The organism is Pararhizobium mangrovi (assembly GCF_006516965.1).
In the GTDB taxonomy this organism is placed as follows: Bacteria; Pseudomonadota; Alphaproteobacteria; order Rhizobiales; family Rhizobiaceae; genus Pararhizobium_B; species Pararhizobium_B mangrovi.
The window spans coordinates 1-46,715 of sequence record NZ_VHLH01000033.1; the positions used below are offsets into that span (position 1 = coordinate 1).

A 46,715-nucleotide genomic window follows, 5' to 3' on the forward strand; every position below is an offset into this window, starting at 1 on the left:
GGCACCGTCCCCATGGCGGGATAAACGACACCGTGCCCATCAGCCGCCTCGGTCTCGATCAGGACAACCTGTTGAGGCTCCACATCTAGGGAGTGCGGACTGATCCTCGAGATGGTTTGAAGGCTTCCGGGTCAGATGGCTCGATCAGTCTTCAAACCTTCTTCGGGGGGGGGGCGGTCGCTCCGTCAGTCCGGATCGGCGCCGTAGGTCTCTGCCGGAGGGGCTGGCTTGAAGTACCGTGCGAAGAGGATCGGCAAGATGAAGCCGGCGATCGCCAGCGTCCACAGGCCGATCGAAAGCCACGTGCCGACGAGCGTGCTCCAGTCACCGTTCGAGATCGTCATGGCGCGTCGAAGGTTGGCTTCCATCTGGTTGCCGAGCAAGACGCCCATGATGACCGGAACGAGCGGTACATCGAGCTTGCGCAAGACCCACCCAAGCAAGCCGAAGCCGACCATCACGATCATGTCGAAGGTTGAACCGGAAATCCCGTAGATGCCGACGAACGAGATCATCGCGACGGCCGGCATCAGATATTTCGTGGGCACGAGAAGCACGCGCACGAAGAGGCCGACCATCGGGATGTTGAGCGCGAGCAGCATGAAGTTGCCAATGAAGAGCGCGGCGATCAGGCCCCATACGACATCGGGGTTCGACTGGAGGAGCAATGGACTGGGCGTGATGTTCAGGGCGAGGAGCATGGCAAGGAGAACAGCCGTGGTTCCCGATCCCGGTACGCCGAGCGCGAGCATGGGAACGAGCGCCCCGCCGGCTGCGGCGTTGTTGCCGGACTCGGGTGCAACCACGCCGCGCGGGTCGCCTTTCCCGAACGTTTTGTCGGTGTCCTTGAGGCGTTTCTCGAGAGCGTAGCTCATGAACGAGCCGAGCGATGCCCCGGCTCCCGGCAGGACACCGGAGATGAAGCCGACGACTGTTCCGCGCGTCACCGTGCCGACCGACGCCTTCATCGTCGAAAGCGGCGGCGTCAGCCGGCCGATCGGCGGGCGCTTGTCGGCCGTATCGTGTTCCGTGCCGCGATTTTCCAGGAACACGAAAACTTCCGAAAGCGCGAAGAGGCCGACGATCGCGACGAGGAAGTTGATGCCGTCGTAGAGATGGACCTGGCCGAAGGAAAAGCGCGGCACGCCCGTCTGCCCATCGACGCCGATCATCGCGATGCCGAGCCCGAGGGCCGCGGCAAGCGCGGCCTTCGCCTGGTTGCGGCTGGAGATCCCGCCGAGTGTGGCGAATGCGAGCGTGAACAGCGCGAAATACTCGGCCGGGCCGAAGAGCAGTGCGACCCGCACGAGCTGCGGCGCCAGGAAGACGAGGCCCCAGGTCGCGAAGAACGAGCCGACGAAGGAGGCGTAGCCCGATAGCGCGAGCGCTTCGCCGGCGCGCCCCTGTTGGGCCATCGGGTAGCCGTCGAGCGTCGTCATCACGGCCGGTTCGTCGCCCGGTATGTTCAGAAGGATCGACGAGATGCGCCCACCATACATCGCGCCGTAATAGACGCTCGTCAGCAGGATCAGAGCGGGGGTCGCCGGCAGGCCGAGCGTGAAGGCGAGCGGGATGAGGATTGCGACGCCGTTCGACGGGCCAAGGCCCGGCAGCGCGCCGATGATGGTTCCGAGAAAGCAGCCGAGAAAAGCGAGCGCAAGGTTCTCGAACGTCAACGCGACGAGGAAGCCGTGGGAAAGCGCGGCGAGTGCGTCCATGAGGAGCCGTCCTAGAAGCCTAAAATGCCGCGGGCGAGCGACAGTCCGAGAATGAGGTGAAAGATGACGTAGATCCCGATGGAGATCGCGATACCGGCGATCACGGACGCGGGGATCGACGCGCCAAGGCGCCAGGCGAGGTAGGCCGATACGACTGCGGTGGGGATCACGAAGCCGATGCTCGGCAACATCATCGCGTAGGCGATCATTACGGCCGCCGCCATCGAGATCTCTAGGAAACGCGGAGCCGCCGGCCAGACCGGATCGCCGTCGGGCCGCAGGAGGATCACGAGGCTGGAGATGCCGAGCACCGCGCCGATGATGATCGGGAACGTCTTCGGCCCGATCGGATCGGAGACGAAACTCTCCTGGATCAGTGTCGCCTGCCAGATGTAGAAGGCGGCGAGAAGCATGCCGAGCCCACCGAAGATGCGGTCGCTCATGTTGCCCTCCATCGGGCAGGTGTTGCCGGTTCGAAGAAAGCGGAAATCCGATCGGGGCGAGTGCGGCGAAGCCTCGCCCCGATCGCGTAGGTGAGCCTTACTTGATCAGGCCGATTTCGCGCGAAAGATCCTGGATGTCGGAGATCGATCCCTTCACGAAGGATTCGAACTTCGCACCACTGAGGTCGAGCGGCGCGAGGTTGTTCTGCGCCATGATCTTCTTCCACTCGTCCGACTTGTAGACCTTGTCGATGGCCCCGACCCAGTACTCGTAGGCGGCGTCCGACATGTTGCCGGGACCGTAGAAGCCGCGCCAGTTGGCGCCCACCACATCGATGCCCTCTTCCTTCGCGGTCGGGAACTTCGACATGTCACCCTTCAGGCGCTCGGGAGCGAGCACGGCGAGCACGCGGATGTCTCCGGACTTCACGAAGCCGTTCGCCTCGGATGCATCGCCGGAGAAGGCCTGGATCTTACCGGCAAGGAGCTGGGTGATCGCTTCGCCGCCGCCTTCGAACGGCACGTACTTGATCGAACGCACGTCGGAGATGCCGTCCTTCTTCGCAAGAAGCAGGATCTTCAGGTGGTCCCAGCCGCCGACGGCCGATCCGCCGGCGAAGGCGATCGACGAGGGATCCTTCTTCACCTTGTCCATGAGTTCGCTCAGCGATTTGATCGGCGAATTCTTGGACACGGCAACGACGCCGTAATCCGCGCCGACCGACCCGATCCACCGGACCTAATCCATCGTATTGCCGGGAAAGGCATTTTCGCCAAGCCGCGTTGCTGTCGCGGAGGATGCCGCGACGATCAGGTTGTTGTCCTTGTCGCGCTTGTTCACGACCTCGGCATAGGCGACGCCGCCACTGGCGCCGGTGAGGTTCGTCACCTGCATGGTGCCTGGAATGATCTTCAGGTCCCGCAGGGTCTTGCCGACCTGGCGGCACGTGAAGTCCCAGCCGCCACCGGGAGCAGCCGGCGCGATGCATTCGGTGCTGCCGGGGTCGAATGCGTTCGCCGAGGCGAACGGCAGAGCCGCGAACACGGCGCCTGCAATCACGACCGTCCGGAATAAAGAAGAGATTGGCATGTTGATCCTCCCATTGTGAATGATGGTTCCTGGCTTGCTGCCAGACAGCGTCAAACGGCACCGCTTTCGTAAAGATGGTCGATCTCGTCCGTGCGGTATCCGAGCTCCTCGAGAATGGACGTGTTGTCCTGACCCAATGTCGGCGGCGGTGTGTTCACCGTCGGTGCCTTGCCGTCGAACTTCATTCCCGGCCCGACCACGGAAACCGGTCGGTCGACACCGGGTACGGAGGGGAACGTCTCCACCATGCCGCGCTCGCGGATCAACGGGTGATCGAGGACCTGCGGAACGGAAAGGATCGGGCCCGCCGGGACGCCAATGGCGTTCAGTTCATCGACCCATTCGGCCGCAGGGCGGGTCTTGAGCGACTTTTCGAGTTCATCCCGCAAGGCGAAGCGGTTTGCCTTGCGATGTTCGCGCGTCGCGAAGCGCTCGTCCGAGAGCAGATCCGCGCGATCGATGTGTCGCACGAGGGCGTTCCACTGCTCGTCCTTGTTCGCCGCGATGTTGATGACGCCGTCCTCGGCGGCGAACGCGCCGGAGGGTGCCGAGGTCAGGTTCTCGTTGCCGTTCGCCGTTGGAGGTACGCCGGCGATCAGCCAGTTCGAGACGGCCCAGCCCATTGTCGCGAGAACGGCTTCCAGCATCGAGACATCGATGAAGGTGCCACGTTCCTTGGCGTTCAAAGCCGATGCGATCGCAAAAGCGGCCGTCATTCCGCCGATCGTGTCGGCAATCGGATATCCGACACGAAGGGGTGCCGTCGCCTCGTCGCCGGTGATCGACATCACGCCCGACGCCCCCTGAATGATCTGATCGTAGGCCGGTCGATCGCTCCAGTCGCCATCCTGACCGAAGCCGGAAATGGCGCAGTAGATCAACCGGGGGTTCACCGTACGCAGCGTCTCGTAGCCGACGCCGAGCCGGTCCATCACGCCCGGGCGGTAGTTCTCGACGAGGACGTCCGCCGTAGCCACAAGACGGCGAAGGACTTCCTTGCCTTCCGGAGATTTCAGATTGATCGTGACCGACTTCTTTCCAGCGTTCTGAGCGAGAAAGGAAACCCCCATGTTCGCGTCGTTGAGACCAGCATCGGCACCAAGTTGGCGTGCCAGGTCGCCCCTGCCGGGTGCCTCGACCTTGATCACCTCGGCGCCCATATGGGAGAGCTGATGACAGCAGAACGGCCCCGCGAGCACGTTCGTCAGGTCGAGCACGCGGATGGACTGCAATGTTTCCGTCACGGTTATTCCTCGTTGATGTCTTGAAGGGTTAGGAGCGAAACGGTATTCGTGCAACACGAATGCAATCCGGTTCTGTCCAGTAGAACGCACATGTCATTGGATCGTGTCACGAAGGAACACCGGGTCGAGTCGGTGGAAAGGGCGCTTTCGATACTCGAAGCGTTCTCGGATCGCCGGCGGAACCTTGCGTTGAGCGAACTGGCCGACGAGACAGGGTTGTACAAGAGCACGATCCTGCGGCTGGCCTCGTCGCTTGAACGATACGGTTACCTTCGCCGCGACGACGCTTCCCGTTTTCGGTTGGGGCCAAGCCTTTGGCGGCTCGGTTCGATCTACCGACAGGATTTCGGCCTGGGCGAACACATACGGCCGGTATTGCGCCGGCTCGTGACGGCAACTGGCGAAACCGCCTCGTTCTACGTGCTCGAAATGGACGAGCGACTATGCCTCTACCGCGAAAACTCGCCGAATAGCGTTCGGCATCATCTGGAAGAAGGTTCGCGGCTCTCGTTGGATCGCGGGGCCGCCGGTCACGTGCTCCGTGCCTACGGTGCGGGCAGCGGGAACGCACAGCAGCTGCTTCGCCCCGATGGCGGATGTATCTCGGTGGGCGAGCGCAATCCGGATATCGCGGCGGTCGCCGCGCCGGTTCATGATCGTGACGGCGCGTTACATGGGGCGCTCGCCGTATCAGGCTTGCGCAGCCGGTTCGATGCAGAACGGCGTACGCACGCGCTCGAACTGGTTCTCGAAGCATGCAGGGAACTGGGCACGGTGGCGTGACCTGGCGATGGGGTTCCGATCTCCGTAGCCTACGGTTCCATCTGATCCGTAGCGTCATTCGAGCATTGAGAGCGATCACCGCTCCGGTCGGGCGGACCCACAATGTCGCGTCTGCTTGACAACCCGCATGGCGGCTACGAAATTCTGTCTAGCGAACTATGGTTCTGCCAGGCGGACCGAAGGGGTAAATAATGGACGTGACGATAAGCGAGGTTGGGCCGCGCGACGGTCTTCAAAGCATCGAGCGAACCATGTCAACGACGCTCAAGGTCGCTTGGATCAGGGCGCTCGCCGCTTCCGGTCTGCGCGAGATCGAGGTGGGGTCGTTCGTTTCACCGCGCCTCCTTCCGCAGATGGCCGATTGTGGCGACGTCGTCCGCGCCCTACACAGCGATACGGAAAATCCCCCCGCGTTCGACATTCTCGCGCTCGTTCCGAACCTGAAAGGCGCCGAGGCCGCCATCGCGGCCGGTGTGACGCGCGTGTCGGTGCCGATCTCCGCATCCGAGACGCATTCGCGCCGCAACATCAACCGGACGACCGACGAAGCGATCGCGGAATTCGCACGGATCTGCGCCCACCATCGCGAACACGGCGGCGTCTCGGAATGCACGGGCGTCGAAGCCGGTATTTCGACGGCGTTCGGCTGCACCTACGAGGGCGTGGTCGACGAGGATCGCGTGATCGACATTGCGGTGAAGCTCGCGGAAGCGGGCGCTGAAAGCGTCGGGCTCTCCGACACGACGGGCTACGCCAATCCGGCGCAGGTAAAACGCCTGTTCACGCGGCTTGATGCGGAGATCGGCGAACGGGCAGGCGGCGCTCATTTCCACAACACGCGCGGACAGGGCCTCGCGAACGTGGTGGCCGCCCTCGAGGCGGGCGTACGGACCTTCGACAGTTCGCAGGCCGGCCTTGGCGGATGCCCGTACGCACCGGGTGCCAGCGGCAACATCGTGACGGAGGATCTCGTGTTCCTGCTCGAAGCGATGGGTCTCGATACCGGCATTCGCATGGATGCACTGCTTGCCGCGCGCGACGTTCTTCGCGAGGCCCTTCCGGGCGAGCCGCTCTACGGCAACGTTCCCGATGCGGGCCTGCCGCTCGGCTTCCGCTACGCACACGAGGCCGCCTGAGCCATGACCGGAACGCTTCGCGTCGAGCGGTTCGAGGGATGGGCGCGGCTGACGCTCGATCGTCCCGCCAAGCGCAACGCGCTCGACCGGGCACTGCGTATGGCGCTTTCGAAGGAACTGGAGGCGTTGCGCGGGGAAGCGAGCGCCGTGGTGCTGGCTGCGAACGGCGACGTCTTTTGTGCAGGGCTGGACCTGAAGGAGCGCGAAGCTGACAAGGCGCAGGGCGACCGCGACAGCGCGAATGACGAATGGCGCGCTCTGGCGTTGCTGCTGCGCGAACATCCGGCGATCATCGTTACGGCCGTGACAGGCCTTGCGATCGGCGCAGGCGCGACGCTCGTCGGCGTCAGCGATCTGGCGATCGCGAGCGACGACGCAGCCTTGCGGTTGCCGGAAGCCGCGCTCGGAAGCTACGCGGCGCTTTCCGGGCCGGTGACACAACCCGAATTGTCGCGAAAGCGGGCGGCGTGGCTGCTGCTTTCGAACGAGGATGTTCCGGCAGCGGATGCCCTGGCGTGGGGCCTCGTCAACGAGGTTCGACCACGTGATACCGTCGTCGCGCGTGCGGGGGAACTCGCAACCCGGATTGCGGGCTACGATCGCGCCGTCGTCGAGGAGATCAAGCGCGCTCTCGACAGCGCGCCTTCCGCCATGCGCAATCTCACCGGTTCGCTCGATTTCGGCCAAGCGGTAAACAGGCGGATCCGTTCGCGGACGGATGCTGCCGACCGGGAACTGGCGCGCTTCGCCACCGAGGGACCGAAACGGTCGAGCACCATGGACGACGGGTAGCGTACGACCGATCGAAAGCGACGAGGCCGAATGAATGTGACGGACGATACGGCCAAATGACCGACTTCCAGCTTTACCTTGATCATAATTCCAAAAATGGAAAGGCCTTGTCACTCAGGCTGGCAACGGGCCCTTTCTTGAGCATTTTTACGATCTCGCATGTCGGGCGGAACGGTACCAGCATGCGTTCGGCTTCGACATGCCGCGCCTCGAAGCGTGATCTGCGTTCGACTGGCTCGTTGAGGAAACGTCGGAGATCATGGTCGCATGGAGCGCATACGTGAGAGAGTTCGAAGCGTTGTAAGCGCAATCGGGGCAGGCGAGCGAACGGGCGGTAACTTTGGGAGGGTGCTGCGTCAGGCAGAGGCGCACTGAACGCGATCGATGTGCAAGCCATCCGCCAGCAAATCGGTCGCCCAAGTGTCGACGACGGTCTTGTCGGTCGCAAAGACGACTCGTGACGTCAGACCTCGAGTACGATCTTGGCGGCCGCGACCGTGCCGGCGTCGATGTCGCGGAAGGCCTGTGGGCCGTCCTTCAAGCGACGGCGCTCGGTCCACGAGATCGCTCCGAAGCGGGCCGACTCCAAACTCTGGACGGTGTCAGTGAAGTCCTTGGGCGTATAGCAGTAGGCGCCCGTTAGCGTAATCTCCTGTAGCGTGATCTTTCGAATATCGAGACCGCCCGCATCGGGCAGCAGACCGATATGGACGATCACGCCGCCGGGTCTGACCATGCGGCAGGCGGCAGCACGCGTCGCCGTGGCGCCGACGGCGTCGACGACGAGGTCGACGCTGCTGTCGGACGGACCTTCGCCGGGGGATGGGTTATAGATGTCCAGCCCGCCGATCGTGCCAAGCGTCTCGCGGCGAAGCGCGTTCGTCTCGCCGACGCTGATCTCAACGGCTGAAAACAGCCGGGCGACGAGCGCGGTAGCAAGGCCGATCGCGCCGCCGCCGAGGACCGCGACGCGAGAAGCCGCAATCGGGCCATGCAGCTTCTCCGACGCGATCCTGACCGCATGCCAGGCGACCGCGATCGGTTCGGCGAGCGCCGCCTCGCTTGCCGGCAGCCGATCGGAGATCGCCACGAGATTGCGTTCGGGTACGCGCACATATTGCGCAAAGGCGCCGGGTCGCGGAGGCATCGATAGAATCTGGCGGGTCGGCGATAGATGTGTGCGGCCCTCGAGAGCGAAGGGGCACAGCGGGTCGACGACCAACGGATTGACGGTCACACGCTCGCCCGCCCTGGGACCATAGGCGATCGTGCCGGCCGCCTCGTGGCCGAGGATCAGCGGTGCCGGCCGGCGAGCGTCGAGCCCATGATAGGCATGCATATCCGATCCGCAGATGCCGACGGCTTCGACCTTGACGACCACTTCGTCGTTACTCGGTCGAGGATCGGGCTCGTCGCGCAGGACGATCTGGTTCGCTCCAGTGTAGACGAGGGCCTTCATCATCGTCTCCTATTTGGCCGTGAAACCGCCATCGACCGCGATCGTCTGGCCGGTGACGTAGGCCGATGCGTCGGAAGCGAGAAAGATCGTCGTGCCGTAAAGATCCTCCAGTTCTCCGTTGCGGCCGATCGCGGTCTGGGCTGCAAGACGGCCAGCGCGCTCGGCGTCCCCGAAAACCGGCGCAGTCAGCGGCGTCGGGAAGAAACCCGGTGCGATCGCATTGCAGGTCACGCCGTGGCGCGACCACTCCTCGGCGATCGCCCGCGTCAACTGCACGATGCCGCCCTTGGCCGCGCCGTACGGCGCGGAGTCCGGAAAGGCTCGGGTGCTTTGAAGTGATGCGATGTTGACGATGCGGCCACGCCCGCGCTCGGCCATCGCCGGTGCGAACGCCTGGGCGAGCAGAAACGGGGCGCGCAGGTGGATCGCCATGTGCAGGTCGAAGGCATCCGCGCTGACGGTGCTAAACGGCTGGCGCAGATTGATGCCCGCTGCATTGACGACGATGTCGACATGCCGCCCCGACAGGCGGTTGCCGAGATCGGCAGCGACATCCGGCGCGCTGAGATCGGTGGCGAGCGCATCGGCTTCACAGCCGCGCTCTCTCAGTGCCGCCGCGGCCGCGTTCAGTTCCGCCTCGCGTCGAGCGACGAGCACAAGCGAGGCGCCGGCGAGCGCCAGAGCTTCGGCCATGGCAAGACCGATGCCGCTGTTTCCGCCGGTGACGAGCGCCCGCCGGCCGGTCAGGTCGAAGAGAGCGGAGGCCGAGGACACGCCGTCAGTCCTCCACAGGTGCGCCAAGGTCGACGTTCGAGCCGGGCGCGTATTTCTGCATGCGCGCATCGCTGGTGCGCGCATGGCCTTCCATGCCTTCGAGGCGCGAAATGCGGGCCGAGACAGGAGCGATCGTCCTGCAGCCCTCGCGCGTCATCTTCTGCCAGGTTAAAGGCTTCAGGAATTTATGGACGGAAAGGCCGGCCGAATACCGCGCGGCGAACTTCGTCGGCAGGATATGGTTCGGCCCGGAAACCTTGTCACCGAAGGCGACGTTGGTTTCTTCTCCGAGAAACAGCGAACCGTAGTTGACGAGATTGTCGAGCCACCAGTCGAGATTTGAACAGTGCACTTCGAGATGCTCACTTGCATAGTCGTCGGAAACACGCACCAGTTCCTCGTGACTGTCGCACAGAACGATCTCGCCATAATCGTTCCATGCTGCCTCGCTGGCGCCGCGCGAGATCGGCGGCAGAGTTGCGATCAGTTCGGGTACGATCCTGGCGACGTCTTCGGCGATGCGCCGTGACGAGGTGAAGAGCCACGCCGGGCTTTCCACGCCATGCTCCATCTGGCCGACGAGGTCGGTCGCCACGATCATCGAATCGGCCGTGTCGTCGGCGATCACCGCGACCTCCGAGGGGCCGGCGAAAACGTCGATGCCGACCTTGCCGAATAGGGTGCGTTTCGCCTCCGCGACGAACTTGTTGCCGGGACCGACGATGATGTCGGCGGGCTTGCCGGTGAAGAGGCCGTAGGCCATCGCGGCGATCGCCTGGACGCCGCCGAGCGTCATGATGATGTCGGCACCGGCGACCTTCATGGCGTAGAGGACGTGGGGGTGGATGCCTTGGCCACGGAACGGCGTCGAGCAGGCGATGACAGTGCCGACGCCGGCCGCTTTGGCCGTGGCGACGGACATGTAGGCCGAGGCGATGTGCGCGTAGCGGCCCGTCGGAACGTAACAGCCTGCCGTACTGCAGGGGACGAGCTTCTGGCCGAGATGCAGGCCGGGCAGCGGCTCGCAGGAGAATTCCTGGACCGATCGCATCTGCGCCTCGGCGAACTTGCGCACGTTGCCGGCGGCAAACGCGATGTCGTCCTTGATTCCTTGAGGAATGTCGGCGGTGCGCCGCGCGATCTCGTTTTCCCCGACGACGATCTCGCCGCCCCACTTGTCCAGCTTCAGCGCGTAGTCGCGCACTGCCTTTTCACCGTCCTGCTCTATCGACGCCAGCATGTCGTCGACGACCTTGCGGGCCGTGCCGGTCTCCGTCTCCGCTGTCTTCATCGCCTTCTTGAGATAGGTCACGGTCATTGCTCAACCCTTTGAATTGTTGGATACGAGCAGGCGAGCGACCGCCTGCCCGTCTTCGCGAGCATTACTTCTTGTCGAACTCGGTAGCGAAGGAGCGCAGCTTCGGATCGGCTGCGACCATCTTCATGTATCTGTCTGTCACGTAGGACTTCGGATCGGGGTTCTCCTGAAGCGTTCCGACGCTCGCCATGAACTTTCCGATGTCGGAGAACCACCGGTCGACCTTCGACGGACCCTTCGAAGCGTCGAGCATCGCCAGCTGTTGGTCGAGGTCGAATGTCGGGCGTAGCCTGAACTCCTTGTCCATGGCTTCCGGTGTCGTCTCGAGACCGCCCTGCTTGTAGAAGGCAAGTGCCATCTTCTTGGCCTCCGCCATGTGCGATTTTGCCCACGACCAGCCGCGAAGGTAGATGGCAAGGAACTTGGCCACGTCCTCAGGATGGTTCTTCGCGTAGTCGGCGGTGACGATCAGCGCGCCCGGCACGATGGCGCCAGTATCCGCACCCGTGCATAAATATTCCGCCTTCGCACGGTTCTGCAGGGTGTAGGTATTGGGTGCCCAGACGCCCGCCACGCTGCCGTTGCCGGATGTGACGGCGGTGATGATCTGAGCCTGTCCGAGATTGACGAACTGGACGTCACTCTGCTTCAGGCCCATCTTCTCGAGGCAGTTGCGCGCCGCGTAGTCGACGGTCGAATTGGTCGTCAGCAGGATACGCTGACCTTTCAGCTTGGATGGGTCGGCCTTAAGTTCCTTGTATTCCTCCGGCGTCGCCATCAGCGCGTTGGTCTTCGATTCGTCGTTGGTGATGCCGATCGTCTCGATCTTGAAGCGGACGGCACCGAGCACGGCCGGGACCGAGCCGGTGCCGCCGACGTCCCAGGAGCCGGATGCGCCGGCCGCAATCTGCGGGGCGCCGGAGGGGAAGGTCGAGAACTTCGGTGTCAGTCCGACTTTCTTCCACCAGCCGTTCTGGGTCGCGTAGTAGAAGGGCAGGGCCCAGTAGAGCGATGGTTGATAGCTGACGCCGATGTCGTCCGCCCGAGCGGCGATCGAGGACACCGTCGTCGCCGCGAGACCGGCGGCGAATGTCACTGCCAGAAGTTTCAAGCCTTTCATCATTACCTCCCTTTGAACCGATGGTTTCCTGCCTGGCGGCGGGAAACCGCATGGGCCGGACGAGCAACTGTGGCGTCGCACCGGCGTCTCACATCGCGGTGGCTAGCCATCCACGGCGACCTTTTCCTCGCGCAACGACTTCCAGATCCGCGTGCGCAAATGGACGAATGATTCGAGGTCCATGACATCCTCGATCTTCTCGAAGCCGTCCCAGTCCTCCGAGGTGCGGACCGTCTTGACGTCGATGACCTCCTTGATCGTGCCCGGACGCCGGCTCATGATCGCGACCCTGTCCGCAAGGTAGACCGCTTCCTCGACAGCATGCGTGATGAAGAGCACCGTGCGCGGGTTGATGCGGGCGAGGCGGACGAGTTCCTCCTGCATGACGACGCGGGTCTGCGCATCGAGCGCGCCGAATGGCTCGTCCATCAGGAGCACGTCGGGGTCGAGCACGTAGGCGCGTGCGATCGCCACGCGTTGCTGCATGCCGCCCGACAGTTGATGCGGGTAGGCATCTCGGTGGCTTTCGAGCGTCATCAGCTTCAAGACGTCGTCGACAAGCTCGTTGCGCTCGTCCCTCGGAGTCCTCTTGTTGCGAAGGCCGAACTCGATGTTCTGGCGCACCGTCTTCCAGGGGAAGAGAGCGAATTGCTGGAAAACGACGGCGCGATCGGATCCCGGCGCCTTCACCACGCGGTCGTTGACGAGAACCCGGCCGCTGGAGACGCTCTCGAATCCTGCGACCATGCGCAGGCAGGTCGTCTTGCCGCAGCCGGACGGTCCGACGATGGCGACGAATTCGCGCTCACGGATATCGAGGTCGACCGCTTCGAGCGCCGCGAAACCCGAGTTCGCGCGGCCGAAGACTTTGCCGACATTATCGAAGCGAATTGCTCCCAAACTCTTCCTCCCTCAAGCGTTCAAGCCGCGGCGGCGGCGGATCGCGGCTTCTCCCCACCGCAAAATGATGTCGATCAGTAAGCCGACGATGCCAATTGCGACCATGCCCGACATCACGGTCGAGGTCGCGACGTTGGCCTGCGCCTGGACCATCATGAAGCCGACGCCCGTCGAGGCGACGATCAGCTCGGCGCCGACCAGCGACTGCCAGCCGAGGCCGGCAGCGACGCGAAGTCCCGCGACGATGGACGGCACCGACGCCGGCAACAGGATGTTCGTCATCATCCGCATATCGCTCGTTCCCAGCATCTCGGCTGCCTCGATCAGCCGGGGATCGACTTGTCTGGCGCCACGATAGGCATTGATGACGCAGGGCGGGAATGCGCCAGCGAATATGATCATGATAGGGCCGCCGATGCCGGTGCCGAACCACAGGGCGGCGAACGGTACCCAGGCGATCGGTGCGATGAAGCGCAGGCCGTCGAAGATCGGGCCGGCGATCTCGTCGACGATGCGGAACCAGCCCATCAGGAGGCCGAGGGGGATACCGATCAGAGCTGCCAGTGCGAAACCGGAGATGAAGCGGGTGAAGCTGTAGGCGATATGGGCGGGCAACGTCGCGCCTGCGAAACGATTGGTCGTCAGTGTGGCGACCCGCTCTGCGACGGTGATCGGGCTCGGTAGGAACTGGACGGGAACGAGGCCCGTCGTGGGCAGGACGAACCACACGCCGAAGAAGACGACGAGACCGGCGAAACCGTAAAGCAGGGTCGACGTCAGGTAGAGCGGGCGTTCCTCCATGCCTAGGCCCGCCCTTGGACCGACCAGGCAAGGACGCGCCTTTCGACGAGTCCGAGCACGTAGGTCGTGAACCAGCCGAGCACGCCGACCGTTAGCATTCCGACGAGGATCATGGCGGGAAATATGTCCTGCTGGGCAACGTTGAGCACGAAGCCGACGCCGACCAGTGCGCCGACCAGTTCGGCGGCGACGAGGGTCGTCCACGAGGCTTGCAGGGACAGCCGCAGGCCGGTGAAGATCATCGGCATGGCGGCCGGCACGATCACTTCCATGACGAGGCGGTGCGGCGGAGTGCCCATCATCCGGGCTGCCTCGATCATCGAGCGATCGATGTTGCGTACGCCGGCATGGGCGTTGATGACGGAAGGGACGAAGGCAGCGAACCAGATCACCATGACCTTGGCGGCGTCGCCGAGACCGAGCCAGAGGATCGCAAGCGGGATCCATGCGAGCGGCGGGATCGGCCGGATCAGCATGAAGACCGGATTGATCAGCGCCTCGGCCCGACGGTTCCAGCCCATCAACAGGCCGAGCGGGATACCCGTCGCTACGGCAACAAGAAAGCTGATGACGATCAGCCGCAGGCTGTGCAGAGCATGTGCGTGCAAGCGGCTGCCGGCAAAGCCGCGCAGTTCGATCTGCTTCAGCGCGTCCCAGAATTCGCCCGGCGTCGGGAAGCGTCCGATGGGAATGATGCCGAACCATCGGGTCAGCGCAAACCACAGAAGGACTACGCCAGCGATAGCGCCGAGCCCGACCATGGCCTTCCGGTTACGCACCTGCTTTCCTCCCGCCAACAATTCTTTTCATTATTTTCAGAAAATATTTCATAAATTTCAATGGGCGTCAATCGCCAGATATCGAAGCTTCCTTTCCGCAGCGCATCGGCCGGTTGTGTCGGGACTGGATGCTTCGTAAATAGATGAAAAATCTTTCAGCAGGATGCCTTCATGGCCCGCGCAAGCCGACCCCGATTGATCGACGTCGCCCGCGACTCACGTGTATCGCCGGCGACTGTTTCCCGTGCTTTGGCGCAGCCTGACCTCGTCAAGTCCGGAACCCGCGAACGCGTTCTGGCGAGCGCGGCGAAGCTCGGCTACGCAGCCGCGCCCTCCGCCTCGGTCCCAAGGCTGCGTGCTCCGACCTTCGGTGCCGTCGTTCCGACACTCGACAACGCGACCTTCTCGCATGCGCTCGAAGCCATGCAGGCACGGCTGGCGCGATCGGCCTGCCAGTTGCTCGTGGCGACGACAGGCTACAGTCCCGCGGCCGAAACGGAGGCAATCCGCTCGTTCCTTTCGCGTGGTGTCGACGGATTGATGCTGGTCGGCGCATCCCGATCGCCGGAGGCGATCGATTTGCTCGAGGCAGCACGAATTCCGATCGTGCTGACATGGGTCGCCGACGATCGTTTCGACGCCGTCGCGATCGACAACCAGGCAGCGGGTCGTCTCGCGGCGCGTCATCTCGCTGAACTGGGGCACGAACGCATCGGCGTCGTGACAGGCCGACTGAACGCCAACGACCGACAGCAACTGCGCATCGACGGCATCCGTGCGGAACTCGCGGATGCCGGCCTTGCCCTTCCCGACTGGCGCATCAGCCAGCAGCCTTACACGCTCGCTGGTGGAAGGGCAGGCTGTACAACCCTTCTGTCGCTTGCCTATCCGCCGACTGCCATCATCTGTGGCATCGATATCCAAGCCTTCGGTTGCATCGTCGAAGCCCACGTTCGAGGTATATCGATTCCCGGTCGGTTGTCCCTGGTCGGCATCGACGACCTGGAGATGTCGGCGCATATGTCACCCGCGCTGACGACGGTCCACGTGGCGACGACTGTCATCGGCGAGCGCACCGCCGACAAACTGGTAGCCAGGATCGAGGGCCAGTCCGTCGAACGTTGCACAGAATTGCCGATCGAACTCGTCGTACGTCAGTCTACGGGCCGACCGGCCTGATGCCCGGCAATGGTTGGTGGGAGCACCTCTCGGAAATCCTCCGAAGCCGCGCACGTAAACGGTCGATCGTCGGCTATTGAAGCTTTTCATTCTTGTTGATCCGTTCGGCCAGGATGGTGGAGAGGAATGCTAAGAACGCACTTTTCAACATGCCGAAGGGTGTCGTCGAACTGACCGACAATGGCTTCGTGCCGACCGGCGCCGAGATCGGCGCGCCGAGCCCCTGTGCGACCTAGGCTCCGGGCATGTACGCCGTCGGCGACGTTAGGCTCGGTTGTCATCCGTCACGTCTGGAACTTAGTGAACGAGGGGTTGCGGCCGCAAGCGATGTGTGCCGGATCGTGTGGCGTCGACATTAGGCTCGGTCGGTCTGATCCACGGGATCCCGGATCTCGCGGCCAGAAAGGCGCACGCAGATCCGGTCGAGATAGCGTTCGACTGCGATGCAGTCCTGACCGGACGACGCGTAGCCGACGTGCCCGTCCGGTCGGACGACATAGACGGCATCCTTTTTGAAGCCGGCTTTTTCGACGGGAGCCGACCATTCGAACGCCTTCAGGCCCAGCGTCAGATCTGCGATCCCTGCCGCGAATGCCGGCTCGGCTTTGCCGTAGACATGCACGCGCCAGCTTTTCCCGTCGAATTCGCTGAAATTATCCGCGTCGTCGCCGGCCCATGGCAGGCGGTCGCCGGCAGCGACTTTGCCCGCCTTTCCCTCGCTTAGCGGGGTGTCCCCGTACCGGATCCGGATCTGCGAAACCGTCCGGAAGGCGGCCCTTCGCGTGACGGCGAAGCGCGCCGCCGTGTTTCCGGTAAGCGGCGCGACGAAGCGACGGACGATCTTTCCCGCGATCCCGCCGGCGATCATCCGGGTGAAGACGCGATCCGTCGTTGCGACCAGGGAGCGTGCGAAGGCGATGCGCTCCGGCTCGTAGCTGTCGAGGAGGCCGGTATCGGCGTTGCCGACCGCGACCGCACCGAGCTTCCAGCCGAGATTGACGGCGTCGCCGATCCCCGTGTTCATCCCCTGACCGCCGACCGGGCTGTGGACGTGACCTGCATCGCCGAGCAGGAACACCCTGCCAATATGAAACCGATCGGCGACGCGATGGTGGACGCGGTAGCGCGAAAACCAGTTCACTTCCGCAACCTTCGCGCCAATCAGGTCTTCGACGTCCTCCTTCAGGTCGTCGAAGGTAAGGTCCGTCTTGCCTGCCAGTTCCGGCGGCACCAAGCCGATGAGACGGTGCATGCCGGTGGCGCGGACGGGCATTCGAAGCGCGAGGAGCCGTTTGCCGAGGTTCATGTGGAAGTCGTCGTCCGGTCTGCCCGCGAGCCGGACATCCGCGACGTAGAAGGGCTGATCGTACGTGCCGCCGGCAAAGCCGATGCCGAGACCCTGGCGCACGGCACTGTGCGCACCGTCGCAGCCGCAGACATAGGCGAATGCCGCCTCGTGCTCGCCGCCGTCCGGATGACGGATCGTCGCCAGGATCGCATCGTCGGTCTGACGGAACCGCACGAGCTTCGTGCTGCGCTCGACCCGCCCGCCGAGTTTTGCCAGCTGGCGATCGAGCAGCCGTTCGTGCAGGTCCTGCGGATAGGTCAGGATGAAGGGGTAGGGGCTGAGGCCCCTGCCGAGTTCACCGAGGCCGACCGTCATGACCTCGCGGCTCCTGCCTGAAGCGCTGCGCTCGTGCAGGTGAATGGTCTCGGTCGCGATCCCTTCGGCGACGACATCCGCGGCGAAGCCGAAATGCCGGTAGAACTCGAGCGTCCGCGCATGCACGACCGTGGCGCGCGAACGGGTCCCCGGACCGGCATTCTCGTCGATCAGCCGGAAGCTGGCACCCTGCCGGGCCAGGCTGATGGCGAGAACGAGGCCGGTGGGACCTGCGCCGACGATAAGGACTTCGGCCGCCATGACGACCCGCCTGCAGCTTCCGAATGACGTTTGGCTATCATCCATACCACGAAACAAGATGCGGCGCTGCAACTTCGTCTTGCCGATCGATCTATAGCCTATCGGCTATGCATCGTGCCGCTGACGGCGAGCGTGATGGCGTCCGTCGACGCCGACCATGTCGGTACGGCGGCCGGGCTGAACAGCGCAGTGGCGCGGATCGGTGGCTTGGTCGCGACGGCACCGCTCGGCTTCGTCTTTTCCATCGACGGTCCGTCCTCGCGCCGGACCGGTTCCGTCGGCATCGGCTTCGCGGTACCGGCGTTCTCGATCCCGCGAACGGGCCGCACGACCCGTGGTCGTCCGATCCCGCATTCGAGGTTCTCCCGGTCCCAACCGCCGAGATCGGCCGCCGCCTCGTAGGTGCTTGAAAGAAAGCTCAGAAGAGCGGCTTGGCTTATACCGGACTCATAGTCTGAAGCGTCAGGTCGTCCATCCGCTGGCAACACAGACCGCGCTGTTTTCCCACCTATGCCGTGAAACTGTCGCCGTATCTGTCGCCAAGAAATATCAGAGGTTTCTAAAAACCCCGGGAAAATATGGTCGGAGTGGAGTGATTCGAACACTCGACCCCCTCGTCCCGAACGAGGTGCGCTACCAGGCTGCGCTACACTCCGATGACCATGTCGCGGCAATGTCTCCGCGATTTCCTGCCTCCTAGCGAACCCTTGAGCGTGTTGCAAGGGTGATTTTCACTGCGGTCGGCCGCCGAAGGGTGCGGACGGCCCGTAGGGTCGCTTTCTCAGTCGGGATCGGCGCCTTCGGCTTCCGGCGTGTTCGCAGCCGGGCGGCGGAAGAAGCGACCGACGAAGATCGGCGCGATGAAGCCGACGATGGCGAGCGTCCACAGGGCGATCGACAGCGGCGAGGAGACGAGCGTCGTCCAGTCGCCGTTGGAGATCGTCATGGCGCGGCGCAGGTTCGCCTCCATCTGGTTGCCGAGCAATACGCCCATGATGACGGGCACCAGCGGCACGTCGAGCTTGCGCAGCAGCCAGCCGAGCAGGCCGAAGAGCACCATCACCACCATGTCGAAGGTGGAGCCGGAAATGCCGTAGATGCCGACGAAGGAGATCATCGCGACGGCCGGCATCAGATATTTCGTCGGCACCAGAAGCACGCGCACGAACATGCCGACGAGCGGGATGTTGAGCGCGAGCAGCATGAAGTTGGCGATGAAGAGGGCCGCGACGAGGCCCCAGACGACGTCCGGGTTCGACTGGAAGAGGAGAGGGCCGGGCGTGATGTTGAGCGCCAGAAGCATGGCGAGCAGAACCGCCGTCGTGCCCGAACCCGGCACGCCGAGGGCGAGCATGGGCACGAGCGCGCCGCCGGCGGCCGCGTTGTTTCCGGCTTCCGGTGCCGCGACCCCGCGCGGATCGCCCGTACCGAAGGTCTTCTTGCCGTCGGAAACGCGCTTTTCGATCGAATAGGAGAGGAAGGAACCGAGCGAGGCGCCCGCACCCGGCAGCACGCCCGAGATGAAGCCGATGATCGTGCCGCGGCCGACCGCACCGCTGGTGCGCTTGAGCATCGACCAGGGCGGTGTCAGCCGGCCGAGCGGCGGCCGCTCGCCGGCTTCCTCCTCTTCGGAGGTGCCGCGGTTTTCGAGGAAGACGAAGACTTCCGACAGCGCGAACAAGCCGACGATCGCCACGAGGAAGTTGATGCCGTCGTAGAGATGGACCTGGCCGAAGGAAAAGCGTGGGACGCCCGTCTGCCCGTCGACGCCGATCATCGCGATGCCGAGCCCCAGCGCTGCGGCGAGCGCGGCCTTCGCCTGGTTACGACTGGCGATGCCGCCGAGCGTTGCGAAGGCAAGCGCGTAGAGTGCGAAATATTCTGCCGGACCGAAGAGGAGCGCGAGCTTGACGAGGAGCGGCGCCAGGAAGACGAGGCCCCAGGTGGCGAAGAACGAGCCGACGAAGGAGGCGTAGCCCGATAGCGCGAGCGCTTCGCCGGCGCGCCCCTGTTGGGCCATCGGGTAGCCGTCGAGCGTCGTCATCACGGCCGGTTCGTCGCCCGGAATATTCAGCAGGATCGAGGAGATGCGTCCGCCATACATCGCGCCGTAATAGACGCTCGTCAAAAGGATGAGCGCAGGCGTCGCCGGCAGGCCGAGCGTGAAGGCGAGCGGGATGAGGATCGCCACGCCGTTCGACGGGCCGAGGCCCGGCAGCGCGCCGATGATGGTGCCGAGAAAGCAGCCGAGAAAGGCCAGCAACAGGTTCTCGAAGGAAAGTGCGACGGCGAAGCCGTGGGCCAGTCCGGCCAATGAATCCATCAATTTCCTCCCTTAAGCGAGTTCCGAAGGCTGCCGAGCCGGTTTCGAAGAGATCGAGTGCGTCATCGAACGCCCTAGAAGCCGAAGGGGCCGCGGGCGATCGATAGCCCGAGCACCAGATGGAAGATGATGTAGATGCCGACCGCGATCAGGAGACCCGCCATGACCGCCTTAAGCGGGTGGGCGCCGAGCCGCCAGGCGAGATAGGCAGCGACCACCGTCGTCGTGACGATGAAGCCGACGGAGGAAACGAGCGCCGAATAGGCGAGCATGACGACCGCCGCCATCAGCACCTCGACCAGCCGCCCGGCCGACGGCCAGAACGGTTCGTCGTCCGGCTGGAAGATCATGACGAGGCTTGCCGCGCCGAGCACGAGGCCGATGATGATCGGAAAGGTCTTCGGCCCGATCGGGTCCTGGATGAAGCTTTCCTTGATGAGGGTCGCCTGCCAGATGTAGAAGGCGGCGAGCAGCACGCCGAGCCCGCCGAAGATGCGGTCGCTCATCGCTTTCCTCCCTGAAGAAAACGGTTCGAAGCCGAACACGAATGATGAGAATACGCCGAACGGGCCGGCTTTCGAAGCCGGCCCGTTCAATTCCGAACAGGCGACGCTACTGGATGAGACCGATCTGCTGCGAGAGCGTCTTGATCTCCGAAACCGAGTCCGCAACGAAGGACTGGAACTTGTCACCGCTGAGGTCGAGCGGAGCGAGGCCGTTCTTCTTCATAATGTCCTTCCACTCGTCCGACGCGTAGGTCTTGTTTACCGCATCGACCCAGTACTGGTAGGCCTCGTCCGACATCTTGCCGGGGGCGTAGAAGCCGCGCCAGTTGGCGCCGATGACGTCGAGGCCCTGTTCCTTGGCGGTCGGGAAGGAGGAGAAGGAGCCTTCCAGACGCTCCGGTGCGAGCACGGCGAGCACCTTGATGTCGCCGGAATCGACGAAGCCCTTGGCCTCCGAAGCGTCGCCGGAAAAGGCCTGGACGCTACCGGCCAGAAGCTGCGTCACCGCCTCGCCACCGCCGTCGAAGGGCACGTACTTGACCTGCCTGAGGTCCTTGATGCCGGCCGCGCGAGCCGCCTTGAGGACCTTGAGGTGGTCCCAGCCGCCGACGGCCGAACCGCCCGCGAAGGAGATCGAGGAAGGATCCTCCTTCAGCTTGTCCATCAGGTCGGGAAGGGTCTTGTAGGGCGAATCCTTCGAGACCGCGATGACGCCGTAATCCGCGCCGATCGAGCCAATCCAGCGGACCTGATCCATCGTGTTGCCCGGAAAGGCGCCTTGGCCGAGCCGTGCGGCGGTTGCCGAAGAGGCTGCGACGATCAGGTTGTTGTCGTCGTTGCGCTTGTTGACGACCTCGGCATAGGCGACGCCGCCACCGCCGCCGGCGATGTTCGTGACCTGCACCGTGCCCGGCACGAGCTTCAGGTCCTGCATGACCTTGCCGACCTGACGGCAGGTGAAGTCCCACCCGCCGCCGGGCGCTGCCGGGGCGATGCATTCGGGGTTCGACGGCTCGAAGGCGAAGGCCGTCGTGGTCATTCCAGCCGCGACGACGAGGCCGGCGAGCGCGGCCGTGATCAATTTCTTCATTCGGAATCCTCCATGGGGGGTCGGGCGCTGCCTCCACAGCGCGCCTCGGACTTGTTGATAGTGCACATTTCTGTCACCAAGCTGTCAGGGGAGAAGTCGAAGGAGACCGTGTGCGTTTTCTCGTCGTCGAGGATACCGCCGACGTCGCCGAAACGATCGTCGCGCGCTTTTCGACTGCCGGCCACGTATGCGACCATGCCGGCAGCGCCGCAGACGCGCGCCACTTCGCCGAACTCGCGCGCTACGACGTCGTCATCCTCGACATCAACCTGCCGGACGGGCCGGGCACGGCGTTCCTGCGCTGGCTGCGGGAGCGCGGCATCGGCACACCCGTCCTCGTGCTGACCGCGAGGCTCGCGCTCGACGACAAGATCGCGACGCTCGACGAAGGCGCGGACGACTACATGGTCAAGCCCTTCGATCTCGGCGAACTGGAAGCGCGCGTGCGCGCCGTCGTGCGCCGCCATCGCGGGGAGGACACGCGTGTGCTCGAGGCCGGCAACCTCAGCTTCGACATGGCCTCGCGTGCGACCACGATCGCCGGCGAACCATGCGAACTGACCCGGCGCGAGCAGATCCTGCTCGAGATCTTCCTCGTCAATCGCGGCCGTGTCCTCGAAAAGGAGGAACTGCTGACGCGCATCTTCGGCATGGATACCGAGACGTCGGCCAATGCGGTGGAACTCTATGTCGGCCGGCTCCGCCGCAAGATCGCCGGTTCCGACCTTACGATCCGGACGCTGCGCGGGCTCGGCTACCAAGCGATGCTCGCCGCCGACCCGCGCGCTGCACGATGAACGCGCCTTCGACGCGCGGCTTACGTCCACGCGTCGCGTCGCGGTCGATCGCGCTTCGCCTCGGCCTGCTCCTGACGCTCGTGCTCGCCATCGCGGTGGCGGCCGTCGTGTTCGCGACCTTCCGCTACGGCCGGTCCGCCGCCGACCAGGCCTTCGACCGTCTCCTGACCGGGGCCGCGCTGCAGATCGGCGAGCGCGTCTCCGTCGTCGACGGCAAGCCGGTGGTCGACGTGCCGCTTTCGGCCTTCGAACTGCTGGCGCTCGCTCGCGACGACCGCATCTTCTACCGCGTGATCGGCCCGCACGGAAAGACACTGACAGGCTACGACGACCTGCCGTTGCCACCGACGGCGCCAGCCGGCGCAAGCCCACGCATCTACGAGACGCCGTACCGCGACACGCGTGTGCGCGCCATCGCGCTCAGCCGCGACCTTGCCGAGCGATCGCTTTCTGGCCGCGTGGAGATCATCGTCGCGCACACCATGCTCGCCCGCACGGCACTCGCCCGCGAGATCGCCATGCCGGCGATCGCAGGCATCGCGCTCGCGAGCCTTGCCATCCTCGCCCTCACGCTTCTCGCCATGCGCTACGCCCTTCGCCCGCTCAGGCGGATCGAGCGCGCCATGCTCGCGCGCGATCCGCGAGACCTGACGCCCTTCCACCCGGACGCCCCGCGTGAGGTCGCGACACTCGTGGATGCGATCAACCGGTTCATGGGCCGGCTCGATCGACGGCTCGATACGATGGAACGCTTCGTCGCCGATGCCGCCCATCAGATGCGCACGCCCGTCACGGCGCTTCGCGCGCAGAGCGAACTCGCGATCGAAGAGACCGATCCGGAGCGCCTGCGTGCGCTTCAGGGCCGCATCCGCTCGCGCGCGATCGGCATTTCGCGGCTGATGGACCAGCTCCTGAGCCACGCCCTCGTCACGCACCGCGTCGAGACGGTGGAGCTTGCAGCGCTCGATCTCAGGCGGGTCGCGATCGAGGCCGAACGTGAGATCCGTTCGGCGGGCGTCGCGCAGGCAGAACTGCTGCACCTCGACCTCAGCGAGGATCCGGTGATCGCCGCAGGCGACGCCTTCAGCCTGCGCGAGGCGGCGAAGAACCTGATCGCCAACGCGCTACGCTACGGAGCACCGCCGATCACACTGCGCGTCGAACATTCGAAAGATCACGCCTCGATCGTGGTGCATGACGAGGGCGGTGGGTTCGATCTTCCGGCCGACGAGGTCGGCACGCGCTTCGCCCGCCACGAGAACACGCCGGAAAGTGCGGGCCTTGGGCTTGCGATCGTGAGAGAAGTCGTCGAATCCCACCAAGGCGAACTGACCGTGACCCGTCCGGTGGAAGGCGGCTTTGCGATCGGCATTCTCCTGCCGGCGCTCGACGAGGAGCGGATGGCATGACGGCACGGATGATCGCGACTTTGCTGGTGCTTCTCCTCGGGACGAACGCTGGCGCTGCGGCGAGCAGGACGCAGTTCGATGCGGCCTCCGGCGACGTTCGGGAGACGCTGACGATCGCGAGCGTCACGGATCTGTGGGCCTTCCGCCCGTTGATCGCGGCTTTCCAGAGCCGCCATCCGGAGGTCGCGATCAGTTATCTCCAGGACACGAGCCGCAATCTCGACGAGCGCGCACGGGCGGCCTGTCGGGATGGTGCGTTTCTCGCCGACGTCATCGTTTCGACGGCCGACGCCGAGCAGGTGCGCTTCGTCAACGACGGCTGTTCGCAGCCGATCGCCGCACCCGCGATCGACGCGCTGCCCGAATGGGCGCACTGGCGCGGCGAGGTCGTCGGGCTGACGGTGGAGCCGGGCGTCATCGTCTACAATCGCGCCGGGGTCGCCGCCGACGAGGTGCCGCGGGATCGCTTCGCGCTCGTCGACCTGCTGCGCCGTTCCGAACGCTTCACCGGGCGCATCGGCACCTACGACATCGTGCGCTCGGGCGTCGGCTATCTTTTCGCCTTCGAGGATGCCGTGCAGGCGACGACATGGGGCCGGCTGATCGAAAGCTTCGGACGAAACGACGTCGGCACCTATTGCTGCACCGGCGAGATCCTCGACCGCGTCGCCGACGGCCGCCTCCTTCTCGGCTACAACGTCCTCGGCTCCTACGCGATGGCCCGCGCCCGGAAGGATCCGCGCATCGGCATCGTCTTCCCGCGCGACTATACGCTGGCGCTCACCCGTGCCGCGCTCGTGCCGAAGGCGGCGCACGAACCGGAGCTTGCCTCCGCCTTCATCGCCTTCGCGCTGTCGCGGGCCGGCCGTACCGCGCTCGAGAAGGGGGCGGGTCTCATGCCGGCGGCGACCGGCATTGCCACCTTGCAGGCGAAGATCGGCGGCAGCGGCCCACCGATCCGCCCCGTCGCCCTGTCGCCCGCGCTTCTGGTCGCGCTCGACGAGGCGAAAAAGACGATGTTCCTCAAGCAATGGCGCCAGTCCATCGCTTCGGTGCCGGAAACGGGCGAAACGAAGCGGTAGCCGCACGGCCGCACCCGTGTGCCGGGTTCGCAGACCGTGGCGCTGGCGTGTCCTACTCCGCGGCCTCGTCGTAGGCTTCCATCGGAGGGCAGGAGCAGACGAGATTGCGGTCGCCGTAGACATTGTCGACACGGTTGACCGGCGACCAGTACTTGTCGACGCGCATCGAGCCTGGCGGGAAGCAGCCGGTCTCGCGCGGGTAGGGGCGGTCCCATTCGCCGACGAGGTCCTCGACCGTGTGCGGGGCGCGCTTCAGCGGGTTGTTCTCCCTGTCTAAGCGGCCTTCCTCGACATCCTTCGCTTCGCGACGGATGAGCAGCATCGCATCGCAGAAACGGTCGAGTTCGGCCTTGGTCTCCGATTCGGTCGGCTCCATCATCAGCGTTCCGGCGACCGGCCAGCTCATGGTCGGCGCATGGAACCCGCAGTCGATCAGCCGCTTGGCGACGTCGTCGACGGAGATGCCGGCGCTTTCGTTGAGGGGGCGCGTATCGACGATGCATTCGTGCGCCACGCGGCCGTTGCGCGCCGTGTAGAGAACCTTGTAGCCGTCGGCGAGACGGGCGGCGAGGTAGTTCGCATTCAGGATCGCGACGCGCGTCGCCTGCGTCAGGCCCGCACCGCCCATCATCAGGCAGTAGCTCCACGAGATCGGCAGGATCGAGGCCGAGCCGTAGGGTGCGGCGGCGACGGCGCCGGGGCGTCCGTCCGTCATGCAGTGGCCGGGCAGGTGCTCGGTCAGATGTGCCTTCACGCCGATCGGTCCCATGCCGGGGCCGCCGCCGCCATGCGGGATGCAGAACGTCTTGTGCAGGTTCAAATGGCTGACGTCGGCGCCGACGTCGCCCGGCCGCGCGAGGCCGACCAGTGCGTTAAGGTTGGCGCCGTCGAGATAGACCTGCCCGCCGTTTTGATGCGTGATGTCGCAGATCGTGCGCACGTTCTCCTCGAACACGCCATGCGTCGATGGATAGGTGATCATGCAGGCGGCGAGGTTTTCGGCGTGCTTTTCCGCCTTCTCGCGGAAATCCGCCTCGTCGATGTCTCCGTTTTCGAGCGCCTTGACCGGTACGACCTTCATGCCCGCCATCTGCGCGGAGGCCGGGTTCGTGCCGTGCGCGGAGGTCGGGATGAGGCAGACGTTGCGGTGCTCGTCGCCGTTGGCGCGATGCCAGGCGCGGATCGTCAGGAGCCCGGCGTATTCGCCTTGCGCGCCGGAGTTCGGCTGCATGGAGATCGCGTCGTAGCCGGTGATCGCGCACAGCTTATCGGAAAGATCGTCGATCAGCTCGCGATAGCCTTCGGCCTGGTCGGCGGGCGCGAAGGGGTGCAGCTCGGAAAATTCCGGCCATGAGATCGGCAGCATTTCCGCCGTGGCGTTCAGCTTCATGGTGCAGGAGCCGAGCGGGATCATCGCCCGGTCGAGCGCCAGGTCGCGGTCGGACAGACGGCGGATATAGCGCGTCATCTCGCTTTCCGCCCGGTTCTTATGGAAGATCGGGTGGGTCAGGTAGTCCGTGCGACGGAACTGCTTCTCGTCGATCGCCACCCGCGGCGCCATGTCGTCGAAGGCCATGTCGCCACCGAAGGCGCGCCAGACCGCCTCGACGATGTCGCCGCGCGACCGCTCGTCGAGGGTGATGGCGATCTTCGTCTCCCCGACGCGGCGCAGATTGATCTCCTCGCCGAGCGCGGCCTTCACGATCGCCTCGCGCTGGTCGCCGGCCTCGATGGTGATCGTATCGAAGAAGGTTTCGGGTTCGACCGCAAAGCCGAGCTTCGAGAGCCCGTCGGCAAGCGCTGCGGTGCGCTTGTGCACACGCTGGGCGATCGCCTGAATACCCTTCGGTCCATGGAAGACGGCGTACATCGACGCCATGACGGCGAGCAGCACCTGGGCGGTGCAAATGTTCGACGTCGCCTTTTCGCGGCGGATGTGCTGCTCGCGCGTCTGCAGAGCGAGGCGAAGCGCGGGGTTGCCGCGCGCGTCGACCGACACCCCGACGAGGCGGCCGGGGGTCGACCGCTTGAAGGCCTCGCGCACGGCCATGTAGGCGGCATGCGGACCGCCGTAACCCATCGGCACGCCGAAGCGCTGCGTGGAACCGATGGCGATATCCGCGTTCATCTCGCCGGGCGATTTCAGGAGCGCCAGCGAGAGCGGATCGGCGGCGACGATGCCGATCGCGTTCTCGCCGTGAAGGGCGGCGATCGCATCGGTGAAGTCGCGGATATGCCCGTTCGTGCCGGGATACTGGAAGAGCGCGCCGAAGACGGCGGAGGCGTCGAGCTCGGTCAGCGGATCGCCGACGACGACCGTCCAGCCGAGCGGCTCGGCGCGGGTCTTCACGACGTCGATCGTCTGCGGATGGCACTCGGCGTCGACGAAGAAGGTCTTCGCCTTGGACTTCGCAACGCGCTGCGCGATGGCCATGGCTTCCGCCGCCGCCGTCGCCTCGTCGAGCAGGGAGGCGTTCGCCACGTCGAGGCCCGTCAGGTCCGAAACCATCGTCTGGTAGTTCAGGAGGGCTTCGAGCCGGCCCTGGCTGATTTCCGGCTGATAGGGCGTATAGGCCGTGTACCAGGCCGGGTTTTCGAGGATCGTGCGCTGGATGACCGGAGGCGTGATGGTGCCGTGGTATCCCTGGCCGAGGAGCGAGGTGTAGTTGCTGTTCCGGTTCGCCGTCGCGCGCAGCTTGTCGAGCGCCTCGCGCTCGGTGAGCGCCTTGCCCCAGTCCAGCGGCTCTTCCTGCCGGATGCCCTTCGGCACGGTGGAATCGATCAGCGCATCGAGGCTGTCGACGCCGATCGCGGCCAGCATTTCCTCCATCTCGGCCGGCGAGGGGCCGATATGCCTGCGGTTGGCGAAATCGTACGGCTCGTAGTCTGTGAATTCGAAAGCCATCGCTTTCTCCATGGTAAGGGCGCAGGCTGCGATCCGTGCGGTCGCGCGACATGCTCTATCGGCGTCGGTCGTCATTCGTGAAGACGCCGCATGCGGGCCGGGCGTATGGGCCTAGGACGTATGGGCCTCGTAGGCGGCCTGATCCATCAGCGCGTCGGCATCGGCGGGGTTCGCGAGCTTGAGCTTGAAGAACCAGCCCTTGCCCATTGGGTCCGAATTGACAAGCGAGGGGTCGTCGGCGATCGCCTGGTTGACTTCGGTGATGGTGCCGGAGAGGGGACAGAAGACGTCCGAAGCGGCCTTGACGGATTCGACCGTGGCGGCTTCCGCACCCTTGTCGAATTCGCTGCCGTCGTCGGGCAGTTCCACGAAGACGAGGTCGCCGAGCTGCTCGGCCGCATGCGCCGTGATGCCGACGGTCGCGACACCGTCCTCGATGTTCAGCCACTCGTGGTCTTCGGTGAATTTCAGCATGGTTGTCGTTTTCCTCTTGGGGCGTCGATGAAATCGGGCGTCGCCGGGTTCGGGCCGTCCTGTCGGATCAGCGCTTGTAGCAGGGCGCGACGAACGGCAGCTCGACCACCGTCAGCGGCAGGAAATCGCCACGGATCTCGGTGTAGAGCCGCTTGCCGGGCACGGCGACATCGGCCGGCACGTGGCCCATGGCGACCGGACCGCCGACGCTCGGGCCGAAGCTGCCGGACGTGACGGAGCCGATCGGATTGCCCTTTTCTTCGTCGGAGACATAGATCGGCGTCTCGGCACGGATCGGCCGCCGGCCTTCGGGCTTCAGGCCGACGCGCGTCCGCGCGGCGCCGTTCTCGAGTTCGGCGAGAATGATTTCAGCACCCGGAAAGCCGCCCTCGCGTTCGCCGCCCCGGCGGCGGACCTTCTGGATCGCCCAGCCGAGTGCCGCCGCGACCGGGGTCGTGTCTTCGTCCATGTCGTTGCCGTAGAGGCAGAGCCCGGCTTCGAGCCGCAGCGAATCCCGCGCGCCGAGGCCGGCGGGAGCGACATCGCCTTTTTCCAGAAGCGCTTCGGCGATCGCTTCGGCGTGGTCGGCGGGGATCGAAATCTCGTAGCCGTCTTCGCCCGTGTAGCCGGATCGCGAAACGATGCATTCGACGCCGCTCAGCGTCAGCGTGCGAACGTCCATGAAGCGCATTTCGGCAGCCTCCGGCGCGAGGCTCGTAAGCACCGCCTCTGCCTTCGGCCCCTGAAGCGCGAGCAGGACGCGATCTTCCACCATGGTCACGTCGCAGGTCTCGCCGAGCCGTGCCTCGAGGTTTTCGAGATCGGCCTGCTTGCAGGCCGCGTTGGCGACCAGGAACAGGTGATCCTCGCGGTTGGCGACCATGAAGTCGTCGAGAATGCCACCGCGCTCGTTGGTGAAGAGCCCGTATCGCTGGCGTCCGGGCTTCAGTCCGGCGACGGAGACCGGCGTCGTCGTTTCGAGCGCCAGGGCCGCATCCTCGAGCCTGCCGGACTTCGCACGGATGAAGATCTGCCCCATATGGGAGACGTCGAAAAGGCCGGCGCTCTCGCGCGTGGCGAGATGCTCCTTCATGATCCCGGTCGGATATTGCACCGGCATCGCATAGCCGGCGAAGGGCACCATGCGGGCATCGAGCCGGCGATGGAGCGCGGCAAGCGGCGTTTCTTTCAGGGTTTTCGGTTCGCTCACACGGAGCCTCACAGTTGCGCGGAGGCCAGTAGCAGTGGCGTCCGCGGGGTTGCCGGCAAAGACCCTCGGGCCTTCCTTGAAACCCCCTCTGTCCTTTCGCCTGAGATTGTTATCCCGTCGGCGGCCGCATCCATGAGCGGCTCTCTCCAGAGTTCTGTCGGCTCGGCTGGTCCTTTTGCCTGAGAGTTTCCGGGGCGGTTGCTCCTTCGGCACCGGCGCGAAGCCAGCTTCTCCCAACGCGAGAGCCCTGATTATGGGCCCATCGCCTGCGAATGCAAGGCCCTCGAAGCGCCGATATGGCGCATCTTCCCGGGGAACTCCGCACGTCATGGGACGTTTTCTTTTTGTCCCAACCATAAAAGGACGGAAGCGATGAGCAGTTTTACCGACAAGGCGAAGGGCGCCGCGAACAAAGTGACCGGCAAGGCCAAGCAGGCCGCGGGCGAGGCGAGCCACGACCGCGAAATGAAGGCCGAAGGTCACGACCAGGAGGCCAAGGGCCATCTGCAGGATGCCAAGGGCACCGCGAAGAAGGGCGTCAAGGACGCCATCGACCGGACCTGATCGGCCGACCTCGCCGATATTGAATTCGAAGGTCGAGCCGGCGCGAATGCCGGCTTTTCTTTATCATGAAGCGGCCACCGATCCGCTCGCATCCGGCTCGGTTCCCGAATTGGTCGAGCCGGAAAAGGGGCAAGGTCGCGATCCGGCCTTTGGATCGTTCTTCGCGTCGATGATGGCGTTCAGGGTCGGCTTTTTCTCGCCGGCGCGAAGGCTGCGAGCGCGACGGCGGCCCAGCCGACGATCATCAGCGTGCCGCCGATCGGAGCGGCATAGGGAAAAAGCCGTTCGTCGCGCATTGCCTGCGTCGCGAGATCACCGGCGAAGAGCAGCGTACCGCCGCCGAGAAGAGCCGAAGCAAGCGTGAACATGCCCGGCCGCGGCCGACGCGCATCGAGCGCGATCAGGCTCGGCGCATGGACGAGGCACATCGCAGAAGCCGGCGCCAGAAGTCGCACCGCTCCGCCGCCATGCGCCGCACCCGCCGCCATGGCGACCCCTGCCGCCCCGAGAAGTCCGGCGATGAAGACGAGAATGCGGGAATAGCTTTCGTCCTTCATGGTCCCAGCTCCTTGAATCCGATATTCGAACCATACCGGGCGCCGTCCACCCTCGATCGTTTGATCGAAGGATCGCCGCCGTAACTTATCGCTGCGTTATCAGGCTATCCCCGCTTTGCCCATACGGACGACGCGATCGGCGACAGGTCGTTAAAGTACCGCGGATGCCGTTATGGGATTGTACACCGTGCCGATCGAAAGCCGGTTCACAACGCAAACTCGCCAAACTAACGCCAGATAGAACCTAAGCGTCTGATGAGACTTCAGAAATCCCGTTCGCCGTTATCTCGTTCCCGTTTTCAGCATCGATAGGTCTGCACGCGCGCAACCAAGCCTTAATGAGCGTCCATTCATGGTCTGCCACGGGTAACATGCGTGCTGGAGACGTCGATGAAGAACGTTGGGGATCTGCTTGCTTCGAAAAGCGGAAATTTCGGGCTGCTGACAGCATTGATGCTGCCGGTGCTCGTCCTTTCCGCAGGGGTGGCGATCGACACGGCGAATATCTTTTCCGCGCGCGAGGCGTTGCAGCACGCGGTGGACGATGCAGTGCTTGCCGCGTCAAAGACCAACGAGAACACCGACGAACGTCGTGCGACCTTCGAACGTGTCCTGGCCGCAGGCGCTTCGAACGGCCGGACGCTCTACAACGTTGCCGGCGACATCGACTTCAAGGGCAGTGCAAACTCGCTTCAGGCCACCGGCAAGGCGTCGGCCGACGTCAAGCTGGCTTTTCTCGGCCGTTTCAACTTCGCCGATCTGCACCTCGATCTCGACGCGGTCTCCTACCAGTCCACACAGTCGCTGGAAGTGGCGATGGTTCTCGACAATACGGGCTCACTCGGTGCCAATGGCATCAAGCAGTTGCGTACGGCCGCCAAGAGCCTGACTGAAATTCTGCGCAAGCAATCCGAAAAGCGCAAGAAGGACAACGGCCAGGAAAAGCCGATCACCGCTGCCTTGGTCCCGTTCGTCACCGCGGTCAACGTGCGTAATGCGGAATGGAATCCGAAATGGTTGAGCGGCTTCGACCACAACCCGACGACGGCCCAGGATAGCGCGTATGTGACGGGAGGCGTCAGCAACTGGCATCTTTTCGCCGATCTCGCCAATGCCGACCAGGACGAGGTCTGGCCCGAGAGCAAGTATCTCGCAACGGGTACGGGCGACTGGCATGATGGTCCCTATGCCGCCGACAGCGAGCCGGCGCGCGTATGGAAAGGGTGTGTGGAGGCGCGGGCAAAGCCTTACAATCTGGATGATGCGCCGCCTTCGGCCAGTGATCCGGAAACGCTCTTCACGCCGTATTTCGCTCCGGACGAACCCGGTAAGGCACGTCCGGTCGGCAATTCATCGAAGTACGGCTCGTCGGCCGGCAATGACGCCGATTACTTCAACAATTCCTATCTTGCCGACGATATCCTGGACGGCAAGGAGTACGACCACCCCGGCAAGCCAAGCTATGGGGAATACGAGTTCGACGGTGCCGACGCGGTTGCCGATCAACGCAAACGCCAGTCGAACGTGACGAAATACACCTCCGCCAGCCAGGCCGACCTCAGCGAAATCAGTGAAACGGGCTCGCTGACCAACGGTCCGAACCGAGCGTGTCCGTCGCCCATCGTTCCGTTGACGGACGATTTTGACGGCCTCGAATCCAGTATCTCAGCGATGAACTACTTCAACGGCTCGGGAACGAACGTTTCGGAAGGCCTCGCTTGGGGCGAAAGGGTGCTTTCTCCCGCCGAGCCCTTCACCGGCGGTGGCGGCTTCAACGACGACAAGGTGTCCAAGGCGGTGGTGCTCTTCACCGATGGCGAAAACGCTGTCTTCGGCGCCCAGAAGGCCAAGATCAACAAGTCCGATTACGGTGCATACGGATATCTCGACTCGAACCGTTTCGATACGACGAGCAAGGGTACTGCCGTCAGTCACGTCGACGACTGGACGAAGACCGTCTGCGCCAATCTGAGAAGCAAGAACGTCGACATTTATGCCGTGCTACTCAACGCCGACACCAACTCCAACCGCAAGCTTTACCGGGACAATTGCGTCACCGATCCTGCAAACTATTACGCTGTGGACAATGCGAGCGATCTCGAGTCCGTCTTCAAGGACATCGGCAACCAGTTGACGCAGCTCTACCTTATGAACTGAGGCGATAGTCGGCTTACGGTCTGATTGACACGGAGGCCGCTGCTATCAAGCAGCGGCCTCGTCGGTCATCATCACTAATATCGAGCAAGCGGAGTGTCAGCTACAGCCGCTCGTCGAGCCGCAGGTGTCGCACTTTTCGCAGGTTCCGTTCCTCACCATCGTGAAGTTCTGGCATTCCGAGCACATGTTGCCGGTGTAGCCCTGCATGATCGACTTCATGCGCCGATCGGCCTGCAGCTTCTTCGCTTCGGCGGCTTCCTGCTTGGCGCGCTGTGCCTCTTCGGCCGCAGCGTCGGTGAAGGTTGCCGTTTCCGTGCCGACCTCGGCATGCGCTTCGGCATGGCTTTCATAGTCGCGCTTGAAGGCCGGGCTTTCTTCCGAAAGTGCGGTGGGCGAGGGGTTGGCGATCGCCGCGGCGGCCGCCGAGCCGCCCTTTGTGGTGGCCATTGCCGTGACCGTACCACCCTTGCCGCGTGCGCTCGCCTGGGCACTGCCGTCGTTCGCCGAGCCGGAACCGGTCGAGCCGGCATTCTGCACGAGCGTCGGCTTGAAGCCGCGGGTGAGCCCCGTCGAGACGATCTGGGCGTTGCCTTCCTTCACGCCCTTGCCGAGCGCGGTGTTGGAAAAGTCCGTGATGTCGACATGGGCGAGGTCGTGGCGGCCGAGATAGGAGATCGCCAGTTCGCGGAAGACGTAGTCCATGATCGACGTCGCGTTCTTGATCGCGTCGTTGCCCTGGACCATGCCGGCCGGCTCGAACTTCGTGAAGGTGAAGGCCTCCACATATTCCTCGAGCGGCACGCCGTATTGCAGGCCGAGCGAGATGGCGATCGCGAAATTGTTCATCATCGCGCGGAAGGCGGCGCCCTCCTTGTGCATGTCGATGAAGATCTCGCCGAGGCGGCCGTCGTCGAATTCGCCGGTTCGAAGATAGACCTTGTGGCCGCCGACGATCGCCTTCTGGGTGTAGCCCTTGCGCCGGCCGGGAAGCTTCTCGCGTTCGCGCGACACCTTCTCGATGATGCGCTCGACGATCTTTTCCGTCACCTGAGCGGCTTGCACGGCGGCCGGTGCTGCGGCGATCTCCTCCAACGCGTCCTCGTCCTCATCGTCGTCCTCGATCAGCGAGGCGTTGAGCGGCTGGGAGAGCTTGGAGCCGTCGCGGTAGAGCGCGTTCGCCTTCAGCGCGAGCTTCCACGAGAGCATGTAGGCGCTCGTGCAATCCTCGACCGTGGCGTCGTTCGGCATGTTGATCGTCTTGGAGATCGCGCCTGAGATGAAGGGCTGGGCGGCGGCCATCATGCGGATGTGGCTTTCGACCGAGAGGTAGCGCTTGCCGACCTTGCCGCACGGGTTCGCGCAGTCGAAGACGGGCAGGTGCTCGTCCTTCAGGAAGGGCGCGCCCTCGAGCGTCATCGCGCCGCAGATGTGGATGTTCGCAGCCTCGATCTCCTTCTTCTTGAAGCCAAGATGCTCCAGCATGTTGAAGGAGAAGTCGGCGAGCTGCTCGTCCGAGCAGCCGAGCACGTCTCGGCAGAAATCGGCGCCCAGCGTGAACTGGTTGAAGGCGAACTTGATGTCGAAGGCCGACTTCAGGGCGCCGTTCAGCGTCTCGATGATTTCGTCGGTGAAGCCCTTGGCCTTGAGCGAACCCGGATTGATCGCCGGCGCCTGATTGAGGTTGCCGTGGCCGACGGCATAGGCCTCGATCTCGGCGATCTGGCTTTCGCTGTAACCGAGCGTGCGAAGCGCTTCCGGCACGGCGCGGTTGATGATCTTGAAGTAGCCGCCACCGGCGAGCTTCTTGAACTTCACGAGCGCGAAATCGGGCTCGATGCCGGTCGTGTCGCAGTCCATGACGAGGCCGATCGTCCCGGTCGGCGCGATGACGGTCGCCTGCGCATTACGGTAGCCGTTCTTTTCGCCGAGCGCGACGGCGTTGTCCCATGCGGCCGTCGCATGCGCGATCAGCGCCGGATCCGGGCACTCGTTATGGGCGAGCGGAACCGGGTTCACAGCAAGCTTCTCGTAGCCCTGGCGCTCGCCGCGGGCGGCACGCCGGTGGTTGCGCATGACGCGCAGCATGTGCTCGCGGTTTTCCTGATAGCCCGGGAAGGTGCCGAGTTCGCCGGCCATCTCCGCCGAGGTCGCATAGGCGACACCCGTCATGATCGCCGTCAGGGCACCGGCAATCGCCCGGCCTTCGGTCGAGTCGTAGGGGATGCCGGAGGTCATCAGCAGGCCGCCGATATTGGCGTAGCCGAGGCCGAGCGTGCGGTAGCGGTAGGAGAGTTCGGCGATCTGGCGCGAGGGGAACTGCGCCATCATCACCGAGATCTCGAGCACCATCGTCCAAAGCCGTGTGGCGTGCTCGAACGCGGCGACGTCGATGTTCTTCGTCGTCGCGTCCTTGAACTGAAGGAGGTTCAGCGACGCGAGATTGCAGGCCGTGTCGTCGAGGAACATGTATTCCGAGCACGGGTTCGAGGCCCGGATCGCACCGGCGGACGCGCAGGTGTGCCAGTCGTTCATCGTCGTGTTGAAGTGCAGGCCCGGATCGGCCGACGCCCAGGCTGCGAAGCCGATCTTCTCCCACAGGTCGCGCGCCTTGACGGTCTTCATCACGCGCCCGTCGATGCGCCCGGTCAGGTTCCAGTCGCCATCGGACTCGACCGCGCGCAGGAACTCGTCCTTGATCGAGACGGAGTTGTTCGAGTTCTGGCCGGAGACGGTGAGGTAGGCTTCCGAATCCCAGTCCGTGTCGTAGACCGGGAACTCGATGTCCGTGTAGCCCTGCCTGGCGAACTGGATGACGCGCTTGACGTAGTTCTCCGGAACGCTTGCCTTTTTGGCTGCCTTTACCTCGCGCTTGAGCGCGGTGTTCAGCTGCGGATCGAAGCAATCGTCCTGCGACCCTTCGCAGTTCACGCAGGCCTTCATGATGGCCTTCAGGTGATGCGAGACGGTCTTCGAGCCGGTGACGAGGGCTGCGACCTTCTGCTCCTCGCGCACCTTCCAGTCGATGTAGTTCTCGATGTCCGGATGGTCGATGTCGACGACGACCATCTTCGCCGCGCGGCGCGTCGTGCCGCCGGACTTGATTGCGCCGGCCGCCCGGTCGCCGATCTTGAGGAAGGACATGAGGCCCGACGACTTGCCGCCGCCGGAAAGCTTCTCGCCTTCTCCGCGCAGATGCGAGAAGTTCGAACCGGTGCCCGAGCCGTACTTGAAGAGCCGCGCCTCTCGCACCCACAGATCCATGATGCCGTTGTCGTTGACGAGATCGTCCTCGACCGACTGGATGAAGCAGGCGTGCGGCTGCGGATGCTCGTAGGCCGATTCGGACTTCGTCAGGGTGCCGGTGAACGGGTCGACGTAGAAATGGCCCTGGCCGGGGCCATCGATGCCGTAGGCCCAGTGCAGGCCGGTGTTGAACCACTGCGGCGAGTTCGGCGCGACGCGCTGGGTCGCGAGCATGTAGGCGAGCTCGTCGCGGAAGGAGAGCGCATCGTCCTCGGAGGCGAAATAGCTGCCCTTCCAGCCCCAATAGGTCCAGGTGCCGGCAAGGCGATCGAAGATCTGGCGTGCGTCGGTTTCGGAACCATAGCGTTCCTCTTCCGGCAGCTCGGCAAGCGCCTTTTCGTCGGCGACGGAGCGCCACAGCCAGGACGGAACGGAGTTCTCCTCGACCTTCTTCAAGGCCGCGGGGACGCCTGCCTTGCGGAAATATTTCTGCGCCAGAATGTCGGCGGCGACCTGGGAGAACTGCGCGGGCACGTCGATATCGGCCAGGCGGAAGACGATGGAGCCGTCCGGATTGCGGATCTCGCTCGTCGCCTTGCGGAATTCGATCTCCGCATAGGCGGACTGTCCGGCCTTGGTGAAATGACGCTCGATGCGCATGGCTTATCGTCCTTCCAATGCTCGCGCGCCGCTGATGCCAGCCGGCTCGCGCAGTTTCCCACAATCTGGCAGCGCCGAAGACCCTGCCACCCCCGGAGAATCGGAGTTCAGATCAATTCGACCTGAAATCCGTATCTTGTGGCAACGCTGATCCGCAACACTAAATATAGTGTTAACCGTTGTTGTCCACCAGCGTCGACCGACCGGAATCGGCGGGGCGTCCAGCGGTGCCGATGCGCCACATCGATCGGCGCCGGCACCTTGGATCACGCACGCCGTTCCGGGAAAGCGACCGGTTCGTAGAGATGCCGGCCGCGTCCGGTTCAAGAGGCCGCGAGTCGGGTCTTCCGGTCAAGCGCTGGCGTTCGCTGAGATCTCGTCCACAACATCTTGTGTGGATATCGGGGAAACACACGGAGAGCTTGGCCAGCCGGCGTTCGCGCCGCTGTCAAGGGTGCAGTTTCGGCTGCGCACCGAAAAGAATCGGGGAGAAGGGTGCATATCGGACACAGCCGCGGGCGTCCTTGCGAGGGCCGGGCCGTCGTGAAGGCTCGGGGCGCCTCAGTCCTTCTCGTCGTGGGCGATCGGCTCCTGATAGGAAAAGCCCATGTCCCACGGAAAATAGATCCAGGTATCCTGGCTCACCTCGGTGACGAAGGTATCGACGAGGGGCCGGCCTTTGGGCTTGGCATAGACCGTCGCGAAATGCGCCTTCGGCATCATCGCCCGCACGATCGCCGCCGTCTTGCCGGTGTCGGTCAGGTCGTCGATGATCAGCACGCGCTCGCCCTCGTCTTCGAGGAGGTCGGCGGAAACCTCCTTCAGCACCTGCATTTCGCCCTGCGTGGTATAGTCGTGATAGGAAGCCACGCAGACCGTCTCGATCAGCCGCACGCCGAGTTCGCGCGCGATGATCGCGGCGGGAACGAGCCCGCCGCGGGTGATGCACACGATCGCCTCCCACGTCGTTCCGCTTCCCGAAAGCCGCCATGCGAGCGCTCTCGCGTCGCGATGGAACTGATCCCACGAAACGGGAAAGGCTTTTTCGGGCAGGGGCATGGTCGTCATTCCTTCAGGCGGGAGGCGAAAGGGCATCGAACGAACCGAACGGGACTCGGCGAACGGTTTCAATACCAAAAGTGTAGCGCATGGTCGCCCGATTACGGAAACACGTCCGCGACCGGTCGTCGAGGCCGTTTCCATGCCGTCCGTGCGATCGTGTTTGATACGCCCGTCGCCGAGGGAAGCATGCACGTAAGACGCGTGCGCGCTTATCGTCGGGAATGTCGTGGATCGACCGGGATGGCGATGAACGTCACTCCTGCTCTTCGATGATTTCGGTCTGCTCGCCCACGAGGATCAGCGTCGTCTCGTGGTCGAGAAAGGTCTTTTCGTCGGGGAAAACCTCGTCCTGGTAGGTCTGCGAGGTAAGGACGGCGCGCATGCCCTCGCGGCTGTCGAACCAGATCTCGGCCGTGCCGTCGTAGTCGGCCTGGGCGATCGTGCCCTTCGGCGGTTCGACCGGATGGGTCTGGATGTAGCGCAGCACGTGGTCGTCCGCCTCGGGGATCGAACGGAAGAGCGGTCCGTGATCCTCGATATGATGGCGGACGAATTCGTCGTGCGAGATTTCCGGGTTGCGCTTCAGGAACATCGTCATCTTGATCATGATAGCAGCTTTCGAAAAAAAGGGTTCAGGGGCGGGGCGTCCAGCGGATCGTCGGCGCGTCGTTCGGGTAGTCGATACCGTCCGGGTAGGTTAGGAACTCAATCAGCATGCCCCATGGCGCCCGGCCGTAGATGCCGGCATTGTCGCCCTTATCTTCGACGGCGGCCAGCGGATGAGGGCCTTCCAGAAGTTCCCCGCCTGCGTTTTCGAAGGCGGCGATCGCCGCATCCATATCGTCGACGTAAAGGCCGAAATGGGTGAGCCCGAGATCCTGCAACTGCGGGGCGGGACGCTGTTCGCCATCTGCGATCTGGAAGAGTTCGAGGCATGGGCCGTCGCCGAGCCGCATCAGCCGCATGTGGACGATCTTCGTTCCTTCCGTCAGGCCGAGCTGGCGTTCGGCTTCGCGGCCGGCCTGGGGTTCCTCGTCGGGCGTCTTGACCTCGTAGAGGGTCGACGCGCCGAACGCTTGTTCGAAGAAGCGCGCGGCCGCGGGAAGATCCGGCACGGTCACGCCCAGATGGTCGATCGCGCGGAACGGTTCGGCGGCGGTTTTCTCGCGCGCGAGCGGAGAAAGTTCGCTCACCTCGGAACTCCCTCCGGCCGCGATCTCCTTCAGCGCCGCGTTGAAGGCCTTGGTATGGTCCATGGAAAGATGGGCGTCGAAGGCCGCGTCGTCACGGTATTCCTCGAGCATGACGACGGCGCCGCTGTCGTCCTCGCCGTAGCTTTCGAAACGGATGTTGCCGGGTTCGCGCCGCACCCGACGGGCAAGCTCCTCGACGCGGGTTCGAAGGGTCTCGTGCTGTCCCTGCAGCGGCGTGGCACGGGCGATCATCAATCGGGTCATCATCATCATCTCCGTCTTTGGGGAATGCCGGTCGCGGCGTCGGATCGGAAAGCACGAGGATCGTCAACGGTTCCGGAAATTCAGCGATGAATGTGAGGTTTCGGCTATCTTCCATAAAAAGTTCAGCCATATTGAACTTCGAACTGAAATAGGGAGGAGTCCATGGTCCAGTCGGTCGAGCGCGCGCTCGAAATCCTCGAATGCATCGCCCATGCCGGCGGTGCCGCCCATCTGAACGAGATCGCGCGCGAGACGCGTCTGAAACCGACGACGGCGCATAACATCCTGAAGACGCTGCATGCGCTCGGCTACGTCCGGCGCAGGGAGAAGAACACGCGCTACTATCTCGGCGATCGCATCCTCAATCTTGCTCGCGTGGCGGGTAACGACAGCGGTCTCCGCCGGACGCTGCGCCCGGCGCTGGAAGCGATGGCGGAACAAACGGGCGAGACCGTCTTCGTCGCGGTGCCTTCGGGCGACGAGGTCTATTTTCTCGACGCGATCGAGAGCCTGAAGCCGTTGAAGGCCGCAAGCCAGGAAGGCCAGCGCACGCCGATGGTGGGGTCGGCGATCGGCCTTCTCTTCCTCGCGCATATCCCGTCGCTGCGCCGGCGCATGCTCGGCCCGCACGCCGACCGCATCGGCCCCTCGATCGATGCCGAGATCGACGCCACGGCCGAACGCGGTTACGCGCTGGACCAGGAGAACTACCTGCCGGGGCTGAACTGCGTCGCCGTGCCCTGGATCGACGACGGCGAGGTGCGGGCGGGCTTCGGGCTGAGCGGTCCGACCCGACGTCTGCCGCTCGAAACGCTGACGGAACTGGCCGAAACGATGAGCGGGATCGTCGCGCGGATCTGAAGGCGACTGGTTCTCCTGCTGGTAGATAAGGGGCTCGGTCGGCACCCGGCCGCCCGCGCCGCGGCCGGGTGCGGGAAGCATGCGCTGCGACGCGTCGAACGCCGTACCGTCGAAGATCTCAAGAACGGAATCGGCGAACTGTCGGCTGCATCGGCTTGCAGAACGCCGCGCCGCCATTGCGAACGCCCGTCACCCGTCCTTACGATATCCGGCAGGCTTTCATCCCGGCACGCGACGATCGAGGATGCGCGCGCTTTCGCCTCATGCGCCGCGTTTGCCGTCTGCCGCCGCGGATTGGCTCAGTTCGCCGCGCTTGCCCATCGCGATGATGCGGTCGGCGATGCGCAGCGAATTGGCGACGATCGTCATCGACGGGTTCACGCCGCCGGCCGTCGGGAAGAGGGAGCCGTCGCAGACGAACAGATTGTCGATGTCCCACGAGCGCCCGCTGGCATCGACGACGCTCGTTGCCGGATCGTCGCCCATGCGGCACCCGCCCATGAGGTGCGCGGTGCTTGCCGTGTGGAAGAGGTTCGATCCGCCGGCGGCCTCCAGCATGCGGCTCATGAAGTCCTCGGCGTGTGCCGCCAGCCGCTTGTCGTTGTCCGAAAGCGAGAACGTGACCTTCGGGATCGGCAGGCCGAGGCGGTCCTTCTCGTCGGAAAGCTCCACGCGATTGTCGTCGTTCGGCATCGTTTCGCCGACGATCTTCAGGCCCGCCATGTGGTTGTAATGCGCCATCCAGTTGCGCAGATCGGCGCCGAAGGGGCCTTCGTTTTCGACGAGCGTCGTCGCGAAGTCCGTCGGCAGCGGACCCTGACTCATAAAGGAATAGCCGCCGTCGAAATCCTTGCCCTCGTCGACGTAGTTCCAGTGCTCGCATACGGCAAGCGAAGGCGGGCCTTTGTACCAGCGGATTTCCTCGTTCATGATGCCCCACACGGCGTTGTTCGTGTGCGCCATCAGGGCCTTGCCGACGAGCCCCGAAGAATTGGCGAGCCCGTCCGGATGTTTCTCGCTCGCCGAATTGAGGAGGAGGCGCGGCGTTTCGATCGAGTAGCCCGAGGCCACGACGTTCTTCGCCTTCTGGAAACGCCATTTCCCATCGCGGTGGTAGTGGACGCCGGTTGCCCGTCCGTCCGGCCCGGTCTCGATCCGCCCGACCATGGCGAGGTCGCGGATTTCCGCGCCTGCCGCGAGCGCGCGGGGGACGTAGGTCACGAGCATCGACTGCTTGGCGTTGGTCGCGCAGCCGATCTTGCAGAAGCCGCGATTGACGCACGGATGCGCCTCGCCGCGCGGGGCGGAAAGCGAGGCGGTCGGCGTCGTCGTCCATTTCACGCCCATCGCCTCGGCGCCGCGCGCCAGGACGAGTGCGGAAGCGGACAGTTCGTGCTCGCGATAGGGGTAGCGCCCGCGCTTCGGCCCCCATGGATAGCGAACGGGGCCGGCGATCTTCATGTCGTTCTCGGCAATGGCGTAGTAGCGCCACATCTCGCGCCAGTCGACGGGCCAATCGTGGCCGTAGCCGAGCGCGGTGCGGGACTTGAACCACTCCGGACGGAAGCGAAGCGCCACCATCTGGAAGTGCACGGTCGTCCCGCCGACGCACTTGCCCGAATTGTTGGAGCCGAATTCCAGCGGATCGTTGCCGCCCGAGATCCGCTCGTCCAGCCAGTAGAGCTTTTCCTGTTCGGCCTCGTCGGATGCGAAATCCTCGAGCGGCCGATAGAACGCGCCGGCGTCGAAGGCGACGACGGAAAACCCGGCTTCGGCGAGCCGTGCGGCGAGGACCGAGCCGCCGCAGCCCGTGCCGACGATCGCGAAATCGACCGGCTCGTTCTCGTCGTATTCGCGCATCGGCACCCACTCGCCGCGGCGGAAGACGTTGGGTGCACGGCCCTTCGTTGCTCGCAGGGTGAATTCGGCGTCGGAGGCGATCGCGCTCATGTCTCGTCCTCCGAAAGATCCTCGGCCTCCTGCGGACGGCGCTTCTCCTCGGCCTCCCACGGATCGCGCATGTCCGGTCCGAGGCGCAGATAGCCACGGGGGGCGGCCGGGCCGCCGAAGCCGATCTCGTTCCATGCGGCAGGATGGGAATAGTAGATCTTCACCGCCTGCTTGAGCAGCACGTGGCGGAAGAAGCTCTTCGGCACGAGGCCTTTCCAGTGCTCGCCGTCCACCCTTCCGGTGTCGATCGCTTCGAGGACCGAGTGCCGCTCGTCGGCGGAGAGCGAGAGGAAACCGCGACCGTGCATGGCGTGCGCTTCCGCATCGATCGCGGCGAGGCCGCGCGGCCACGCCTCGCGCTGCGTCAGGACGTCCTTGTGCCGGGTGCCGTCGGTCAGATTCATGGCGAGCTTCTCGTCCAGCAGCGCCTCGAGCGGAATGCGGTCCGCCTCGCTGCGTTCGGGCTGCGGCAGGACGGTGTCCATGACGGCCCGGAGCAGGGCGTATTGTGCCTCGTCGAGAAAGCGGCGCTTCGGCACATGCTCCAGCCGATGGGCGATGACGCGGCGGGTGACGTCGTCGAAGGAGGGCGTGTCCCACTTCGCCAGCACGTTGTAGTCCGGATAGGGGGTGCGGAAGCGTTTCAGGTGTTCGCGGCTCATTCGGGTTCGCTCCCCGGTGTCACGAGATCGAGTGCGGCAAGGCCGATCATGGCGATGCCGGCAAGGCTCGGTGGTGCTGCGACGGGCGGGCCCTGGAAGAGATTCTGCGTCCAGTTGGAGAAGCCGCCCATGTTGCGGCTGACACCGTAGGCATGCAGGCCCGTGCCGGCGACGGCAAGGCCCATCGTTCCGGCGAGCCATCCCGCCGCCTGCCGCTCGTGACGGCAGCCCGGCCGGGCGACGGCATAGGCGATCGAGACCGCGTTGAGGGGAAGCGCCGAGACCGGCAGATACATGAGCTTGTTGTGGAAGGCGCCCCGGAAATGCAGGAGGCCGATCTCCGCCGTCAGCCCGAACAGGCCGAACGCCGTGAGGGCGCCCAAAAGGCGGCCGGAACCGTGCCGGAGCCGGACGGTGCCGCAAGTGTCTGCAGCCTGCGCGTCAACCGCACCGATACCCGCAAGACCCGCCAGCAGGAGAGCACCCGGCGCGCCGAAGGGTGCACGATAGAACAGATTGTTGAAGGAGAGGCCGCCCGGCCGTTCCAGGATGTTCTTCACGTGGAAACCGAGGCCGAAGAGACCTGTCGTGACGGCACCGCCGAAGATCGCCGTCTTCACGCGTGCGCCGCGGGCCGACACCAGCGTGGCGACGGCGGTGGCGAGCGTGATGGCCGCGGCGATCGGCGCGACGTGCATGGCCGGTTTCTTGTAGTTGCCGCGATAGTGTTCCATAGCACTGTCGGCGACGACGCTCGCGGCAAGCAGCGCCGCACCACCGGCGGCAAGCTTGCTGGCGCGCGACGGCGGCTTTCCACCGGCAGCGAGCAGGCCGACGCCTGCCGCGACCGCGAGCCCGCCCGCCATCGCTTGCATCAGCCGCCGGCTCGACATCGGCGGCTGGTTGATAGCGGGAGAGGGACGGGCGCCATGACCGAGAAGCGCGCCGCTTCGTGCCCGTCCGGGTTCCTGGAATGCCAAAGCGGTTTCCTTCGCGTTGTCGTCCTTCGTTCAGGTCGGAGAACGCGGACGAAGACGGGGCGTTCATCGGGACCGACGCTTCAAAACGCCGCGTCGTTCACGCAGCCCGATAAGATCCCGCGTCCTTTTCCTTCAGCGCGAGCCCGATGCCCGGGCGCGAGAGATCGGGCGAGATCGCGCCGGCGGCATCGGGCGCCGGTGCGCCATCGAGCGCATCTTTTCGATGCGTACGTGATCGTGAAACCATTCCATGCGCCCCTGGCAGAGGCTGGCGCAGGCGACCGGCAGGTGCGGTGGCGGCGCGCAGTGGCTGGAAAGCGGCAGGTTCGCCGCATGCGCCAGCGCATCGGCGAGCAGATAGCCCGTATAGCCGAGGCAGCGCGTAGCATCGGCCTGCAGCACGTCGACCGCCGTCCTCACACCAGCGAGCGTTCCAGGGTGTGCCAGACCAGCGCCCCTCCTTCCGGATCGCCCGAAAGAAGCGCCTTAGCGAAGCTTTTCGCCTGCTTGCTGGTGATGTGCGGCGGCAGGGTCGGCATCGTCGCGTCCACCTGCGCGTCGATCAGGTAGGGCCGGTCGGCCGAAAGGGCCTCGTCCCAGGCGGCACCGACATTTTCCTGCCTGTTGAGCCTGACGACGCCGAAGCCGAGGCTTTCGGCGAAATCGGCATAGGGGAAGAAGGGTATGTCCTGCGTTTCCTCCACCTTCGGCGAGCCCGCCATGGCGCGCAGTTCCCACGTCACCTGATTGAGATCGTTGTTGTTGAGCACGGCGATGACGCAGCGCGGATCGGCCCATTCCCGCCAGTATTTGGCGATGGTGATCAGCGCGTTGATCCCGAGCATCTGCATCGCGCCGTCGCCGACGAAGCCGATCGCCACGCGGTCGGGGAAGCAGAACTTCGCGGCCGTCGTGTAGGGCACGCCGGGGCACATGGTCGCGAGATTGCCCGACAGCGACGCCTTCATGCCCTGCCGGATGCGGATCGCGCGGGCGAACCAGTTGGCCGACGTGCCGGAATCGGCACTGATGATCGCCTGGTGCGGTAGCCGGGAGGAAAGCTCCCAGAAGAGCTTTTCCGGATTGATCGGGTTCGCCCCGAGATCGGCGCGCTTGGCCTCGTCCTCCCACCAGGAGGCGACTTCCTTCTCGATCTTTTCGCGCCAGCTGCGATCGGACTTGCGCTGGAGAAGCGGCAGAAGATCGCTCAACGTCTCTTTCGCGTCGCCGACGAGATTGACGTCCATCGGATAGCGCAGGGAAAGCATGCGCGGCGCGATGTCGATCTGCACGCCCTTGGCCTTGCCTTCCTCGGGCAGGAATTCGGAATAGGGAAAGCCCGAGCCGATCATCAGGAGCGTGTCGCACTCCTTCATCAGGTCCCAGGAGGGTTTCGTGCCGAGAAGGCCCATCTGGCCGGTCACGTAGGGCGTGTCGTCCGGCAGCACCGCCTTGCCGAGCAGCGCCTTGGCGACGCCGGCGCCGAGCGCTTCGGCGACTGCCGCCACCTCGTCGCCGGCATTCAGCGCACCCGCACCGACCACGATACCGACCTTTTCGCCGGCATTGAGGATATCGGCGGCCGCCTCCAGTTCCGCACGCCGGGGTACCAGTCGCGGTGCTGTATAGCCGACGCCGGTATGTACCGTACCGTGTTCCATCGGCGGAACCTCGACGGCCTCCTCCTGCTGCACGTCGTTCGGTACGATCATGCAGGTCACGGTGCGCTCGCCGGCGGCGATGCGCATGCCGCGGTCGATGAGCTGACGGGCCTGCGTCGGCACCATACAGGTATGAACGTAGGCGCCGGCGACATCCTTGAAGAGGTTCTGCAGGTCGACTTCCTGCTGATAGTGCCCGCCGATCGCGGAGCGCGCCTGCTGGCCGACGATGGCGAAGACCGGCTGGTGGTCGAGCCGTGCGTCGTAAAGCCCGTTCAAAAGGTGGATGGCGCCGGGCCCGGAGGTCGCGAGGCACACGCCCACTTCGCCGGTCCACTTGGCATGGGCGCAGGCCATGAAGGCGGCTTCCTCCTCATGACGCGTCTGGACGAAGGCAATCGGATCCTTGTCGTCGCGGCCGAGCGCGGCCACGAGCCCGGATATGCCGTCTCCCGGGTATCCGTAGATCCGGGTGACGCCCCATTCCTTGAGACGTTCGAGCATGAAGTCGGCAACGAGCTTGCGAGCCATCGGATCTTCCTCTCGTTCAAGCGCAGGGATGAGTCATCGTCGTCATCATCGAGCCGCACCGCGTGAAGCGGACGCCTGCCGGTTCGAATGCGACGTTGAAACGAAGGGTTGTCCCGTCAGTTCCGCCTTGCGAGCCCGACGGATCACAGCAACCGCACGGCAACGCATCGCGGGACTGCTTCGGTAGCGTTAAGGCATTGATTTAGAAGGAGCGGAGGTCGGCAAAAACCGGCGGCGCCGATTATGCGTCAGGGTGCCGCACATTCGCACATCCAGTTCTTGCCACCGTCTTCAAACGAAATGCAGCCCGTTCGGAAGGCATGCGCCGCCGATCCGTGTTCCGAGCCGGATCGTTTCGAACGGGAGACTTCCGCGACAACCTGTTCCTGGCTGAAGGACGATGAAGCGATCATCGGTTTCGCTTGAAAGAAGTCGCGTGCGTTGCACCACACCGGTGCTTACACCGAGCCGGCTTGCACGCCGCATTGCGGCTTGGCAGTGCAAACACCGGTAGACCCTTGTGGATCCAGGCGTCTTTTGACATCGGAGAAAAAGAAGCTGGTTAATGGTGCTGCCGCGGGGATTTGAACCCCGGGCCTCTCCCTTACCAAGGGAGTGCTCTACCCCTGAGCTACGGCAGCGTCCGGCGGGCTCTTGCCACAGGTCGGGGCGTGGTGCAAGCGTTCGGGTGCTGGTCTTGAATGGTGGCGCGTGAACGGTCCTTGTTTTTCGTGGGGGCTTTGCGTTAAGGCGAGCGGATGACCGGGCGTGAGCGGGACGAGGCGCCGGAGGGCGGCGAGGCGAAGGATGCGCGCAAGGCGCGCCTTTCCGCACAGTTGCGTGCGAATCTCAAACGCCGCAAAGCGCAGGCGAAGGCGCGGCGTGCGTCGGACGACGATGGCGGTTCCGCGTTCGATGCGGGAAGCCGGTCGCCGGGCGACGATGCCGATTGAGCTGAAAATCGAATTCGTCGGCTGCTCGGTAAGCGAACGGGACCGAAAGCGGACACGGCATAGGGGCGGGCTTTCGAGCCCGGAGAGAGCATGGATCGCATACGCATAGTCGGTGGCCATCGTCTGAACGGCAGCATTCCGATCTCGGGTGCGAAGAACGC

The 46,715-nt window shown here is 64.5% G+C and carries 41 protein-coding genes, 2 tRNA genes and 1 riboswitch; of the genes, 11 read left to right on the forward strand and 32 right to left on the reverse strand.

The window, feature by feature from the left end; genetic code table 11:
- Positions 1–185: 185 nt before the first annotated feature.
- The 5 genes from FJU11_RS15380 to FJU11_RS15395 form a co-directional block, all read right to left on the reverse strand.
- On the reverse strand, positions 186–1,718 hold the full coding sequence (locus FJU11_RS15380) for a tripartite tricarboxylate transporter permease (protein ID WP_141167965.1): 1,533 nt from the start codon (positions 1,716–1,718) through the stop codon (positions 186–188).
- Between the two features lie 11 nt (positions 1,719–1,729).
- Positions 1,730–2,161 (reverse strand): tripartite tricarboxylate transporter TctB family protein, encoded by a 432-nt coding sequence (locus tag FJU11_RS15385; RefSeq protein ID WP_141167966.1) that lies wholly within the window; start codon positions 2,159–2,161, stop codon positions 1,730–1,732.
- A gap of 97 nt (positions 2,162–2,258) precedes the next feature.
- Entirely contained in the window at positions 2,259–2,855 is a 597-nt protein-coding gene (locus FJU11_RS18645; RefSeq protein WP_235891061.1) for a Bug family tripartite tricarboxylate transporter substrate binding protein, read from the reverse strand.
- A gap of 45 nt (positions 2,856–2,900) precedes the next feature.
- Positions 2,901–3,305 (reverse strand): hypothetical protein, encoded by a 405-nt coding sequence (locus FJU11_RS18650; RefSeq protein ID WP_235891062.1) that lies wholly within the window; start codon positions 3,303–3,305, stop codon positions 2,901–2,903.
- Positions 3,302–4,495: a CaiB/BaiF CoA transferase family protein gene (locus FJU11_RS15395; RefSeq protein ID WP_141167967.1), complete on the reverse strand. Its 1,194-nt coding sequence runs from the start codon at positions 4,493–4,495 to the stop codon at positions 3,302–3,304. The genes FJU11_RS18650 and FJU11_RS15395 overlap by 4 nt, the downstream gene beginning before the upstream one ends.
- A 90-nt stretch (positions 4,496–4,585) precedes the next feature.
- Between FJU11_RS15395 and FJU11_RS15400 the strand changes: the two genes are divergently transcribed.
- The 3 genes from FJU11_RS15400 to FJU11_RS15410 all read left to right on the forward strand — a co-directional run bounded on the left by FJU11_RS15400 (position 4,586) and on the right by FJU11_RS15410 (position 7,206).
- Positions 4,586–5,278 carry an IclR family transcriptional regulator gene (locus FJU11_RS15400; protein ID WP_141167968.1) on the forward strand — a complete coding sequence of 231 codons (693 nt, stop codon included), beginning with the start codon at positions 4,586–4,588 and terminating at the stop codon, positions 5,276–5,278.
- Between the two features lie 191 nt (positions 5,279–5,469).
- Positions 5,470–6,414: a hydroxymethylglutaryl-CoA lyase gene (locus FJU11_RS15405; protein WP_141167969.1), complete on the forward strand. Its 945-nt coding sequence runs from the start codon at positions 5,470–5,472 to the stop codon at positions 6,412–6,414.
- Positions 6,415–6,417: 3 nt separating this feature from the next.
- Entirely contained in the window at positions 6,418–7,206 is a 789-nt protein-coding gene (locus FJU11_RS15410; protein ID WP_141167970.1) for an enoyl-CoA hydratase/isomerase family protein, read from the forward strand.
- Positions 7,207–7,669: 463 nt separating this feature from the next.
- Here the strand turns inward: FJU11_RS15410 and FJU11_RS15415 are convergent, their stop codons facing one another.
- The 7 genes from FJU11_RS15415 to FJU11_RS15445 all read right to left on the reverse strand — a co-directional run bounded on the left by FJU11_RS15415 (position 7,670) and on the right by FJU11_RS15445 (position 14,357).
- Entirely contained in the window at positions 7,670–8,665 is a 996-nt protein-coding gene (locus FJU11_RS15415; protein WP_141167971.1) for a zinc-dependent alcohol dehydrogenase, read from the reverse strand.
- Positions 8,666–8,674: 9 nt separating this feature from the next.
- Positions 8,675–9,439 carry an SDR family oxidoreductase gene (locus FJU11_RS15420; RefSeq protein ID WP_328591733.1) on the reverse strand — a complete coding sequence of 255 codons (765 nt, stop codon included), beginning with the start codon at positions 9,437–9,439 and terminating at the stop codon, positions 8,675–8,677.
- Positions 9,440–9,443: 4 nt separating this feature from the next.
- Positions 9,444–10,757 carry a histidinol dehydrogenase gene (gene hisD, locus FJU11_RS15425; protein WP_141167972.1) on the reverse strand — a complete coding sequence of 438 codons (1,314 nt, stop codon included), beginning with the start codon at positions 10,755–10,757 and terminating at the stop codon, positions 9,444–9,446.
- 64 nt (positions 10,758–10,821) lie between these two features.
- Positions 10,822–11,877, reverse strand: a complete 1,056-nt coding sequence (locus FJU11_RS15430; RefSeq protein WP_141167973.1) for an ABC transporter substrate-binding protein — start codon at positions 11,875–11,877, stop codon at positions 10,822–10,824.
- A gap of 102 nt (positions 11,878–11,979) precedes the next feature.
- Positions 11,980–12,777: an ABC transporter ATP-binding protein gene (locus FJU11_RS15435; RefSeq protein ID WP_141167974.1), complete on the reverse strand. Its 798-nt coding sequence runs from the start codon at positions 12,775–12,777 to the stop codon at positions 11,980–11,982.
- Between the two features lie 12 nt (positions 12,778–12,789).
- The gene (locus tag FJU11_RS15440) at positions 12,790–13,578 is read right to left on the reverse strand and encodes an ABC transporter permease (RefSeq protein WP_141167975.1); all 789 of its coding nucleotides are present in this window, start codon (positions 13,576–13,578) and stop codon (positions 12,790–12,792) included.
- Positions 13,579–13,580: 2 nt separating this feature from the next.
- Positions 13,581–14,357 (reverse strand): ABC transporter permease, encoded by a 777-nt coding sequence (locus FJU11_RS15445; protein WP_141167976.1) that lies wholly within the window; start codon positions 14,355–14,357, stop codon positions 13,581–13,583.
- Positions 14,358–14,528: 171 nt separating this feature from the next.
- Here FJU11_RS15445 and FJU11_RS15450 point away from each other — a divergent pair, with 171 nt between their 5' ends.
- The gene (locus FJU11_RS15450) at positions 14,529–15,536 is read left to right on the forward strand and encodes a LacI family DNA-binding transcriptional regulator (protein WP_141167977.1); all 1,008 of its coding nucleotides are present in this window, start codon (positions 14,529–14,531) and stop codon (positions 15,534–15,536) included.
- 355 nt (positions 15,537–15,891) lie between these two features.
- Here FJU11_RS15450 and FJU11_RS15455 read toward each other — a convergent pair whose 3' ends face one another.
- From FJU11_RS15455 to FJU11_RS15480, 6 genes are all read right to left on the reverse strand, one after another.
- Positions 15,892–17,460: an FAD-dependent monooxygenase gene (locus tag FJU11_RS15455; RefSeq protein ID WP_141167978.1), complete on the reverse strand. Its 1,569-nt coding sequence runs from the start codon at positions 17,458–17,460 to the stop codon at positions 15,892–15,894.
- A 98-nt stretch (positions 17,461–17,558) separates the two neighbouring features.
- Entirely contained in the window at positions 17,559–18,065 is a 507-nt protein-coding gene (locus tag FJU11_RS15460) for a DUF5996 family protein (RefSeq protein ID WP_141167979.1), read from the reverse strand.
- Positions 18,040–18,116: transfer RNA gene (locus FJU11_RS15465), tRNA-Pro, on the reverse strand. Before FJU11_RS15465 ends, FJU11_RS15460 begins: the two co-directional genes overlap by 26 nt.
- 125 nt (positions 18,117–18,241) lie before the next feature.
- On the reverse strand, positions 18,242–19,783 hold the full coding sequence (locus FJU11_RS15470) for a tripartite tricarboxylate transporter permease (protein ID WP_141167980.1): 1,542 nt from the start codon (positions 19,781–19,783) through the stop codon (positions 18,242–18,244).
- A 74-nt stretch (positions 19,784–19,857) separates the two neighbouring features.
- Entirely contained in the window at positions 19,858–20,289 is a 432-nt protein-coding gene (locus FJU11_RS15475) for a tripartite tricarboxylate transporter TctB family protein (RefSeq protein WP_141167981.1), read from the reverse strand.
- Between the two features lie 106 nt (positions 20,290–20,395).
- On the reverse strand, positions 20,396–21,379 hold the full coding sequence (locus tag FJU11_RS15480; protein ID WP_141167982.1) for a Bug family tripartite tricarboxylate transporter substrate binding protein: 984 nt from the start codon (positions 21,377–21,379) through the stop codon (positions 20,396–20,398).
- A 110-nt stretch (positions 21,380–21,489) separates the two neighbouring features.
- On the opposite strand from FJU11_RS15480, the gene FJU11_RS15485 reads away from it, so the two are divergent.
- From FJU11_RS15485 to FJU11_RS15495, 3 genes are read left to right on the forward strand one after another with little or no spacing between them, the layout of a single operon-like run.
- Entirely contained in the window at positions 21,490–22,176 is a 687-nt protein-coding gene (locus FJU11_RS15485) for a response regulator (protein ID WP_141167983.1), read from the forward strand.
- On the forward strand, positions 22,173–23,585 hold the full coding sequence (locus tag FJU11_RS15490; protein ID WP_141167984.1) for a sensor histidine kinase: 1,413 nt from the start codon (positions 22,173–22,175) through the stop codon (positions 23,583–23,585). The genes FJU11_RS15485 and FJU11_RS15490 overlap by 4 nt, the downstream gene beginning before the upstream one ends.
- Positions 23,582–24,667: an ABC transporter substrate-binding protein gene (locus FJU11_RS15495; RefSeq protein ID WP_141167985.1), complete on the forward strand. Its 1,086-nt coding sequence runs from the start codon at positions 23,582–23,584 to the stop codon at positions 24,665–24,667. The genes FJU11_RS15490 and FJU11_RS15495 overlap by 4 nt, the downstream gene beginning before the upstream one ends.
- Before the next feature lie 52 nt (positions 24,668–24,719).
- On the opposite strand, the gene gcvP is transcribed toward FJU11_RS15495, so the two are convergent.
- From gcvP to gcvT, 3 genes are all read right to left on the reverse strand, one after another.
- Positions 24,720–27,572 carry an aminomethyl-transferring glycine dehydrogenase gene (gene gcvP / locus FJU11_RS15500; protein WP_235891065.1) on the reverse strand — a complete coding sequence of 951 codons (2,853 nt, stop codon included), beginning with the start codon at positions 27,570–27,572 and terminating at the stop codon, positions 24,720–24,722.
- A gap of 111 nt (positions 27,573–27,683) precedes the next feature.
- The gene (gene gcvH, locus FJU11_RS15505) at positions 27,684–28,046 is read right to left on the reverse strand and encodes a glycine cleavage system protein GcvH (RefSeq protein WP_141167987.1); all 363 of its coding nucleotides are present in this window, start codon (positions 28,044–28,046) and stop codon (positions 27,684–27,686) included.
- A gap of 67 nt (positions 28,047–28,113) precedes the next feature.
- Positions 28,114–29,256, reverse strand: coding sequence for a glycine cleavage system aminomethyltransferase GcvT (gene gcvT / locus FJU11_RS15510; protein WP_141167988.1), 1,143 nt, complete (start codon positions 29,254–29,256; stop codon positions 28,114–28,116).
- A 157-nt stretch (positions 29,257–29,413) separates the two neighbouring features.
- A riboswitch (glycine riboswitch) is annotated at positions 29,414–29,503 on the reverse strand.
- Between the two features lie 125 nt (positions 29,504–29,628).
- On the opposite strand from gcvT, the gene FJU11_RS15515 reads away from it, so the two are divergent.
- A complete protein-coding gene (locus FJU11_RS15515; RefSeq protein ID WP_141167989.1) occupies positions 29,629–29,820 on the forward strand; it encodes a CsbD family protein in 192 nt (63 codons plus the stop codon).
- Between the two features lie 179 nt (positions 29,821–29,999).
- Here the strand turns inward: FJU11_RS15515 and FJU11_RS15520 are convergent, their stop codons facing one another.
- Positions 30,000–30,377, reverse strand: coding sequence for a DUF423 domain-containing protein (locus tag FJU11_RS15520; RefSeq protein WP_141167990.1), 378 nt, complete (start codon positions 30,375–30,377; stop codon positions 30,000–30,002).
- A gap of 390 nt (positions 30,378–30,767) precedes the next feature.
- On the opposite strand from FJU11_RS15520, the gene FJU11_RS15525 reads away from it, so the two are divergent.
- A complete protein-coding gene (locus FJU11_RS15525; protein WP_141167991.1) occupies positions 30,768–32,534 on the forward strand; it encodes a TadE/TadG family type IV pilus assembly protein in 1,767 nt (588 codons plus the stop codon).
- A 96-nt stretch (positions 32,535–32,630) separates the two neighbouring features.
- Here FJU11_RS15525 and FJU11_RS15530 read toward each other — a convergent pair whose 3' ends face one another.
- From FJU11_RS15530 to FJU11_RS15545, 4 genes are all read right to left on the reverse strand, one after another.
- Entirely contained in the window at positions 32,631–36,437 is a 3,807-nt protein-coding gene (locus tag FJU11_RS15530; RefSeq protein ID WP_141167992.1) for a vitamin B12-dependent ribonucleotide reductase, read from the reverse strand.
- Positions 36,438–36,998: 561 nt separating this feature from the next.
- Positions 36,999–37,496 (reverse strand): xanthine phosphoribosyltransferase, encoded by a 498-nt coding sequence (gpt, locus tag FJU11_RS15535; RefSeq protein ID WP_141167993.1) that lies wholly within the window; start codon positions 37,494–37,496, stop codon positions 36,999–37,001.
- 256 nt (positions 37,497–37,752) lie between these two features.
- Positions 37,753–38,106, reverse strand: a complete 354-nt coding sequence (locus FJU11_RS15540) for an EthD domain-containing protein (protein WP_141167994.1) — start codon at positions 38,104–38,106, stop codon at positions 37,753–37,755.
- Positions 38,107–38,131: 25 nt separating this feature from the next.
- Positions 38,132–38,959, reverse strand: a complete 828-nt coding sequence (locus FJU11_RS15545) for an antibiotic biosynthesis monooxygenase (RefSeq protein ID WP_181408208.1) — start codon at positions 38,957–38,959, stop codon at positions 38,132–38,134.
- Positions 38,960–39,118: 159 nt separating this feature from the next.
- Here FJU11_RS15545 and FJU11_RS15550 point away from each other — a divergent pair, with 159 nt between their 5' ends.
- Positions 39,119–39,817, forward strand: coding sequence for an IclR family transcriptional regulator (locus FJU11_RS15550; protein ID WP_141167995.1), 699 nt, complete (start codon positions 39,119–39,121; stop codon positions 39,815–39,817).
- Positions 39,818–40,078: 261 nt separating this feature from the next.
- Here FJU11_RS15550 and FJU11_RS15555 read toward each other — a convergent pair whose 3' ends face one another.
- The 6 genes from FJU11_RS15555 to FJU11_RS15575 form a co-directional block, all read right to left on the reverse strand.
- On the reverse strand, positions 40,079–41,767 hold the full coding sequence (locus FJU11_RS15555; RefSeq protein WP_141167996.1) for a GMC family oxidoreductase: 1,689 nt from the start codon (positions 41,765–41,767) through the stop codon (positions 40,079–40,081).
- Positions 41,764–42,429 (reverse strand): gluconate 2-dehydrogenase subunit 3 family protein, encoded by a 666-nt coding sequence (locus FJU11_RS15560; protein ID WP_181408209.1) that lies wholly within the window; start codon positions 42,427–42,429, stop codon positions 41,764–41,766. The genes FJU11_RS15555 and FJU11_RS15560 overlap by 4 nt, the downstream gene beginning before the upstream one ends.
- Positions 42,426–43,409: a hypothetical protein gene (locus FJU11_RS18390; protein ID WP_181408210.1), complete on the reverse strand. Its 984-nt coding sequence runs from the start codon at positions 43,407–43,409 to the stop codon at positions 42,426–42,428. Before FJU11_RS18390 ends, FJU11_RS15560 begins: the two co-directional genes overlap by 4 nt.
- 132 nt (positions 43,410–43,541) lie before the next feature.
- Complete coding sequence (locus tag FJU11_RS15565; RefSeq protein ID WP_210242900.1) at positions 43,542–43,829, reverse strand: enolase C-terminal domain-like protein; 288 nt, start codon at positions 43,827–43,829, stop codon at positions 43,542–43,544.
- Positions 43,826–45,601, reverse strand: a complete 1,776-nt coding sequence (locus FJU11_RS15570; RefSeq protein ID WP_141167998.1) for a thiamine pyrophosphate-requiring protein — start codon at positions 45,599–45,601, stop codon at positions 43,826–43,828. Before FJU11_RS15570 ends, FJU11_RS15565 begins: the two co-directional genes overlap by 4 nt.
- A gap of 566 nt (positions 45,602–46,167) precedes the next feature.
- Positions 46,168–46,242: transfer RNA gene (locus FJU11_RS15575), tRNA-Thr, on the reverse strand.
- A gap of 117 nt (positions 46,243–46,359) precedes the next feature.
- Between FJU11_RS15575 and FJU11_RS15580 the strand changes: the two genes are divergently transcribed.
- Positions 46,360–46,554: a hypothetical protein gene (locus tag FJU11_RS15580; RefSeq protein WP_141167999.1), complete on the forward strand. Its 195-nt coding sequence runs from the start codon at positions 46,360–46,362 to the stop codon at positions 46,552–46,554.
- The last annotated feature ends 161 nt before the right edge of the window (positions 46,555–46,715 follow it).

Bases quoted from the DNA above. Each gene is read 5' to 3' on its own strand.
- gcvH (WP_141167987.1), bottom strand. From the start codon at position 28,046: ATGCTGAAATTCACCGAAGACCACGAGTGGCTGAACATCGAGGACGGT.
- FJU11_RS15410 (WP_141167970.1), top strand. From the start codon at position 6,418: ATGACCGGAACGCTTCGCGTCGAGCGGTTCGAGGGATGGGCGCGGCTG.
- FJU11_RS15545 (WP_181408208.1), bottom strand. From the start codon at position 38,959: ATGATGACCCGATTGATGATCGCCCGTGCCACGCCGCTGCAGGGACAG.
- gpt (WP_141167993.1), bottom strand. From the start codon at position 37,496: ATGCCCCTGCCCGAAAAAGCCTTTCCCGTTTCGTGGGATCAGTTCCAT.
- FJU11_RS15515 (WP_141167989.1), top strand. From the start codon at position 29,629: ATGAGCAGTTTTACCGACAAGGCGAAGGGCGCCGCGAACAAAGTGACC.
- FJU11_RS15480 (WP_141167982.1), bottom strand. From the start codon at position 21,379: ATGAAGAAATTGATCACGGCCGCGCTCGCCGGCCTCGTCGTCGCGGCT.
- FJU11_RS15560 (WP_181408209.1), bottom strand. From the start codon at position 42,429: ATGAGCCGCGAACACCTGAAACGCTTCCGCACCCCCTATCCGGACTAC.
- FJU11_RS15525 (WP_141167991.1), top strand. From the start codon at position 30,768: ATGAAGAACGTTGGGGATCTGCTTGCTTCGAAAAGCGGAAATTTCGGG.
- FJU11_RS15540 (WP_141167994.1), bottom strand. From the start codon at position 38,106: ATGATCAAGATGACGATGTTCCTGAAGCGCAACCCGGAAATCTCGCAC.
- FJU11_RS15450 (WP_141167977.1), top strand. From the start codon at position 14,529: ATGGCCCGCGCAAGCCGACCCCGATTGATCGACGTCGCCCGCGACTCA.
- FJU11_RS15470 (WP_141167980.1), bottom strand. From the start codon at position 19,783: ATGGATTCATTGGCCGGACTGGCCCACGGCTTCGCCGTCGCACTTTCC.
- FJU11_RS15380 (WP_141167965.1), bottom strand. From the start codon at position 1,718: ATGGACGCACTCGCCGCGCTTTCCCACGGCTTCCTCGTCGCGTTGACG.
- FJU11_RS15440 (WP_141167975.1), bottom strand. From the start codon at position 13,578: ATGGAGGAACGCCCGCTCTACCTGACGTCGACCCTGCTTTACGGTTTC.
- FJU11_RS15555 (WP_141167996.1), bottom strand. From the start codon at position 41,767: ATGAGCGCGATCGCCTCCGACGCCGAATTCACCCTGCGAGCAACGAAG.
- FJU11_RS15475 (WP_141167981.1), bottom strand. From the start codon at position 20,289: ATGAGCGACCGCATCTTCGGCGGGCTCGGCGTGCTGCTCGCCGCCTTC.
- gcvP (WP_235891065.1), bottom strand. From the start codon at position 27,572: ATGGCTTTCGAATTCACAGACTACGAGCCGTACGATTTCGCCAACCGC.
- FJU11_RS15550 (WP_141167995.1), top strand. From the start codon at position 39,119: ATGGTCCAGTCGGTCGAGCGCGCGCTCGAAATCCTCGAATGCATCGCC.
- FJU11_RS15405 (WP_141167969.1), top strand. From the start codon at position 5,470: ATGGACGTGACGATAAGCGAGGTTGGGCCGCGCGACGGTCTTCAAAGC.
- hisD (WP_141167972.1), bottom strand. From the start codon at position 10,757: ATGACCGTGACCTATCTCAAGAAGGCGATGAAGACAGCGGAGACGGAG.
- FJU11_RS15520 (WP_141167990.1), bottom strand. From the start codon at position 30,377: ATGAAGGACGAAAGCTATTCCCGCATTCTCGTCTTCATCGCCGGACTT.
- FJU11_RS15580 (WP_141167999.1), top strand. From the start codon at position 46,360: ATGACCGGGCGTGAGCGGGACGAGGCGCCGGAGGGCGGCGAGGCGAAG.
- FJU11_RS15490 (WP_141167984.1), top strand. From the start codon at position 22,173: ATGAACGCGCCTTCGACGCGCGGCTTACGTCCACGCGTCGCGTCGCGG.
- FJU11_RS15530 (WP_141167992.1), bottom strand. From the start codon at position 36,437: ATGCGCATCGAGCGTCATTTCACCAAGGCCGGACAGTCCGCCTATGCG.
- FJU11_RS15430 (WP_141167973.1), bottom strand. From the start codon at position 11,877: ATGAAAGGCTTGAAACTTCTGGCAGTGACATTCGCCGCCGGTCTCGCG.
- FJU11_RS15385 (WP_141167966.1), bottom strand. From the start codon at position 2,161: ATGAGCGACCGCATCTTCGGTGGGCTCGGCATGCTTCTCGCCGCCTTC.
- FJU11_RS15495 (WP_141167985.1), top strand. From the start codon at position 23,582: ATGACGGCACGGATGATCGCGACTTTGCTGGTGCTTCTCCTCGGGACG.
- FJU11_RS15455 (WP_141167978.1), bottom strand. From the start codon at position 17,460: ATGGCGGCCGAAGTCCTTATCGTCGGCGCAGGTCCCACCGGCCTCGTT.
- FJU11_RS15570 (WP_141167998.1), bottom strand. From the start codon at position 45,601: ATGGCTCGCAAGCTCGTTGCCGACTTCATGCTCGAACGTCTCAAGGAA.
- FJU11_RS15415 (WP_141167971.1), bottom strand. From the start codon at position 8,665: ATGAAGGCCCTCGTCTACACTGGAGCGAACCAGATCGTCCTGCGCGAC.
- FJU11_RS15400 (WP_141167968.1), top strand. From the start codon at position 4,586: ATGTCATTGGATCGTGTCACGAAGGAACACCGGGTCGAGTCGGTGGAA.